The 57,671-nt window shown below is 45.4% G+C and carries 49 protein-coding genes, 1 tRNA gene, 3 rRNA genes and 1 pseudogene (1 of these 54 running past the window's edge); 23 read left to right on the top strand and 31 right to left on the bottom strand.

Annotated elements, in window-relative coordinates:
- Positions 1-2,237: the 5' portion of a hybrid sensor histidine kinase/response regulator gene (locus HOP38_RS00265; RefSeq protein ID WP_124940526.1), read on the bottom strand. It extends 1,189 nt beyond the left edge of the window; the window shows 2,237 of its 3,426 coding nt (coding positions 1-2,237); it begins with the start codon at positions 2,235-2,237; the stop codon falls past the left edge of the window.
- Positions 2,238-2,308: 71 nt separating this feature from the next.
- Positions 2,309-3,496, bottom strand: a complete 1,188-nt coding sequence (locus tag HOP38_RS00260; RefSeq protein ID WP_006073437.1) for a 3-phenylpropionate MFS transporter — start codon at positions 3,494-3,496, stop codon at positions 2,309-2,311.
- A 232-nt stretch (positions 3,497-3,728) separates the two neighbouring features.
- On the opposite strand from HOP38_RS00260, the gene HOP38_RS00255 reads away from it, so the two are divergent.
- From HOP38_RS00255 to HOP38_RS00210, 10 genes are all read left to right on the top strand, one after another.
- Entirely contained in the window at positions 3,729-5,555 is a 1,827-nt protein-coding gene (locus tag HOP38_RS00255; RefSeq protein WP_124940525.1) for a putative nucleotidyltransferase substrate binding domain-containing protein, read from the top strand.
- Between the two features lie 23 nt (positions 5,556-5,578).
- Positions 5,579-6,205 (top strand): 3'-5' exonuclease, encoded by a 627-nt coding sequence (locus tag HOP38_RS00250; RefSeq protein WP_171390018.1) that lies wholly within the window; start codon positions 5,579-5,581, stop codon positions 6,203-6,205.
- Between the two features lie 184 nt (positions 6,206-6,389).
- Positions 6,390-8,339, top strand: a complete 1,950-nt coding sequence (acs, locus tag HOP38_RS00245; protein ID WP_198557243.1) for an acetate--CoA ligase — start codon at positions 6,390-6,392, stop codon at positions 8,337-8,339.
- 274 nt (positions 8,340-8,613) lie between these two features.
- Complete coding sequence (gene aroQ, locus HOP38_RS00240; RefSeq protein ID WP_006073432.1) at positions 8,614-9,063, top strand: type II 3-dehydroquinate dehydratase; 450 nt, start codon at positions 8,614-8,616, stop codon at positions 9,061-9,063.
- A gap of 61 nt (positions 9,064-9,124) precedes the next feature.
- Positions 9,125-9,595, top strand: a complete 471-nt coding sequence (gene accB, locus HOP38_RS00235; RefSeq protein ID WP_006073430.1) for an acetyl-CoA carboxylase biotin carboxyl carrier protein — start codon at positions 9,125-9,127, stop codon at positions 9,593-9,595.
- A gap of 15 nt (positions 9,596-9,610) precedes the next feature.
- Complete coding sequence (gene accC, locus HOP38_RS00230) at positions 9,611-10,954, top strand: acetyl-CoA carboxylase biotin carboxylase subunit (RefSeq protein ID WP_038223863.1); 1,344 nt, start codon at positions 9,611-9,613, stop codon at positions 10,952-10,954.
- A 106-nt stretch (positions 10,955-11,060) separates the two neighbouring features.
- Positions 11,061-11,942 carry a 50S ribosomal protein L11 methyltransferase gene (gene prmA / locus HOP38_RS00225; RefSeq protein ID WP_031494195.1) on the top strand — a complete coding sequence of 294 codons (882 nt, stop codon included), beginning with the start codon at positions 11,061-11,063 and terminating at the stop codon, positions 11,940-11,942.
- Positions 11,943-12,142: 200 nt separating this feature from the next.
- Positions 12,143-13,111 (top strand): tRNA dihydrouridine synthase DusB, encoded by a 969-nt coding sequence (dusB, locus tag HOP38_RS00220; protein WP_031494196.1) that lies wholly within the window; start codon positions 12,143-12,145, stop codon positions 13,109-13,111.
- 23 nt (positions 13,112-13,134) lie between these two features.
- On the top strand, positions 13,135-13,431 hold the full coding sequence (gene fis / locus HOP38_RS00215) for a DNA-binding transcriptional regulator Fis (RefSeq protein ID WP_006073423.1): 297 nt from the start codon (positions 13,135-13,137) through the stop codon (positions 13,429-13,431).
- A 287-nt stretch (positions 13,432-13,718) separates the two neighbouring features.
- Entirely contained in the window at positions 13,719-15,362 is a 1,644-nt protein-coding gene (locus HOP38_RS00210; protein WP_198557242.1) for a methyl-accepting chemotaxis protein, read from the top strand.
- A 148-nt stretch (positions 15,363-15,510) separates the two neighbouring features.
- On the opposite strand, the gene HOP38_RS00205 is transcribed toward HOP38_RS00210, so the two are convergent.
- The 4 genes from HOP38_RS00205 to zntR all read right to left on the bottom strand — a co-directional run bounded on the left by HOP38_RS00205 (position 15,511) and on the right by zntR (position 21,670).
- On the bottom strand, positions 15,511-17,649 hold the full coding sequence (locus HOP38_RS00205; RefSeq protein ID WP_198557241.1) for a lysine decarboxylase CadA: 2,139 nt from the start codon (positions 17,647-17,649) through the stop codon (positions 15,511-15,513).
- Positions 17,650-17,751: 102 nt separating this feature from the next.
- Complete coding sequence (cadB, locus tag HOP38_RS00200) at positions 17,752-19,098, bottom strand: cadaverine/lysine antiporter (protein ID WP_062461656.1); 1,347 nt, start codon at positions 19,096-19,098, stop codon at positions 17,752-17,754.
- Positions 19,099-19,509: 411 nt separating this feature from the next.
- A complete protein-coding gene (gene cadC / locus HOP38_RS00195; RefSeq protein ID WP_062461653.1) occupies positions 19,510-21,102 on the bottom strand; it encodes a lysine decarboxylation/transport transcriptional activator CadC in 1,593 nt (530 codons plus the stop codon).
- Positions 21,103-21,274: 172 nt separating this feature from the next.
- Positions 21,275-21,670: a Zn(2+)-responsive transcriptional regulator gene (gene zntR / locus HOP38_RS00190; protein ID WP_006073412.1), complete on the bottom strand. Its 396-nt coding sequence runs from the start codon at positions 21,668-21,670 to the stop codon at positions 21,275-21,277.
- Between the two features lie 31 nt (positions 21,671-21,701).
- Between zntR and HOP38_RS26170 the strand changes: the two are divergent.
- From HOP38_RS26170 to purD, 3 genes and pseudogenes are all read left to right on the top strand, one after another.
- Positions 21,702-21,797: pseudogene (locus tag HOP38_RS26170) on the top strand (phosphoribosylamine--glycine ligase); the annotation flags it as partial.
- Positions 21,798-21,956: 159 nt separating this feature from the next.
- On the top strand, positions 21,957-23,549 hold the full coding sequence (purH, locus tag HOP38_RS00185; protein ID WP_198557240.1) for a bifunctional phosphoribosylaminoimidazolecarboxamide formyltransferase/IMP cyclohydrolase: 1,593 nt from the start codon (positions 21,957-21,959) through the stop codon (positions 23,547-23,549).
- An 85-nt stretch (positions 23,550-23,634) separates the two neighbouring features.
- Positions 23,635-24,924: a phosphoribosylamine--glycine ligase gene (purD, locus tag HOP38_RS00180; RefSeq protein ID WP_006073407.1), complete on the top strand. Its 1,290-nt coding sequence runs from the start codon at positions 23,635-23,637 to the stop codon at positions 24,922-24,924.
- An 81-nt stretch (positions 24,925-25,005) separates the two neighbouring features.
- Here purD and HOP38_RS00175 read toward each other — a convergent pair whose 3' ends face one another.
- Both HOP38_RS00175 and hupA read right to left on the bottom strand, forming a co-directional pair.
- On the bottom strand, positions 25,006-25,698 hold the full coding sequence (locus HOP38_RS00175) for a DUF1481 domain-containing protein (RefSeq protein ID WP_006073405.1): 693 nt from the start codon (positions 25,696-25,698) through the stop codon (positions 25,006-25,008).
- A 207-nt stretch (positions 25,699-25,905) separates the two neighbouring features.
- The gene (gene hupA / locus HOP38_RS00170) at positions 25,906-26,178 is read right to left on the bottom strand and encodes a nucleoid-associated protein HU-alpha (RefSeq protein WP_006073404.1); all 273 of its coding nucleotides are present in this window, start codon (positions 26,176-26,178) and stop codon (positions 25,906-25,908) included.
- A 318-nt stretch (positions 26,179-26,496) separates the two neighbouring features.
- On the opposite strand from hupA, the gene HOP38_RS00165 reads away from it, so the two are divergent.
- Entirely contained in the window at positions 26,497-27,627 is a 1,131-nt protein-coding gene (locus HOP38_RS00165) for a CNNM domain-containing protein (protein ID WP_006073403.1), read from the top strand.
- A gap of 61 nt (positions 27,628-27,688) precedes the next feature.
- Here HOP38_RS00165 and HOP38_RS00160 read toward each other — a convergent pair whose 3' ends face one another.
- Positions 27,689-29,578 carry a putative ATP-dependent zinc protease gene (locus HOP38_RS00160; RefSeq protein WP_198557239.1) on the bottom strand — a complete coding sequence of 630 codons (1,890 nt, stop codon included), beginning with the start codon at positions 29,576-29,578 and terminating at the stop codon, positions 27,689-27,691.
- 272 nt (positions 29,579-29,850) lie between these two features.
- On the opposite strand from HOP38_RS00160, the gene HOP38_RS00155 reads away from it, so the two are divergent.
- On the top strand, positions 29,851-32,172 hold the full coding sequence (locus tag HOP38_RS00155) for a Tex family protein (RefSeq protein ID WP_198557238.1): 2,322 nt from the start codon (positions 29,851-29,853) through the stop codon (positions 32,170-32,172).
- A gap of 67 nt (positions 32,173-32,239) precedes the next feature.
- On the opposite strand, the gene HOP38_RS00150 is transcribed toward HOP38_RS00155, so the two are convergent.
- Positions 32,240-32,689: a hypothetical protein gene (locus HOP38_RS00150; protein WP_006073398.1), complete on the bottom strand. Its 450-nt coding sequence runs from the start codon at positions 32,687-32,689 to the stop codon at positions 32,240-32,242.
- A gap of 149 nt (positions 32,690-32,838) precedes the next feature.
- Positions 32,839-33,630, bottom strand: a complete 792-nt coding sequence (gene bioH, locus HOP38_RS00145; RefSeq protein WP_198557237.1) for a pimeloyl-ACP methyl ester esterase BioH — start codon at positions 33,628-33,630, stop codon at positions 32,839-32,841.
- A 61-nt stretch (positions 33,631-33,691) separates the two neighbouring features.
- On the opposite strand from bioH, the gene HOP38_RS00140 reads away from it, so the two are divergent.
- The 4 genes from HOP38_RS00140 (at position 33,692) to cysQ (ending at position 36,648) form a co-directional block, all read left to right on the top strand.
- Positions 33,692-34,372: a ComF family protein gene (locus HOP38_RS00140; protein WP_242456497.1), complete on the top strand. Its 681-nt coding sequence runs from the start codon at positions 33,692-33,694 to the stop codon at positions 34,370-34,372.
- Positions 34,373-34,488: 116 nt separating this feature from the next.
- Positions 34,489-35,076 carry a Fe-S biogenesis protein NfuA gene (nfuA, locus tag HOP38_RS00135; RefSeq protein ID WP_031493658.1) on the top strand — a complete coding sequence of 196 codons (588 nt, stop codon included), beginning with the start codon at positions 34,489-34,491 and terminating at the stop codon, positions 35,074-35,076.
- Between the two features lie 185 nt (positions 35,077-35,261).
- Positions 35,262-35,819, top strand: coding sequence for an ADP compounds hydrolase NudE (nudE, locus tag HOP38_RS00130; protein ID WP_031493657.1), 558 nt, complete (start codon positions 35,262-35,264; stop codon positions 35,817-35,819).
- 1 nt (position 35,820) lies between these two features.
- Entirely contained in the window at positions 35,821-36,648 is an 828-nt protein-coding gene (cysQ, locus tag HOP38_RS00125; RefSeq protein ID WP_006073388.1) for a 3'(2'),5'-bisphosphate nucleotidase CysQ, read from the top strand.
- Positions 36,649-36,728: 80 nt separating this feature from the next.
- On the opposite strand, the gene HOP38_RS00120 is transcribed toward cysQ, so the two are convergent.
- Genes HOP38_RS00120 through gspC form a run of 12 tightly spaced genes read right to left on the bottom strand, consistent with a single transcriptional unit; the run spans position 36,729 to position 48,097 of the window.
- A complete protein-coding gene (locus tag HOP38_RS00120) occupies positions 36,729-37,487 on the bottom strand; it encodes a type II secretion system protein N (RefSeq protein ID WP_198557236.1) in 759 nt (252 codons plus the stop codon).
- Positions 37,488-37,982: a type II secretion system protein M gene (locus tag HOP38_RS00115; RefSeq protein ID WP_031493654.1), complete on the bottom strand. Its 495-nt coding sequence runs from the start codon at positions 37,980-37,982 to the stop codon at positions 37,488-37,490.
- A gap of 8 nt (positions 37,983-37,990) precedes the next feature.
- Positions 37,991-39,232: a type II secretion system protein GspL gene (gene gspL / locus HOP38_RS00110; protein ID WP_198557235.1), complete on the bottom strand. Its 1,242-nt coding sequence runs from the start codon at positions 39,230-39,232 to the stop codon at positions 37,991-37,993.
- Complete coding sequence (gspK, locus tag HOP38_RS00105) at positions 39,201-40,214, bottom strand: type II secretion system minor pseudopilin GspK (protein ID WP_198558230.1); 1,014 nt, start codon at positions 40,212-40,214, stop codon at positions 39,201-39,203. Before gspK ends, gspL begins: the two co-directional genes overlap by 32 nt.
- A gap of 8 nt (positions 40,215-40,222) precedes the next feature.
- Positions 40,223-40,900: a type II secretion system minor pseudopilin GspJ gene (gene gspJ, locus HOP38_RS00100; RefSeq protein WP_198557234.1), complete on the bottom strand. Its 678-nt coding sequence runs from the start codon at positions 40,898-40,900 to the stop codon at positions 40,223-40,225.
- Positions 40,890-41,246: a type II secretion system minor pseudopilin GspI gene (gene gspI, locus HOP38_RS00095; RefSeq protein ID WP_062461623.1), complete on the bottom strand. Its 357-nt coding sequence runs from the start codon at positions 41,244-41,246 to the stop codon at positions 40,890-40,892. The genes gspJ and gspI overlap by 11 nt, the downstream gene beginning before the upstream one ends.
- A complete protein-coding gene (gene gspH / locus HOP38_RS00090; protein ID WP_198557233.1) occupies positions 41,230-41,835 on the bottom strand; it encodes a type II secretion system minor pseudopilin GspH in 606 nt (201 codons plus the stop codon). Before gspH ends, gspI begins: the two co-directional genes overlap by 17 nt.
- Positions 41,836-41,885: 50 nt before the next feature.
- Positions 41,886-42,329: a type II secretion system major pseudopilin GspG gene (gene gspG, locus HOP38_RS00085; protein ID WP_006073367.1), complete on the bottom strand. Its 444-nt coding sequence runs from the start codon at positions 42,327-42,329 to the stop codon at positions 41,886-41,888.
- A 59-nt stretch (positions 42,330-42,388) separates the two neighbouring features.
- Positions 42,389-43,618 (bottom strand): type II secretion system inner membrane protein GspF, encoded by a 1,230-nt coding sequence (gene gspF, locus HOP38_RS00080; RefSeq protein ID WP_198557232.1) that lies wholly within the window; start codon positions 43,616-43,618, stop codon positions 42,389-42,391.
- Positions 43,619-45,112: a type II secretion system ATPase GspE gene (gene gspE / locus HOP38_RS00075; protein WP_198557231.1), complete on the bottom strand. Its 1,494-nt coding sequence runs from the start codon at positions 45,110-45,112 to the stop codon at positions 43,619-43,621.
- 2 nt (positions 45,113-45,114) lie between these two features.
- Positions 45,115-47,139: a type II secretion system secretin GspD gene (gene gspD, locus HOP38_RS00070; RefSeq protein WP_124940511.1), complete on the bottom strand. Its 2,025-nt coding sequence runs from the start codon at positions 47,137-47,139 to the stop codon at positions 45,115-45,117.
- 31 nt (positions 47,140-47,170) lie between these two features.
- Positions 47,171-48,097, bottom strand: coding sequence for a type II secretion system protein GspC (gspC, locus tag HOP38_RS00065; protein WP_006073356.1), 927 nt, complete (start codon positions 48,095-48,097; stop codon positions 47,171-47,173).
- A 291-nt stretch (positions 48,098-48,388) separates the two neighbouring features.
- Here gspC and hslR point away from each other — a divergent pair, with 291 nt between their 5' ends.
- The 4 genes from hslR to HOP38_RS00045 all read left to right on the top strand — a co-directional run bounded on the left by hslR (position 48,389) and on the right by HOP38_RS00045 (position 53,663).
- A complete protein-coding gene (hslR, locus tag HOP38_RS00060; RefSeq protein WP_006073354.1) occupies positions 48,389-48,775 on the top strand; it encodes a ribosome-associated heat shock protein Hsp15 in 387 nt (128 codons plus the stop codon).
- Between the two features lie 15 nt (positions 48,776-48,790).
- The gene (hslO, locus tag HOP38_RS00055; protein ID WP_198557230.1) at positions 48,791-49,666 is read left to right on the top strand and encodes an Hsp33 family molecular chaperone HslO; all 876 of its coding nucleotides are present in this window, start codon (positions 48,791-48,793) and stop codon (positions 49,664-49,666) included.
- A gap of 348 nt (positions 49,667-50,014) precedes the next feature.
- On the top strand, positions 50,015-51,643 hold the full coding sequence (gene pckA, locus HOP38_RS00050; protein ID WP_006073350.1) for a phosphoenolpyruvate carboxykinase (ATP): 1,629 nt from the start codon (positions 50,015-50,017) through the stop codon (positions 51,641-51,643).
- 109 nt (positions 51,644-51,752) lie between these two features.
- Positions 51,753-53,663, top strand: a complete 1,911-nt coding sequence (locus tag HOP38_RS00045) for an AsmA family protein (protein ID WP_198557229.1) — start codon at positions 51,753-51,755, stop codon at positions 53,661-53,663.
- Between the two features lie 19 nt (positions 53,664-53,682).
- Here the strand turns inward: HOP38_RS00045 and HOP38_RS00040 are convergent, their stop codons facing one another.
- From HOP38_RS00040 to HOP38_RS00005, 8 genes are all read right to left on the bottom strand, one after another.
- A complete protein-coding gene (locus tag HOP38_RS00040) occupies positions 53,683-54,603 on the bottom strand; it encodes a bifunctional GNAT family N-acetyltransferase/hotdog fold thioesterase (protein WP_006073348.1) in 921 nt (306 codons plus the stop codon).
- A gap of 37 nt (positions 54,604-54,640) precedes the next feature.
- Complete coding sequence (gene dtd / locus HOP38_RS00035) at positions 54,641-55,075, bottom strand: D-aminoacyl-tRNA deacylase (protein ID WP_006073346.1); 435 nt, start codon at positions 55,073-55,075, stop codon at positions 54,641-54,643.
- The gene (locus HOP38_RS00030; RefSeq protein WP_171390037.1) at positions 55,047-55,994 is read right to left on the bottom strand and encodes a virulence factor BrkB family protein; all 948 of its coding nucleotides are present in this window, start codon (positions 55,992-55,994) and stop codon (positions 55,047-55,049) included. The genes dtd and HOP38_RS00030 overlap by 29 nt, the downstream gene beginning before the upstream one ends.
- Positions 55,995-56,008: 14 nt before the next feature.
- Entirely contained in the window at positions 56,009-56,566 is a 558-nt protein-coding gene (locus HOP38_RS00025) for an AAA family ATPase (protein ID WP_198557228.1), read from the bottom strand.
- 259 nt (positions 56,567-56,825) lie between these two features.
- A 5S ribosomal RNA gene (rrf, locus tag HOP38_RS00020) occupies positions 56,826-56,941 on the bottom strand.
- Between the two features lie 48 nt (positions 56,942-56,989).
- A tRNA-Thr gene (locus tag HOP38_RS00015) sits at positions 56,990-57,065 on the bottom strand.
- A gap of 63 nt (positions 57,066-57,128) precedes the next feature.
- Positions 57,129-57,244, bottom strand: a 5S ribosomal RNA gene (gene rrf, locus HOP38_RS00010).
- An 88-nt stretch (positions 57,245-57,332) separates the two neighbouring features.
- Positions 57,333-57,671 (bottom strand): 23S ribosomal RNA (locus HOP38_RS00005); the annotation flags it as partial.

The following is a 57,671-nucleotide window of genomic DNA, read 5'->3' as shown; positions in this document are numbered from 1 at the left end:
GCTTCTCTAAATACCGTAATGTCGGTAAAGCTCATAACAAAGCCGCCGCCGGGCATAGGGTTACCTTGAACTTCGATCACGCTACCATCGGGGCGCACTCGAGACGACGTATGAGGAGAGCCTTGCTCTAGATAATGGATGCGTTTGCGAACATGCTCATTAGGATCACCTGGCCCACATAAGCCTTGTTGTGCATTGTGACGAATGACATCAGCAATGGGTCTGCCAACTTGGATTAAACCAGCAGGAAAGCTGAATAGCTCGAGGTATCGACGATTCCACGCTACCAACCTAAGCTGTTTGTCTACTACTGCTATGCCTTGTCCAATATGTTCAATTGCCCCTTGCAACAAGCCGCGACTAAAGTGATAAAGCTCCGACGCTTCATCAACAATGGTCGCCACTTCCTCAAGCTGCATATTTCGTCCCTGCAAGGCCGACGTTAGCACCAGTTTGGCCGATGACGCGCCAAACACCCCGGCTAAAACACGTTCTGTATGACGAATTAGCTCTGCAGAAGCTTGCTGATTGGGTAAAGGCTGCTTTTCCTGCTGCTTCCAGAACTGTCGAAATGCACTTCTGACTCTTGTTCTGCCAACAAACCGAGAAGCGAGCATCTCCAGTTCAGCCACTGTGACTCGGCTTTGGTATAAGCTGAGATTCTCACTTTCAGGAAGAGGCGTACCAACAAACGAAGCCGATTGCAGTCTTTCTGTTAGGCTTGAACGAGTGGCCAGTGAAATTACTACAAAGCAAATGGCATTCAACACGACGCTAATTAGCATGCCCCAGTCAGAGCTTTCAATATGTAGAGATGAGAGAATGTCAGGCGGCGTAATCACTCGTAAAAGTAGGTTATTGGTCGCATCGCCAGCTAAAAGCCCAGTTTCACTCATCAGGGTGATCAGCCAAATTGCGAATCCAACAAACAGTCCGACATACACCCCTTTTCGATTACCGAGACGCCAATACATCCCCCCTATCAAAGCAGGTGCAAACTGGGTAATAGCCGAAAATGACAAAAAACCAATCGCCGATAGCGAATGTATTGTGTCCAGCGCCTGATAAAACGCCCAAGCGCCAAACAACAGCAAGCAAATGAGTGCTCTACGAATAATAAGCAGCAGACCGGATAAATGACGGTGTGAGCGGTGCGCCAGTTTAATTCGGCGCAGTAACAATGGCATCACCAGATCATTCGACACCATAATCGCCAATGCAATGGTAGACACAATCACCATACCACTGGCGGCTGATGTGCCTCCTAAAAATGCCAATAAGGCGATATTGTTCGCCTCTGCAAACTTAGGAATACTGATGACAAAGGTATCTGGAGATGTTCCCATCAATAAGCCTTGTCCTACCCAAGCAATTGGTAACACAAATATCCCCATCAGGACCAAATACGCGGGGAACAACCACCTTGCAGTATGTAAATCTTGGGCGCGCTCATTCTCCACTACAATCGTGTGGAACTGACGCGGCAGACACACGATCGCCATCATGGTCAGGCCGGTATGAATTAGCAAGGTAGGAATATTAGGGGATTGATAGGTATTCGATGCCAGTTCACCAAGATGGATATCTGGGCGTTGCCATGCCAAGTAAAGAATGAAAAAGCCAACAACGAGGAATGCTACCAATTTGATAATTGATTCAAAAGCAACAGCCATCATCATGCCGCGATGGTGCTCGGTATTATCGATATGGCGAGTGCCGAACAGCATGGTGAAAATTGCTAGCGCACCAACAACAAACCACGAAATATGATTATCTTGATATCCCAGTTCATCCGCTAGATTCGGTGCGACGACATCCAATCCCATCGTAATACCGCGAAGCTGTAATGCTATGTAAGGCAAGATGCCGGCTACCGCAATCAGCGTCACCACTACCGCTAAGCCTTGAGACTTGCCATATCGTGCGGCAATAAAATCCGCGATTGAAGTAATGTGTTCGCGCTTTGCTATCAAAATAAGGCGAGCAATAACACGCCAGCCTAATGTGAAGACGATAATGGGGGCGATATAAATGGGTAGAAATGCCCAAGGATTGGAGCTGGCTTGACCAACGGTTCCGTAAAAGGTCCACGAAGTACAATACACAGCAATAGATAGGCTGTACACCCAAGGTCGCCAGTTAGACAACCATTTCTTTTGTCTGTCTCCATACCACGCAATAAGAAACAAAATCCCCAAATACGCCAGTGAAACGGGGACGACTACCCATCCTTGCATGTTGTGATATCCCTTTAAATTCCTTAACTATTATTTAAAGGGCTATCACTAATTTTCACAAATGTTCAGCCTCAATTCTGTGGCTCAGGCTGAGAATTTTCGTTGATATCTCGCACACCTTTGTTTTTCGGCTCAACTTTAATAAACAGTGCGAAGAAGCCCATCGCCGCCATCCCCCAGAAAACGTTGGCTCCCCACAATTCGTAGCCCCAGCCACTGACGGCCATCATCAACGCAATAAATGCACCTAATGGGATGGCGTTATACAGGGCCTGCAATGCCACCATCTTGTTAGCATCAGACTTTTGGATATATTGAATGGCAGCAATATGAGCGATTGCGAACGTCACACCATGCAGTAACTGGATAACGACAAGTGCCCCAACGGCGGTCGTTGAAGCCGTCAAACCCCAACGAACCATGACACCCACAGAAGAAATAACAAACAGAGTGCGTAGCGACCATCCTGCAAACCATTTCTTACTGAAAGCGAACAATAGCACTTCCGATACCACACCTAGGCTCCACAAATAGCCGATTAGGCTTTCTGGGTGCCCTGCTTCCTTCCAATAAATAGAGCTAAAGCTGTAATAAGCCGCATGGCTTCCCTGAATAAGCGCAATAAGCACCAAAAAGCGTATCACCGACCAATCTTTTAACAGTAATGTCAGCTTTGGCCTAACCGCATCATCTTCATGTTGAGAAACTGGCATAGTCGCTGGACTACGCATCACCAACAGCATCGAGAACACGAAACCCGCAATCGCGGTGTAAACAATCATATTCGCGCCAAACTGTGAGGCTAAATAACCCACCACAGAAGAACCCGCTATAAAGGCAATAGAGCCCCAAAGTCGGGTACGGCCATAATCCAACATACTGCGGTTCGCATAGTGGTTAGCCATCGCATCGGATAAAGGCACAACCGGGCCAAAGCTGAGGTTAAACAGAACTGTGACCAAGGCTAGCATCATAAAACTTGGGCCTGCTGCTAGGTGAGCAGCGACAAAAATGGTGCACGCTAACGTTGCCCAGCGTAGTGCTGGTAACAGACTTTCTGCTTTGTGAATTCGTGGGGTAATCAATAGGTTTGCAACGCAGCGAGTCGCAAAGCCTAATCCCATCAACATACCGACATCTGCTGCAGATACCCCTTGATCTTCAAACCATAACGCCCAAAAAGGCAGATAAACACCGTAGGCAAAAAAGAAACCAAATAAATATTGGGATACCCAAGCGAATGGGGATGGACTCAACATAGCAGCAACCTAAAACAACGACAGGAAAGAGAGCAAAGAGACGCTCTGAATAAGATCGCGCCCATTATGCAATGCGAAACGTTTGCAAAAAAGGGAATTGTTTATAGAAATGAATTTCCCCATATCAAAATGCCTTAAATATTACGTGGCCAACATTCGACTAAAGTCGTCTGGAGCTTGTCGTTAATTTTGCCAGACTATCAGCATAGCCACGGTTACGGAGCTCGTTTTTATGCCTGATAAATTCAATATGTCGTCACCTCCTTTCGACAGACTCACCGAACAGCAACAAAATCAGCTAAGAACAGCCTTAGATGTCGCGTACTTTCGAGATAAGGACGTCATGCTGCGTGCCGGGTCACCCAGCGACAGTTTACATATTATTATTAAAGGCTCTGTCGAAGAGCGCGATGAACACAACCAAGAAGTATTTGCCCACTATACCTATGATGATCTCTTCGACGTCCGTGCATTACTGGGCGATAGCGTGAAACACAATTATGTCGCTTTAGAGGACACCTTAGTTTACTTGTTACCTAAAGAGGTATTCTTATCTCTTTATCATAGTAACGGGCAGTTTGCGGCCTACTTTGATACCAGTTTGGCTACCCGTCAGCAGTTGATAGAAGAAGCACAGAAGCAACAAAACCTTGCTGAGTTCATATTGACCAAAGTCGACGAAGACATCTACCACCCTCCTTTAATTCTAGGGCCAGACTTAACCATTACTGACGTTACTAAGCAGCTGCTCAATCATGGTGTCGACGCCGCATTAATTGAACTGAATCTGGATACTGACACGCAGCAGCGCCACCCTAATACCCTGCCTTACGGCATAGTCACTCGCACCAATATGCTCCATGCCGTCGTGCTAGAAAACCTACCTAATACCACTCCAATCAGTGAGATTGCTACTTTTCCAGTCCACCAAGTCGACAAAGAAGAGTTCCTTTTCAATGCCATGGTGACTATGACTCGACAACGGGTAAAGCGACTAATGGTATGCGAAGGGAAGAAAGCGGTGGGCATGCTCGATATGACTCAAATCCTCAGTGCTTTCTCTACACACTCGCATGTGCTGTCACTCAGTATCGCCAGAGCCAACAATGTTGATGAGTTGGCGTTAGCATCTAATCGACAGCAGCAACTGGTAGATAGTCTCGTGACTAACGGAATCCGAACTCGATTTATGATGGAACTGGTTTCTGCTATCAACGAGCAAATCATTGAGCGCGCGTTTGAGCTTATTCTGCCACCTGCGATGCACGGTCACTGCTGTCTTATCGTCATGGGCTCAGAAGGTCGTGGAGAACAGATTCTAAAAACTGACCAAGATAACGCGCTTATCTTAGAAGATGGTATTGATTGGCCTAATAAAGACAGCGCGCTCAAGGAGTTAAACCATACACTAGCCAGGCTAGGTTACCCACTTTGCCCTGGCAATGTGATGGTCAGCAATGCTCATTGGGTCAACACCACCAGCGAATGGAAACAGCGCATAGAACAACTCGTGAGTAGCGCTAGCAGTGAAAGTGTCATGGAAATCGCGATTCTGGCCGACGCCAGAGCTGTCGCAGGAAACGCTGAATTGTTAACACCAGTTAAGCAACACTTGCAACAACAGATGGAAGGTCAAGAAGCAATCCTTACCGAATTCACTCGCCCAGCCCTCAACTTTGCAGTGCCTCTGACTCTGTTTGGTAATGTTAAATCATCAAAACAAGGTGTGGATCTTAAACAAGGCGGTATCTTCCCAATAGTTCATGGGGTGCGCGCCATCAGTCTTGAGTATGGTATCAACGAAACCAACACCTTTGATCGCATCGAACAACTGGTCAGTAAGCGAGTATTGGAAACCTCCACCGCAGAAAACTTGGCCGAAGCGCTCAAGCATTTCTTTAAACTCAGACTGCAGCAGCAGTTGTCTCATCACGATATTAGCAATGCCATTCAACTTAATGATTTAGAGAGACCAGAGCGAGACTTACTACGACATGGGTTCCATGTCGTGAAAAAATTTAAACAGTGGCTGGGGTATCACTACCAAATACGTCACTAATTTCAGCGGAGCAAGGCAGTACCATGAATATTATCTCAAGAGTTTATTGGCGCTATCATTTGCGGCACTCGCCACATCGGCACTTGTTTGCTCGCCCCAAACACAATGAGTATGTGTCCTTGGATTGTGAGACGACAAGCTTAGACCCAAGTGTGGCAGAGATTGTCACCATCGCCGCAACTAAAATTATTGATAACCGGATAATCACTAGTGACCCATTTGAAGTGCGTTTATCTGCACCCAAATCTCTAGGAGAAGACTCGGTGAAGATTCACCATATTACTCACGATGAGCTCAAACACGGCATTAGCGAAAAACAAGCGATGTCAGCACTGCTGAACTTTATTGGTAATCGACCTTTGGTAGGCTATCACATCCGTTATGATAAGAAGATTCTTGATCGCGCAGCTAAAAAACACCTAGGGTTCCCCCTACCCAATGAGCTCATTGAAGTTAGTCAGATCTACAATGACAAACTACTCAAGCTGCTTCCCAATGGTTACTTCGATCTAAGTTTGGAGGCAATCTGTCGACATTTGCAGATTCCTAATTATCACAAACATGATGCATTGGAAGACGCTAAAGCCGCCGCCATGGTCTATCTCAAGCTGACTCGAGGCTCACTTCCACCCTTTCGCCCACAGAGCTAATTATGCTAATCGGTCAGAATGCGACTTAGCTCTCATTAACACAGGATTGTAAGTCATTAATTTTGTTTGTCTTTCCTATACTAAGCCTAAAGTCTAATTGCTGAATACCGCAATCTAGCCGAGAGTTAATACACGATCTAGTTCAGCCCTAGTCAAAAAAGCTCAATTCACAAGGAGAGAAGCAATGAGTGAAGTTCATGTTTATCCGGTAAAAGAAAATATTAAAACAAGCACTCACGCGGATGACGACACTTACCTATCCATGTACCAACAATCCGTCAGCGATCCTGAAGCCTTCTGGGGTGAGCATGGAAAAATCGTTGATTGGATTAAGCCATTTACCAAAGTAAAGCAAACCTCATTCGACACTGGACACGTTGATATTCGTTGGTTTGAAGATGGCACCCTGAACGTATCTGCCAACTGTATCGATCGTCACTTAGCGGATAAAGGTGATGAGGTTGCCATTATTTGGGAAGGCGACAACCCAGAAGATGACAAGACTCTAACTTTCAACGAGCTTCATAAAGAAGTGTGTAAGTTCTCTAATGCATTAAAAGCTCAAGGAGTTCACAAAGGCGATGTCGTCTGCCTCTATATGCCAATGGTGCCAGAAGCCGCCATCGCTATGTTAGCTTGTACTCGTATTGGTGCAGTTCATACGGTGGTATTCGGTGGTTTCTCGCCTGAAGCACTCTCTGGACGCATTATCGACTCCGATGCCAAGGTCGTTATTACGGCAGACGAAGGAGTACGTGGTGGACGTGCAGTTCCACTTAAGAAAAATGTCGATGAAGCACTGACCAATCCAGATGTAAAAACCATTAGCAAAGTGATGGTGCTAAAACGCACCGGAGGCGATGTCGAATGGCACGAGCACCGCGACGTTTGGTGGCATGAAGCGACAGCACAAGCTTCTGACGTTTGTCCTCCAGAAGAGATGAAAGCGGAAGATCCGCTGTTTATTCTGTACACCTCTGGCTCTACTGGTAAGCCAAAAGGTGTACTTCATACTACTGGTGGTTATCTCGTGTACGCCACCATGACCTTTAAATACGTTTTCGATTATCAACCAGGTGAAACCTTCTGGTGTACCGCTGATGTAGGTTGGATCACTGGCCATACTTATTTGGTTTATGGACCACTGGCAAACGGGGCTAAAACGATTCTATTCGAAGGTGTCCCAAACTATCCTGACACAAGTCGTATGAGCGAAGTGGTTGATAAGCATCAGGTTAATATTCTTTATACCGCCCCAACAGCAATCCGCGCATTAATGGCTAAAGGAGATGAAGCTGTCAAAGGCACGACTCGCGATAGTCTGCGCATCATGGGCTCGGTTGGTGAACCTATCAACCCAGAAGCTTGGGAATGGTATTACAAGACCATCGGCAATGAGAAATCACCAATCGTCGACACATGGTGGCAGACTGAGACGGGTGGCATTCTTATTACCCCATTGCCAGGAGCAACTGAACTGAAACCTGGCTCGGCAACACGTCCATTCTTTGGTGTTCAACCTGCTCTGGTAGACAACATGGGCAATGTTATTGACGGTGCTACCGAAGGTAACCTTGTCATTCTAGATTCATGGCCAGGTCAGATGCGCACGGTTTATGGTGACCATGACCGCTTTGAGCAAACTTACTTCTCTACATTTAAAGGCATGTACTTTACTGGTGATGGTGCTCGTCGCGACGAAGATGGCTATTACTGGATTACTGGTCGTGTTGATGATGTGCTGAACGTCTCAGGCCACCGTATGGGAACCGCCGAAATTGAATCCGCCTTGGTTGCCTTCGATAAAATTGCTGAAGCGGCCATTGTTGGTATCCCACACGATATTAAAGGTCAGGCAATTTACGCTTATATCACTCTTAATGACGGTGAATTCCCATCGGCAGAGCTGCATAAAGAAGTGAAAGATTGGGTGAGAAAAGAGATTGGCCCAATCGCTACACCAGATGTACTTCATTGGACTGACTCGTTACCTAAGACTCGTTCAGGTAAAATCATGCGCCGTATCCTACGCAAAATTGCGACTGGTGATACTAGCAACCTTGGTGATACCTCGACCTTGGCAGATCCAAGCGTCGTAGATAAGCTGATTGCAGAAAAAGCCGAACTTGCTTAACTTATTTGACACTTAATCAACAAACCGCCCGCTTTTCGGGCGGTTTTTTTGTATCAGGATTTATCAAGGTGACGTCAAAATGTGCTCTGTGTTGCAATTTTTCTGACAGACAAGAGGTGATTAGACCAGTAAATTGCTGCTAAATGCTGTGAATTAGCTATAATCTTGGTCAATTTTTAAAAATATGATGGTTATGAGCTTTTCATACCCTCATTTTTTTATGTAGACTTGAAATAATCACGTTTATTTCACGTTAACCGAAGATGGCGACATTATGGCAGCAAAGTCACGAATTCTAGTTTTAAATGGACCAAATCTTAACCTCTTAGGTCTAAGAGAACCTGGTCATTATGGAAATGAAACACTAGCGCAAATCGTTGATAACTTAACTGATCAAGCATCACTTGCGGATATTGAATTGTCCCATCTCCAGTCAAATCGTGAATATGAACTGATTGAAGCCATCCATGCTGCGCATGGTAATACTGATTTTATCATTATTAACCCTGCTGCTTTTACGCACACGAGTGTTGCACTACGTGATGCATTACTGGGTGTTTCAATCCCATTTATTGAAGTGCACTTATCTAACGTTCATGCCCGAGAAACATTCCGTCATCATTCTTATTTGTCTGATGTTGCCCAAGGTGTTATCTGCGGATTGGGTTCGCAAGGCTATGAATTTGCGCTTTCAGCTGCCATTAAAGCCCTGAAAGCAAAATAACCAAATACTCTACGGCTCAATATTTGAGGTCGTCTTACTCACAAGATAAAGAGAAAGAAACATGGATATTCGTAAAATTAAAAAGCTAATTGAACTTGTAGAAGAATCTGGCATTGCAGAGCTAGAAATTTCTGAAGGTGAAGAATCGGTACGTATCAGCCGTAACAGTCCGGTCAGTGCAGCACCAGCACCAGTTCAATACGCAGCAGCACCTGCTCCAGCGGCAGCACCGGCACCTGCAGCAGCTCCTGCGGCGGCAGCGCCAGCAGCATCAGCAGACGAGCCAGCAGCTCCTGCGGGTCACCAAGTTCTTTCTCCAATGGTTGGTACGTTCTACAGCGCTCCAAGTCCAGATGCGAAACCATTTGTAAAAGTAGGCCAACAAGTTAACGCTGGCGATACTCTATGTATCGTTGAAGCGATGAAAATGATGAACCAAATCGAAGCAGACAAGTCTGGTGTGATTGCAGCCATCCTTGTTGAAGATGGCCAACCTGTTGAGTTCGATCAAGCTCTAGTAATTATCGAATAATAGAGAGCGCTCATTATGTTAGATAAATTAGTAATCGCGAACCGTGGTGAAATTGCACTACGTATTCTGCGAGCATGTAAAGAGCTAGGTATCAAAACAGTTGCTGTTCACTCAACGGCTGACCGCGATCTTAAGCACGTGCTACTAGCAGACGAAACCATTTGTATTGGTCCTGCACGCGGCATCGATAGCTACCTAAATATCCCACGCATCATTAGTGCCGCGGAAGTGACTGGTGCCGTTGCTATCCACCCGGGTTATGGTTTCCTATCTGAAAATGCTGACTTTGCTGAACAAGTAGAGCGTAGTGGTTTCATTTTTGTTGGTCCGAAAGCAGAAACGATTCGCCTGATGGGTGACAAAGTTTCGGCAATCAACTCGATGAAGAAGGCGGGTGTTCCTTGCGTGCCTGGTTCTGATGGTCCTTTAGACGACGACGAAACAAAGAACAAAGCGCACGCTAAGCGCATTGGCTACCCAGTCATCATCAAAGCCTCTGGTGGCGGCGGTGGTCGTGGTATGCGTGTTGTTCGTAGCGAAGGTGAGCTTATTGAAGCTATCGCTATGACACGTGCAGAAGCAAAAGCCGCTTTCAACAATGATATGGTTTACATGGAGAAATTCCTAGAAAATCCACGTCACGTTGAAGTTCAAGTGATTGCTGATGGCCAAGGTGGCGCAATTCACCTAGGTGAGCGCGACTGTTCTATGCAGCGTCGTCACCAAAAAGTAGTGGAAGAAGCTCCAGCTCCAGGCATTACAGAAGAAATGCGTAAGTACATCGGTGAGCGTTGTACTCGTGCATGTATTGAAATTGGTTACCGCGGTGCAGGTACGTTCGAATTCCTATACGAAAACGGTGAGTTCTACTTCATCGAAATGAACACTCGTATTCAGGTAGAGCACCCAGTAACAGAGATGGTAACAGGCGTAGACCTAATCAAAGAACAACTTCGTGTTGCTGCAGGTCAGCCACTGTCTTTCACTCAAGATGACATCAAACTTCGTGGCCACGCTATCGAGTGCCGTATCAATGCGGAAGATCCTGAGCGTTTCTTACCATGTCCAGGTACTATCACGCGTTTCCACGCGCCAGGTGGTATGGGTGTACGTTGGGAATCTCATATCTACACTGGCTACACTGTGCCTCCTCACTACGACTCAATGATCGGTAAGCTAATCACTTTTGGTGAGAACCGCGATGTTGCCATTGCTCGTATGAAGAACGCACTGGGTGAGATGATTGTGGAAGGTATTAAAACTAATATCACACTTCAAGAATCGATTATGAATGATGAGAACTTCCAACACGGTGGTGCCAACATTCATTACCTAGAGAAAAAGCTTGGCATGAGCTAAGCCCTTTCTAAAAATACTAAAAACCCACTACGGTGGGTTTTTTTATGCTCACTTAACGCGAATCTGCTACACTCTGCGCAAAATTCGTCAAGCAAGGACCCAACTCATGCCTTGGATTCAAATCAAACTAAATGCAACCAACGAAAACGCTGAACAAATCGGCGATATGTTGATGGAAGAAACTGGCGCTCTATCCGTCACCTTCCTAGATGCACATGATACCCCTGTTTTTGAGCCATTACCTGGCGAAACTCGTCTGTGGGGCGATACTGACATCGTGGCCCTGTACGATGCAGAAGCAGACACCAAGCTTATTTTGACCCAAATCACTGCGTCAAACATGCTCGCTGAGGGCTTTGCTCATAAAGTTGAACAGCTCGAAGACAAAGATTGGGAGCGCGAGTGGATGGAAAACTTCCACCCAATGAAGTTTGGCGAACGCTTGTGGATTTGCCCAAGCTGGCGCGATGTTCCAGAGCCAGATGCCGTAAATGTGATGCTAGACCCTGGTTTGGCTTTTGGCACAGGCACGCACCCTACTACAGCTCTGTGTCTTGAGTGGCTTGAATCTTTAGACCTTGCTGGTAAAACCGTTATCGACTTTGGTTGTGGCTCTGGGATCCTAGCAATCGCCGCGATCAAGCTTGGTGCAGCAAAAGTAATCGGGATCGACATCGATCCTCAAGCTCTAACCGCATCGAAAGATAACGCTGAGCGCAATGGCGTTGCTGACCAATTGGAGCTATTCCTACCACAAAACCAACCGGAAGGCTTAATTGCCGATGTGGTCGTTGCCAATATTCTTGCGGGTCCTCTTCGTGACCTATCTGGCATCATTAAAGGCTTAGTGAAAGAAGGTGGCCAACTTGCCATGTCTGGCGTGTTAGACACCCAAGCAGAAGATGTTGCGAACTATTACCGTGATGAGATGACTATCGACCCAATCGTTGAGCTCAATGAATGGTGCCGAATCTCGGGTAAAAAGTAACCATTATTATTTACAAAGCAGTGCGTTAGCTTGCTAACGCACTGCTTTTTTTTGTTGATACAGAATAGTTTTACCACTAAACGCCTGAAAATCAGGCAATTTGCAGAAACAAATTGTAAATGCTCAAATATTAGTCTTTTCACGCACCGAAAAAATGCGTAAAATGCGCGCCCTTGCTTGTGTAAACCTGTGGCAATGTTTTGAGAATCGGACAATACCAACTTAAGAACAATCTGATTGTGGCGCCTATGGCGGGTGTTACGGATAGACCGTTTCGAGAGTTGTGCCTTCGTTACGGTGCGGGAATGGCGGTCAGTGAAATGATGTCATCCAACCCGAAACTGTGGAAAACAGCTAAGTCACAGCAACGCATGGTGCACGAGGGTGAATCTGGTATTCGCTCGGTGCAAATAGCAGGTGCCGATCCCAAGCTTATGGCTGAGGCGGCACAATTCAGTGTTGAGAACGGTGCGCAAATCATCGACATCAACATGGGTTGCCCTGCTAAAAAAGTGAATAAAAAGCTCGCGGGCTCAGCTCTGCTTAAGTACCCAGACATTATCGAAGATATTCTGCGTACTGTGGTTGATGCCGTAGATGTCCCTGTGACATTGAAAACCCGTACGGGCTGGGATACAGACAATAAGAACTGTGTCCAAATTGCAAAACTAGCCGAAGACTGCGGCATACAAGCACTCGCCCTCCACGGTCGAACTAGAACTTGTATGTACAAAGGCGAGGCAGAATACGACAGCATCAAAGCGGTTAAAAACGCTATCTCTATACCGGTTATTGCTAACGGTGATATCGATAGCCCAGAGAAAGCGAAATTCGTACTGGATTATACCGGTGCAGACGCTTTGATGATTGGACGTCCGGCCCAAGGACGGCCATGGATTTTTGAGGAAATCCAACACTATTTGGAAAACGGTACACTGATGCCAGAGCGTCCCACCGAGGACGTACAAGGCATTTTGCTAGGTCATGTTCAGGCACTTCATCAGTTTTATGGTGAATATTTAGGTCCACGCATCGCTCGTAAGCATGTTGGCTGGTATTTAAAAGAGCATGAACAAGCCAGTGAGTTCCGCCGTGCCTTCAACGCGATTGAAGCGGCTAATGAGCAGCTAAACGCATTGCAAGGCTATTTTGAAAACGTTGCATCATAATTACGAGAAGAGCTAAACCGATTATGTTCGAACAAAATTTGACTTCAGAACCATTGACAGTTACTACAGTAACATCTCAAGACCAGATCACACAGAAGCCTCTACGCGACTCTGTAAAAGCGTCTCTAAAGAACTACCTTGCTCAATTAAATGGTCAAGACGTCACTGAATTGTATGAACTAGTTCTAGCGGAAGTAGAACAGCCGCTACTAGACACCATCATGCAGTACACTCGCGGTAACCAAACTCGCGCAGCAACTATGATGGGTATCAACCGCGGTACTCTTCGTAAGAAACTTAAGAAATACGGCATGAACTAATCCATTGTGATTGTTTTTGTGAAAAAGCCAGAGCCTAGCTCTGGCTTTTTTATTGTCTGTAGATCACAACTCTGCTGTTATCAGCCATATTGCATTCGATAAAACGGAACTTGGGTCAAATCTTAGACCATTAGGGAATAGCCGGATGTTTCACCATCACGTATCGTAGAACACACAATAACCACAAAACCTTGTCAGACTGGCCACACAATAACAAACAATGAAAGTCAGCATGCCAACTGCCCTGTTGGTAATGTGTTCACCTATAAGAAAAAGGAGTTCTTAGGATGAATGCCTCATTTTTGCGCCGTAGCTCTATTCAAACTCGTCTCTATCTACTGATAGCGATTGTCTCCATCACGCTGATGGTCCCGCTCGTTCTCGCACTAGTTGATTATCAACAATCCCTGATAGCGGCAAAGAAAACTAAAACTCGCCACTTAGTTGAGAGTGCCTACTCGCTTGTCGACCATTACCACCAGCAACAATTGTCCGGTCAGTTGAGTCAACAGCAGGCTCAAGCAGCGGCCGCTGAAGCGATTCAGAGCCTTCGTTATGAAGGGAACGATTATTTTTGGATTAACGATCTTACCCCCACCATGGTCATGCACCCTATCAAGCCCCAACTAAACGGGCAAAACCTTAGTCAAATTGCCGACCCTAGTGGCAAAAAACTGTTTGTTGAGATGGTGCAAGTTGCAAAACAACAACAAGCGGGCTTTGTACCTTATCTCTGGCCTAAACCTGGTTTAGAAACACCCGTAGAAAAAGTCTCTTATATCAAAGCCTTTAAGCCTTGGGGATGGATTATCGGCACTGGTGTCTATGTCGATGATGTTCAAGCGCAAGTCTGGCAAGCCATACAGAAAGTCTTAATAACCGTCGTGATCGCGTTGGCCTTTATGTTGGCATGTGCCACCCTCATCAGCCGCAGTATTGCGAAACCTTGCCGCGAAACATTAGAGGCACTGACAGAGATAGCCAGCGGTGACGGCGATCTATCGAAGAAGCTACCAGAGCAAGGCAATGATGAATTGAGCCATATTGCCGCTGCATTTAACCGCTTCACACATAAGTTGGAACACATCATTCGCGATATTAAGCCGGTAACCGACAACATCACCCAAGCTGCTATTTCCCTTAACGCTGTAGCACAAAACGGGGCTAGTCAATCACAGCAGCAACAACAAGCTGTAGATACCGTAGCGTCCGCTATGAACGAGTTGCATGCCAGTAACCAAGAAGTGGCCAACTCTGCTCAGCATGCCGCTCATGCTGCCACTTTAGCCAGTGAACAAGGACAGCAAGGTAGTGAAGTGATAGAACTTGCCGCGTCATACATGCAGTCCCTTTCAGAGCGTCTTACAGAAACGGATAACAACATCAAGCTACTGGCGAGTGACACCCAACAGGTAGGGGCTGTCTTAGAGGTGATTCGTGGCGTGGCTGAACAAACCAATTTGCTCGCGCTCAATGCTGCTATCGAAGCAGCTCGTGCGGGAGAGCAGGGTCGAGGCTTTGCGGTGGTTGCAGATGAAGTTCGCACATTGGCCACTCGCACTCAAAGCAGCACGGACGAAATCGAACTGATTATTCAGAAGTTGCAAAATCAAGCGGCGCAAGTAAGTCAATCGATGACCCAAACTCAGCAACAGTCACAACAAACATTAGAACAAGCGAGCAACGCCAAGCTCGCGCTGCAAGAGATTGACACCCAAGTGAACGCTATCGTTGCGCTGAATCAGCAAATCGCTGAAGCCAGTTCACAGCAAACCTTGGCGACTGACGAAATTAGCCAGAACTTAACACAAATTGCTGATCACGGTAATCAGTCAGCTCTAGAAGCTCAAAAACTGGCTCAAGCCAGTGAGCGGTTAATGGAAAACGGCCATCAACTCAGTTCTGGTATAAGCACCTTTAAAGTCTCTTAGCCTTAAGTACTAAGAATAAAAAAGGCGAACAGTCACGCTGTTCGCCTTTGATATTAAGTGGTCGTCAATCGGGGTAGCGGCCACTCTCTAGGATGAGTGCATCAAGATGGAGCATGCAAAACGACATCAGACGCCCTAATCAATCTATTTATTGGTCTTTCAATACTTTAACGGTATAGCAGCCATCTTTCTGACGATAAACACCGTGAATATCAGTCTCAAAGCCTGGGTAATGCGCGCCGATTTCACACAGCATTTCCAAGAAATCCAACACAGGACGTGAACTATCAGTCACCATTTCACCCGGTAACACAAGTGGCACACCTGGAGGATAAGGTAAGATCATATTAGCACTGACACGACCCACCATCTCTTTTAAGTTAATCTCCTCAATTTGACCACGTAGCTCTTGTTGCCAAGCCGCATGTGGTGTGACTTTCATTTCAGGCAGAACATCGAATGCTTTGTACATCAATTCTGGTAATTGGTATTTCATTGTTAGCTCATGAATACCCTGAGCCACCTCTTGAATGCGTTTACCTTCATAGAAGTGGGGGTCTTCTTGGTATAGTGACGGCAACATAGTACGTACGGTTAGGTTAAGGTCGAAACCACGTTTAAACTCGGTTAAACCGCGCAGCAGTTGCATTGCTTTAGATTTATCGATACCAATGGAGAACAAGAACAACAAATTGTATGGGCCTGTTTTCTCCACCACGATACCGCGTTCGTCAAGGTATTTAGCAACTAGGGAAGCCGGAATACCGGTTGATTCCATCTCACCAGACTTACTCATACCCGGAGTCAATAGCGTGATTTTGATTGGGTCTAAGTACATGTGGTCATCGTCTAGATCTTTAAATCCATGCCATGTCTCTTTAGGATCCAATTTCCAGCATTCTGTTGTGTCGATGTTGTCAGGCTGCCATACATCGAAGAACCAGCCTTCACTTTCACCTCTAAGGCGTTTGATCTCTTTACGGAAACGAATCGCTCGGTCGATAGAGTCTTGCATCAACTTACGCCCAGTATTACCACGCATCATTGCCGCTGCCGTTTCTGTTGATGCCACAATACCGTATTGTGGTGAGGTTGAGGTGTGCATCATAAATGCCTCATTGAAAGAAGCTTTATCAAACTCACCTTTAATGTGAATCATGGAAGCTTGAGAGAAGGCTGCCAACAATTTGTGAGTCGATTGTGTCTCATAGAACACTTTACCCGGCATTGCTTCACCGCTCATGCCACACTTGCCATTATAAATAGCGTTGAAATTAGTGTAAGGCACCCAAGCACTGTCAAAATGAATGTGCTTACAATCCAAAGACTCTTTGATGAACTGGGTATTGTAAAGTAGACCATCATACGTTGAGTTAGTGACTACCGCATAGGTCGGTGCGCTAGCCCCTTCAGTATTTGCTACTTTGTTAGCAATAACCTCACGGCTAAACTCGCGTTGTGGAATCCCCCCAAGAATACCGTAAGCATTGCGAGTTGGACGGAAGTAAATCGGTGTCACGTCGCTCATCATCATTAAATGAGTTAGTGACTTATGACAGTTACGATCCACAAGCACAGTACTGCCCGCTGGCGCTGAGTACATACCAACGATTTTGTTCGATGTCGATGTACCGTTAGTCACAATATAAGAACTATCCGCGTTAAATGTTCTCGCGATATACTCTTCCGCTTCTTTGTGCGGACCAGAATGATCAAGTAACGATCCTAGTTCAGGCATAGAGATTGAGACATCGGCCTTGAAGGTGTTTGGTCCATAGAAGTCGTAGAAAATACTTCCCGCAGGGCTTTTTTGGAATGCCGTGCCTCCCATATGTCCTGGAGTACAGAAAGTGTATTTTCCTTCTTCGACATATTTAAATAACGCTTTAGTGAATGGCGGCATGATAGCGTTTTTATACGCTTCCGTTGCTTGGTTCACTTTGATGACAATATCGTCCGCCATACCTAAAGCGTACTCAAAGAAACTGACATTTAAACGCAGATCCGTCAGTGAAATATCCAATGTAGATTGGTCATTAGCAAATGCATGTACTGGCAGCTTCTCATTTACTGCGCTGATGCGCTCACAAAGATTGAGCGAGTATTTATCCCAGTCAAACAGCACACCACAGACGCGGGGATTCATTTCAATCAGTTTAATTAGGTCTTTGTCGTCAACTGGGTAAACTACGTCATAACCTGCTTTTTCTAGCGCAGCGTGCAGTTGACGAACCGGCTCTTCTTTGAAGAACACACCCATGTGATTAAGGATTGCGAAAATATTCATTTGGACATCTCCAAGGCGAATGAGGGCGCTCCCTGCCAAAGACAGTGAGTAAATAGAGCGCCTAGGAATAAATGGGCTGGTGCACTTCGCACCAGCGAAGAATTAGTGACTCGCTTGCTGCGAAGACAGTTCGTTAGGGTGTTGCTCCATGTACTGAGCTAAGCCCGCTTTTTTGCTGTAGAACATCAAGATGATGAGTGACATGATGAAGGTGGCTGTTAATGTTGTTCCTTCTGCTCCTGCTAATGCCACCATGCAGAACAAGCATGCGATACCAGAGAAGAACATCACGAAACCATTACGAGTCGTCATACCTTCAAAACGAATCAAGTTAATGCTGGAGTAGAAGTAAGGCAGCATAGTGAGCAATACAGCATCAGTCGTCAGTTGATTAAACAAGTCTGCTGCGTGAGCAGTTTTTGAACTGAACACCATTAATACACACATTAATGCTGTCATTTTGATGGAAGCGAGAATGAGACCTTTTCTAGGAACACCATTTTTATCGACTTCACCATAAATTTTCGGGAAGTTACCATCATTGGCCGCCCGTTTACCGGCTTCACCCACCAACATCATCCAAGAACCCAAAGAGGTAAAACAGGCCAGTGCAGTGAAAGCGGCAACGAAAGGCGCAGTCCAGTGACCAAAGATCTCTGTGGTAGCTAGTGCAAACGGTGCACCAGATGCAGCCACTTCAGAAGCAGGGAACATACCGCTGATCATTTGAGTCGACACAATGTAAATCACACCAGCAATAGCGGTCCCTAACATGGTTGCTAGTGGAACAGTACGTTTTGGGTTATCCACCATACCGGAGGACACCGCTGCTGATTCAACACCAACAAAAGACCATAGACAAATCAATACCGCCGCGATAACAGCGTGACTATCACTGCCTGCAGAGACATTCCAGTTTTGGCTGTACAACGCAGGTTCAAAGTGCGTCCAACCGAATAACGCGGTACCGAGCACAGGGATGAGGATAAGCACAAGCCCTAATGTACATAAGCGGCTAACCCAACTACCACCAAGCAAGTTCACCATAGTAAATACCCAGACCGAGGCAATCGTCGCGATGCCGGCGGGAATTGGGTTGTTTAAGACTGGGAAAAAGACCGAAAGATAAGAAACACCTGTAATTGCAATCGCTAAATTACCGATCCAGTTTGCGTGGTAATAGAGCACACCGGTTTGGAAGCCAAATACAGGAGAAATTTCACCGGCATACGCGATAGGCCCCCCCTCTTGAGGGTTCTTCGTTGCCAAACGTGCAAACACAAATGCAAGGCTCAACGCGCCAACAATACATATCACCCAGCTATAAAGTGAAATGGAACCCACAGCCGCCAGGCTCGATGGTAACAACGCGATACCACTGCCCATCATGTTACCCGCCACAACACCAGTACAGGCAATGAGGCCAATTTTCTTTGTATTCGATGACATAACATCTCCAAATTAGTTCTACTTGAACGTCATGCGTTCAAACTGAAGCCGATTCGAGATGTCACCGTAAGAAGGTTGAGCAACACCTCGTGAATTTTCGAGATGCAGGTTACGCCCAATTTCAAGCAAAGAAATCAATCTGAAGTTATCAATAAAACCATTAGCTAGAAACGTTCAAACTTGATATAAACCTTATTAAAAATAAAATTAAACCTTTAAAAAACAATGAGATAATCAATATAAACTACCAAGCTAAACCATTCTAAAAATATCAAGGTGAGCCTTTATCACCAAAAACGTACTTTCCTGATATCAAGCCAGCCCTATGCCAGATACAAAAACGCCCTCCAATAAGGAGGGCGAGTATTTGAGTATGGGTGCGCTACTGATTCTCTACGCGCTCAACAAGGATTAGATAAGTCGGACAACAGAAGGATGAACTGCACGATACATGGCGTGGTCAATCTGTTTTAGATTGCTATAAAAAATCAGATTTTCGCACAACAAGTAGGTTTCTACGGACGTATCAATATAGAAGGCTTCACTGTAGGCCTCACTTGCACTATCCACATCCCCTGATAACTCAGCGTGCTTACCTTTAATGATATAAGCCAACACAGAATCACGAAGTTGAAGCGCTTGGTTCAGGTAGGCGGCGGCCTGCTCTTGGTCTCCCACCATGGTTTCATGTAAAGACAGTGCCTCGTAGATACGCGGTTGTATCGGTCCATTCGATGTCGCAAGGTATTGTTTTAGCGCACCACTGAGTTTGCCTAACTTCTCTTGGGTTAAAGGGCTGCTCTCGTCTAAAGCACTTCTAACATAATAGGCGGCCAGCAATTCAGACTGTACATAGGCGTTATCCGGCTCTTGCTCTACCACCTTTTCCAACAAATCAATGCCATATTGGAACTGCCTAACATCAGACATATTCAAATAATGGTTAGCACGAATAAACAACCCTAGTGCTTCAGGGTCACTAGGTACTCCAGCCATCATGGTCACCGCACGTTGCTCAGCATTCGCTACATTAAGCACTCGCATCAAATCTAAGGAGCTTTGTTTGAGTACAGATTTCAAATGCTTGTCGGCTAAGGCATATTGACGGCTAAACAACACTTTTTCGGAGGAGTTATCTCGATATTCCAATTCAAGAAAGTCGCGGCCATCGTCTTCATCCACTCTTACCAGTACAGTTTTACCGGGGACAATTCCCGTTTTGAATGCCGTTTTATGCAGCATCACCCGATAGCCACTGACTTGAGTAATATCCGACATCAACTTTTGAGCAAAACCATCCGCCAGTTCATAACTGCGCCCCAAGCTGCGGATACCATCTTGAAACTCAAACTCGATAAGATGCGTATCGATAACCTGAGTTATGCTCACTTCCGACTGCTGGTAGGTAAAAATGCCAATCGCGGCCACCAAAATACCAATCCAAATTGCGTTGATAACCCCTAAACGCCATGGACTTAACAGGCGTTTGGGCTTTTTACTTCGCGTTGCCTTCTGCTTCTGGTACAGAGCTCGAGTCAATGGCGCAGCCGGAAAAGCGATCGCTTCCTGAGTATCGGTGTCACTCTCCGCAACTATTGGATCGGATTTAGAGTGTAACGTTAACGTCTCCGAACTTGCAGGGGCAATAGAAGAAGATCGATATTGAAGAAATTGCTCTGGCGTCATTGGTGTGACGGCAGCCACTAGTTTGTAGCCACGTTTGGGCACCGTTCCGACATAATGCAGATTCTCTTCACGACCATCTCGGAGGATTTTTCGCAGTTCAAACACAGACTGAGTCACAACCTGATCAGTGACAATGGCGCCGTCCCAAACGTAACGAATTAGTTCATCGCGACAGTAGACTTGGCCAGAGTGTTCGGCTAAGAAATGTAATAGATTGATTAAGCGTGGTTCAACAGAGACTTCCCTATCTTGTCGATACAGCTTATTTTCATCAACACTGAGAACCCAGTCGTTGATTTGAAAATAGACCTCTACCATATTAATTTTCGTCTCTCACATACACGTCCCCGCACTTTATAGCCCCACGCTACCAGCGGATGACGGTGGAAAGGCGCGATTATAGAGGTCTTGAGAGTTTTCACCTATACAATGCCGATGATCAAAGGTGCAAACTAAGGTTGGTAGCCTCGCGGATAGCTATGAGGTGTGGTTATTCCAACGCCGCTAATATAGAGCAATGACTGGCATCATGACCATGCCCACAACACGCGTCATTGATTTTTTTCAACGCGGTCCGAATACGTGTTAGCTCCGCTATTTTCTCATCGATGATGCTAAGTTTGGCAGAGGTGATAGCTTTCACCTCTGCACAGCTATGCTCGGTAGCTTCAAGTTTAATGCCTAGCAGTTCTTTGATTTCGTCTAGGCTCAAGCCGAGCTCTTTGGCTTTTAAAATAAAGCTAACCTGCTTTTGGCTCTCTTCATTATAAAGACGATACCCAGATTCACTGCGCCCTGCGGGAGCGATAAGTTGGTTTTTCTCATAAAATCGCAACGTATCCGCTGTGACTTTGCAGCGTTTTGCTAACTCACCTATCTGAAACATAACCGTTTAAATTAACCTCTTTGTTACAAAACTGGCCTATAATCCTTTTTTTTGCACTTTTTTTTGCGATGCCAAACGATTGCGCGAGCTTTTTTGTAATAGATTGGTTAGAATACGCGCCATCGACACAAATGATGCTTTTTTGCTCAAGGATAATTGCCAAAGTATTAGTGACCTGTCCCTATGATGGTGCAAGCCACGCTATTTTGGCAACTATCTTTATGCCGTAGGTATAAACACCTACACACAGCAACGTTAACTCCGTGATTTTGAGGAAGACAGAAGCATGAATAACGCTCGTCCAATTCGCCGCGCTCTTATCAGCGTATCTGACAAAACTGGTATTGTTGAGTTTGCCGAAGCGCTAGCACAACGTGGTGTTGATATCCTATCAACAGGTGGTACAGCTCGCCTACTTGCAGAGAAAGGCATCGCAGTAACTGAAGTATCTGACTACACAGGCTTCCCTGAAATGATGGATGGTCGCGTCAAGACTCTGCACCCTAAAGTTCATGGTGGCGTGCTAGGTCGTCGCGGTCAAGACGACGCTGTTATGGAAACACACGGTATCAACCCTATCGATATGGTTGTCGTTAACCTTTATCCATTCGCAGAGACGGTTGCTAAAGAAGGCTGCACGCTAGAAGACGCCGTTGAGAACATTGATATCGGTGGTCCAACTATGGTTCGCTCTGCTGCGAAAAACCACAAAGATGTGACTATCGTTGTTAACGCCCACGACTACGACCGCGTTATTGCTGAGATGGACGCAAACGAAAAGTCTCTGACTCTAGAGACACGTTTTGACCTAGCTATCGCTGCGTTCGAGCACACAGCTTCTTACGACGGCATGATTGCTAACTACTTCGGTACTATGGTTCCATCTTACGGTGAGAACAAAGAGGGTGATGAAGAGTCTAAATTCCCACGTACGTTCAACCAACAGTTCGTGAAGAAGCAAGACATGCGCTATGGTGAAAACAGCCACCAAGACGCTGCATTCTACGTAGAAGCGAACCCAGAAGAAGCGTCTGTATCTACCGCTCGCCAAATTCAAGGTAAAGCGCTGTCTTACAACAACATCGCTGACACTGACGCGGCGCTTGAGTGTGTGAAAGAGTTTGCAGAACCTGCTTGTGTTATCGTTAAGCATGCCAACCCGTGTGGCGTTGCGCTAGGTAAAGACATCCTTGAAGCGTATGACCGCGCTTACAAAACTGACCCAACGTCAGCGTTTGGCGGCATCATCGCCTTCAACCAAGAGCTAGATGCAGACACAGCGAAAGCCATTGTTGAGCGTCAGTTCGTTGAAGTGATTATCGCACCTTCTGTTTCAGCTGAAGCAGTAGAAGTGGTTGCCGCTAAGAAAAACGTTCGCTTGCTAGAGTGTGGCGAGTGGACAACTAAGACAACTGGTTTTGACGTTAAGCGCGTTAACGGTGGTCTTCTGGTTCAAGACCGTGACCAAGGCATGGTATCACTTGATGACCTTAAAGTAGTTTCTAAGCGTCAGCCGACCGAAGAAGAGCTGAAAGATGCACTATTCTGCTGGAAAGTGGCTAAATACGTGAAATCCAATGCGATCGTTTACTCGAAAGGCGACATGACTATCGGCGTAGGTGCTGGTCAAATGAGCCGCGTGTACTCTGCGAAAATTGCTGGTATTAAAGCTGCTGACGAAGGTCTGCAGGTTGAAGGCTGCGTAATGGCATCTGATGCGTTCTTCCCGTTCCGTGATGGCATTGATGCTGCAGCAGAAGCTGGCATCAAGTGCGTTATCCAACCAGGTGGCTCTATGCGCGATGACGAAGTTATCGCAGCCGCTGATGAGCATGGCATGGCGATGATCTTCACAGGCATGCGCCACTTCCGTCACTAATTACTCGTCGCATTTGGTGCTGTAGCCACATTAGCGCTGCAACACCAACTGCTTAGAGTAATCCAAATTTTGAAAGGATTATTAAATGAACGTTCTAATTATTGGTGCTGGTGGTCGTGAGCACGCTCTGGGTTGGAAAGTGGCTCAGAATCCAAATGTTGAAACTGTTTTCGTAGCACCAGGCAACGCAGGTTCTGCGCTTGAGCCTAAGCTAGAGAACGTTGCGATTGATGTTGAAGACATTCAAGGTCTAGTTGCGTTTGCAAAAGATAAAAACATCGAGCTAACGATTGTTGGTCCTGAAGCACCGCTTGTGATTGGTGTTGTTGATGCATTCCAAGAAGCAGGCCTAGCGATCTTTGGTCCTACTCAAGCTGCAGCTCAGCTAGAAGGCTCAAAAGCGTTCACCAAAGACTTTTTAGCTCGTCACGCTATCCCAACTGGCGCTTATGCTAACTTCACGGAAATTGAACCTGCACTGGCTTACGTTCGTGAGCAAGGCGCACCAATCGTTGTTAAGGCTGACGGTCTTGCTGCTGGTAAAGGTGTTATCGTTGCGATGACGCTTGAAGAAGCAGAAGATGCAATCAAAGACATGCTAGCTGGCAACGCATTTGGCGACGCCGGTAGCCGCGTGGTTATTGAAGAGTTCCTAGATGGCGAAGAAGCAAGCTTCATCGTGATGGTTGATGGCGAAAACGTATTGCCAATGGCAACCAGCCAAGACCACAAACGTGTTGGTGATAAGGACACAGGTCCTAACACTGGCGGTATGGGCGCATACTCACCTGCTCCAGTGGTTACTCAAGAAATCCACAACCGCATCATGGAAGAAGTTATCTATCCAACGGTTCGCGGTATGGCGTCAGAAGGAAACCCATACACAGGTTTCCTATACGCGGGTCTAATGATCGACAAAGACGGTACGCCTAAAGTTATCGAATACAACTGTCGTTTCGGCGACCCAGAAACACAACCTATCATGATGCGTATGCAATCAGACATGGTTGAGCTTTGCCAAGCTGCAATCGACAAGAAGCTAGACCAAGTCGAGTCTAAGTGGGATCCACGTGCATCTATCGGTATCGTTCTAGCGGCAGGTGGCTACCCAGCGTCTTACAACAAGGGCGATGTTATCTCTGGTCTACCAACAACAGAAGTGGAAGGCGAGAAAGTATTCCACGCAGGTACAGCAGACAAAGACGGCAATGTTGTGACTAACGGTGGTCGAGTGCTCTGTGCAACTGCACTGGGCAACACTGTATCTGAAGCTCAAGCACGTGCTTATGAGCTAACCAAAAAAATCAGCTGGGACGGCATGTTCCACCGTAACGACATCGGCTATCGTGCCATTGCACGCGAGCAAGGTGAGTAGCTTTCGCTCTATCGAACGGTAGCAAAAAGGCGCTCAATTGAGCGCCTTTTTTTATTCTGTAGTCTAGTCACCTTGTGCTGGTTATTCAGTGGCAAGCACTGGACGTTTAATGCAATCGGTCGAACCATCAGAAAGCATTAGCAATTGTTCTACTTTTGCTCCAGTCAGTCGAGTACTGCCTAAAAACGCGACATAGCTTTCCACTTCCGCCAAACGCTGCACAACAAAATCTGGCAAACTCTGTTCAAACTTAATATTGTTAAATTCAATACCGCTACAGGTTTCCAACGATTTTCCATCCCAATGACCTTGGATAAGCTCTAAACCATCACTATCCTGCTCTTTTACTCTTTCCACAAGTAAGTCAGCTTCACGTTGGTAGTTTTCTAACTGAGCACGTTTAATAGGTAGGACTTTGCCATTTCGACGGTATTGTTGATAAATAGCTTCGCCATCTTTATTGAAGCGCACGTGAATACGGTAATTGACTGAACCTGACTCAAGCTCATTCTGTACCCCTTCTCGCACAAACTCACGCAGTGTGTCACCGCTCCAACGATAATTGGACTTATACCAACCATAGTCATTCATATTGACATAGTCAGCAGCACTGAACGGTTTTGTCAGCCGCTCGGTATACCAATACAAGCTCGTTGCATCCCCTAACGTTTGACCACCTGTGTATTCCGAATACTGATTCAGAGATGGTGACGGAGAAGAAGAGCAACCAGCGAGCGTTGCAACTAATAGTGATACCAACAGAGTTTTCTTCATTGATGTCTATAACCTCAAACAAAAGCAACGTAGGCAAACAACAGCTTCTACTTACTGTAGGACAGCGTGAATGACAAGGCGTTCACTTCAATTCAGAGTATTGGGGAGAGATTGATGGATAAGCGCATTACATCGGCTAACACGTTTATCGATCAACCGCAGGGGAAGGAAAACAGCACCGATGAAAACTCATCGGTGCTGTAGAAATTATTTAACTGCGTCTTTTAGCGCTTTACCAGCTACGAAAGCTGGAACGTTCGCTGCAGCGATTTGGATTTCTTCACCAGTTTTTGGATTACGACCAGTGCGAGCTGCACGGTGGTTTACTTTGAACGTACCAAAACCAATTAGTTGAACTTGGTCACCTTCAGTTAGCGCTTCAGAAACACCTGAAAGCGTCGCTTCAAGCGCTGCTTTAGCTTGTGCTTTAGATAGGTCTGCTTTCTCAGCGATAAAGTCGATTAATTGGGTCTTGTTCATTAGGTTTCCCTTCTTCATGTTATCGAGTTAGAGCCCACTCTAAATCATAAAGCCCCCATCTGGCAAAGGTTTGTAGCCGATCTTTCTCACTTATGACCGAGATTTAACCGTTTTATGAGCAATAACTCACAATTTGTTACGTGAAGATTGAGTTTGAAACCTTGTAATTTATTGCATAAAGTCCCATAAATGCACTGCCGCACAATTAATAAGCCTGATAAATCTATTGCGCGGCTACTGTTTTTTAAGCACTCACCAACAATGCACAGGCTCATTTGCAGCAAAGTTAGGTTGATGTGTGCACATATTAGGAAATGAATGTTTCTTTTAACGGTTTACATAGCGATCGCTATCGGTGTTTCTTTTATCTGTTCTGTGCTTGAAGCGGTGTTACTTAGTATTACACCAAGCTACCTGGCTCAGCTTCGCCAACAAGAACACCCTGCAGCAGAAAAGCTTAGCAAGCTTAAAGCTGAACTCGATCGACCATTGGCTTCTATTTTGACGCTTAACACTATCGCGCACACTATCGGTGCAGCAACGGCAGGTGCACAAGCTGCTAAAGTGTTTGGTAGTCAATGGCTAGGCGTTTTCTCAGCGGTACTGACATTAGGTATTTTAGTGTTGTCAGAGATCGTCCCGAAAACCATTGGTGCAACCTACTGGCGTCAGCTTGCTCCTACCGCAGCCACGATTTTACGTTGGATGGTATGGGCACTAACTCCATTTGTTTGGTTTTCTGAGCAAATCACTAAGCGTCTGGCTCGTGGTCATGAAGCGCCAAAGATGCGTGATGAGCTGTCTGCGATGGCGATGTTGGCAAAAGAAAGTGGTGAGTTTGCTGAGGGTGAATCCAATATTTTGAACAATATTCTTAATATTCAAGATATCCCGGTAACGCAAGTTATGACACCGCGCCCGGTGGTTTTCCGCGTTGCAGCTGAAATGACCATCAATGAATTCTTGGACCAACACAAAGAGACTCCGTTCTCTCGTCCACTGGTCTATAGCCAACAAAAAGACAATATCCTCGGGTTTGTACACCGTCTGGAATTGTTTAAGTTGCAGCAACAAGGCAGTGGGGAAAAGCAGTTAGGCTCTGTAATGCGCCCTATCCACGTGTTGTTTAACACGATTATGTTGCCTAAAGCCTTTGAGCAAATGATGGCTGCACGCCTACAGATTGCAATGATTGTGGATGAATATGGCACCATACAGGGCATCATTACGCTAGAAGATATTTTTGAGCACTTACTAGGCCAAGAGATCGTCGACGAAGCAGACAAAACCACAGACATGCAAGAACTGGCTTACCAGCGTTGGGAACACTGGAAAGAGAAGCACAGTATGATCGATGGTTCTGATGATGAAGAATACGAAGAAGTCGACAACAACTCAGATTCAGAAAAGAAACTCGATGCTGATAACAAAAAAGATGAACAGCAATAATCTCTAGAAAATAAAACGGCAGCGCCTAGGCGCTGCCGTTTTTTATTGGCTCACGTTTGAGTTAGTGACTGCCGATATCATTTCCTAAAAGGAAATTCTCATCACTACTGACCACCACGCCGTACTTAAGGAAATTTTTCCCTAAAATCATACTGTAGTGGAAACGAGAGCGGTCTTGTAGGTTGACTCGAACCGTCTTCTCGACATCGCCAAGTTTCACCCGCATTTCAACCACTGGGCGTACATTGGCTTTTTCACCCGCCTTCGCTTTGATGCGCATTACATCCACCACTTCACGGGTGAATTCTTGTTTCATCCCCATATCATTGGCATAAGTGAAGGTCACCATGTCTTTACCGTCTTTCTTGAACTGTTTAATATCCAATGCATTCATTGAACTAACATCAGCTCCGGTATCAAGTTTCACAGGGAACTTCAAGCCTTCTACCGTTGCATTCTCAATATGACCTGCGGTAAAGATAGGATAGGCGTCCAGCAGATTTTCGCTTCGAGTATTCACCAAGACACCAGCTTTCGTCGCTTTCTTACCTATGATGAAATAAGGCTCTTCACCTTCATCACTATCCAACGCTTCCAAAGCAAATTCAACTGTCACTTCTTTGTCGCCAACAATGAACTCACCGTCGACAACAGGGCGCACCGTATCACCTACTTTGATTTTACGAAGAATGGTCTTGCGGATTTTTTCTTCATTACCTTGGTCGTTAGATAAGTAGTACTCCACTTTGTCACGACCTTTAGCTTCAATCATTTCAAAGCTAGCGACTTTTAATAACGGCGTGCTAACCGCAAAAGAAGGCTCAGCGTTTAACTTGTAGCCATCAAGAATCAGACTTTCCACAGGAGAAACCACCAGCGGTTTATTCTTCATACGAGACTCAAAGCTCTGCTTCTTTTTGTCTAGCTTATCTTTGGCACCCGTATCGACAATAAAGTTCTTACTGAGTGTATCTAGACCCAATCGAAGCTGAGTACTATATTTGGAGCGATCTTTTAAATACACCTGAATCGTCTGCTCAAAGTCTTTACCACCTTTGAAAGGCACAAAAACAACTGGGTATTCATTACCACTGACAGAGAGCATTTTCACCAGTGGATACGTCACACGCTTTTTCGCGTTTTCTTTCCCCGCTAAGTCAAAGCTCACGCTGTTATCTTTTTTATTTATTTCGACATTCTGAGCATTAAGAATGCTGTAGTTATTTTGCAAAGATAGGCTTACATCGACTGGCACACCATCAACTTCACCAGACTCACGACGACCAATAACTTGAGCGTCTTTCTGTTCTTGCAAATAGTCGTAACCAGCCATGACCCAGGCATTGTCAGCTAAGAATGTTTTACCAATTAAGATAGGAGCACTAAAACCACTTCGGTCAGTTAAGTTCACTTCGGTTTCTACTGTTTTACCTGCAATGGTCAGCGGCAGGGTAATCACAGGGCGATAGATAGGTGTCGCACTGGTTCGGCTACGAATCACACTGGTGCGCGTCAAAGGTCGCTCCATAGTGATTTTCTCTCCAGTGTATGGATGACGAAGCGTAAAAGTCACCATACCACCGAAGTTTCGTTCTTCATTATCAAATTCTTCTAGCCACCAGTCACTGGCAGAGCCGCCATACTCATCTACGATGGTCTGCAACAGCTTCTCATCAGTTAACCCTTGGTACTTTGGGTTGTCGCTGGTGACATGGATATCTTCAGCGTGCATCGATGTAGTGTCCGCACCAGTATCAATCTTGCCAACAAAAGGGATACCTTTAAGTGCATCAATATCTTGATAGTACACACTCTCAACGCGACCTAAGACGAGTTTATCTTCGATAGAAAGTACAGGTGCTTGAGTAGTAGAGAGATCTGGTGCAGCCATAGCCCACCCACTGGTCATTGAGGCGAGAATTAACGCCAACTTAGTTGCTGTTCTATTCATTTTAATACATCCATTCATTGACCGACTTTTAATACCCCGTTTGTCTTGAGACAACGGCCACTGTAATTCATTGCCAACTCTCTTTAACTTTACAGAAAATTAACGGAATATCCACGCGATTATCAATAAATTAGCAAATTACTGAATTGTTTCACGGCTAAGTGATAGAGAAAATAACCAAGCAATTGCAAAACTTAGCTCAAGCCCTTATATCCTATAGATATCGAAGAAAGGACCTTCCTTTCCCTAACACACAACAAGAGAATACACGGATGAGCCAAGCTATCTGTCAACTGATTGCTAAAGAGCTGAGCGTCAGCACTAAGCAAGTTGAAGCTGCTGTCACTTTGATTGATGACGGCAACACCGTACCCTTCATTGCACGTTACCGAAAAGAGGTAACAGGCGGGCTTGACGACACCCAATTACGTACTTTGGATTCTCGCCTTAGTTATCTAAGAGAATTGGACGAAAGACGTCAGACAATTCTGAAATCCATTGATGAGCAGGGCAAACTCAGTGACGAATTACGCACTGAAATCGAAAACGCCGATAACAAAACACGTCTTGAAGATCTGTATCTACCATATAAGCCAAAACGTCGCACTAAAGGGCAGATTGCCATTGAAGCAGGACTAGAGCCACTTGCAGATCTGCTTTGGAATCAACCAAATAACACTCCGGAAGACGCTGCCCAACAGTATGTTGATGAGTCAAAAGGTGTCGCAGATAGCAAAGCCGCTCTTGATGGTGCACGCGCTATCATCATGGAACGAATCGCTGAAGATGCCGACCTATTAGAGAAAATTCGTCACTACCTAAACCGCAATGCGGAACTTAGCGCTCGAGTGATCCAAGGCAAGGAACACGAAGGCGAGAAGTTCAAAGACTATTTTGAACACGACGAAGCCATCAGCAAAGTTCCGTCGCACCGTGCACTAGCCATGCTTCGTGGCCGCAATGAAGGCTTCTTGCAATTATCCCTCAACGCCGATCCAGCTAATCAAGAAAACGCACGCGAGTCTCACTGTGAAACCATCATTGCAGAGCATTATGGTGTTCATCTAAGCCAAGCGCCTGCGGATGCTTGGCGCAAACAAGTCATCAGTTGGGCATGGCGCATCAAAGTATCGATGCATATGGAAACCGAACTGATGGGCGCGCTCAAAGAACGCTCGGAAGTCGATGCCATTACCGTGTTCGCTACAAACTTGAAAGACCTTCTGATGGCCGCACCAGCTGGCCCAAGAGCAACATTAGGTCTAGATCCTGGTTTGAGAACAGGCTGTAAAGTGGCTGTCGTCGACACTACAGGTAAAGTGTTAACAACAGAGACGATCTACCCTCACCCCCCGCAAAAGCAATACGATAAGTCAGCACAGGTTATTGAGCACTTAGTGCGTCAATACAATGTCGACCTAATCGCGATTGGTAACGGTACTGCCTCACGCGAGACAGACAGCTTTGCTGCCGATGTGATTAAACGTGGCAATCTTAAAGTTCAGAAAATTATCGTCAGCGAAGCTGGTGCTTCAGTGTACTCAGCCTCGGAACTTGCTGCCAAAGAGTTCCCAAATATGGACGTGTCACTACGTGGTGCCGTCTCTATTGCACGCCGACTGCAAGACCCACTGGCTGAACTGGTGAAAATCGACCCTAAGTCTATTGGTGTTGGTCAATATCAGCACGATGTAAGTCAAACCATGCTAGCTAAACGTCTAGATGCAGTCGTGGAAGATTGCGTAAACGCAGTTGGGGTTGATGTAAATACGGCCTCAGCTGCGCTACTCACTCGAGTAGCAGGACTTTCATCGACACTGGCGCAAAACATTGTCGACTATCGTGATGAAAATGGCCGCTTCGAAGCCCGTACAACCTTGAAGAAAGTCGCCCGTTTAGGTCCTAAAGCTTTTGAACAGTGCGCAGGTTTCCTTCGCATCATGAATGGCAAAAACCCTCTTGATGCCTCTTCGGTTCACCCTGAAGCGTATCCAGTGGTCAAAACAATTGCTGAGAAAACTGGCCGTAAAGTGCAAACGATTATCGGTGATAGCAGCTTTTTGAAGTCTATTAACGCCATTGATTACACCGACGAGACATTTGGTTTACCAACTGTCACCGATATTATCCGCGAATTGGATAAGCCAGGCCGTGACCCTCGACCTGAGTTTAAGACTGCAACCTTTGCTGAAGGGGTCAACAAGATCTCCGACTTAGAACCCGGCATGGTGCTAGAAGGTGTGGTGTCTAACGTCGCTAACTTTGGTGCCTTTGTGGATATTGGTGTACATCAGGATGGATTGGTACATATTTCAGCTCTAACGGATAAGTTTGTCGCCGACCCTCGCGAAGTAGTTAAAGCAGGTGACATCGTTAAAGTTAAGGTAATGGAAGTCGATGCAGCCCGTAAACGCATCGGCCTGTCTATGCGTTTAAACGATGAACCTGGACAAGATAACAGAACTAGCCGCAGCTCATCTCAAAAGCCGAGAGAGCCTCGAGGCGGACAGCGTCAACACAAACCTCGTCAGGAATCCGGTAATAGCGCCATGGGTGGCGCATTCGCAGCGGCGTTTGCCAAGGCGAAAAAGTAGTTTCTATCAATAACAAAAGAGCACCTTAAGGTGCTCTTTTTAATTCACGTTATATCGAACCGTTCAACTAAGTGACCGCAAGAATATCAGAGGGTGTATTAGGCGCTACTGCATGGCCGTAATGATAACGAATCACGGTGCGACGTTTGGCCATCTTCCCTTCGAGTATCGCTGCATCGACTATTTTCTTCGGTAAACGAAAGCGCATAGCATAGCCTTTCCCTTGCGACTGACTATAGGTATTTAGCGACAACAACCGAAACCAATTTTCTACCGGATTATGCGGCTGAGAATCCTCTTCTTCCGTTTCATACTCTGGGTGCTCAGCAGGATCCCAGGCGCTGCGCTTACGGCGTTTTTCATCTTCGTTGATGCGTCGTTCAGCATTGGTTCTCGCCAGTTCCACGGGAGCGATGATCGGCTCTCTCACTTTGTTGTCACGAGCCACTTGCTCTGTCTGCGGATTCACGGACGGTGCAATAACCGGGGCACTTACACTGTTGGGTGACACTATCATGGTCACTCTCCTCTGTAATGAGTGATTACAGCCAATACCTCTACACTTAGCCTTATCTTTAACCGATTGAACTATCGTCAATCATCTCAATACAGTATCGGACAAAATGCATAAAGCTTTACCGATTTTGTGTAAAAATCCTGCAAATATCAGCGAACTAGCGCCTGCACCTTGTCGATAAAACCGCTTTGCTCGGTAATAAACGGAGCATGCGAAGAATCCTTAAATACATGTGATTGATGACCGGATGTGAGCTCATCTAGCTGTTTTGCAACACGCACTGGCACCAAACCATCTAATCGACCATACCAGCGGTGAACTGGCATCGATAGTTCTCCCAACTGTTGACGCAGATCGAGGGAGTCCAACCAATTCAGTCCTAGCATCAACGCTTCTTGAGAAGGCATAGGCCGCGATAACACCGCCTCTTTTAGTTGTTTCACATCTTGACGAGCACTTGGACTGCCCATGGCTTGCAGTGCCATAAATCGTTCAATGGTTAGCTTGAAGTTCTCAGTTAGCTGTTCCGTAAATGCAGCTAGTACATCCTTTTTAATCCCGCGCCACTGTTCACCTTCAGAGAACTTGGGCGAGCTTGCTAATGTCACCAACTGCGAGATTCTTTGCGGATAATAATGAGCTATATGAGTCGCCACTAACCCGCCTAAAGACCAACCCAACCAAATGGCTTGGTCGGGAGCATCCGCCAGTAACAACTCACAAAACTGCTCAAGGGACTGATACTCAACATCATGACTGAAGCCATAACCGGGTAAATCAACGCTATGTACGGTGAAAAACTGAGCCAGTTCGGCACTGCACTTGGACCATACCGCGCCATTCATGCCCCAGCCATGAAGCAAAACGATATCGGGTCCCTGACCTTCAGAATGCCAATGTACTTTTGATGCTGAGCTCACGTTATCTCCTACCGAATTCATACTATGTTGGGGTTGTTTTGCTTCATGCTAAACAGATATTCTCAAACGTCAAATTAGACCAATGAAACTGTCACTTCCAATACCCTCTCTGTGTCATTTATGCGGTTTGCGTATCGACTCAACCATGGAGCACCATTTATGGTGCCCACATTGTCATCGACAAATGGCGTTACACATTAAACGCTGTCATTGCTGCGGTTTACAAATAGAGACACAAGCCGATAAGTGTGGTCAGTGCCTTAAATCACCGCCTCCATGGCACCAAATGTATTGTTTGGGTGACTACCAATACCCACTTTCAACACTCATCCAGCAGATAAAGCGGCAGAAACGCTATTGGCTACTTCCTCCTCTAGCACGAATGCTCAACGGTTTGATTCTTCACCCTGCTCCCATGGTGGTCACCGTACCAATGACATGGCATCAATATCTGTTAAGAGGGTTTAATCTTAGTGAAGTGATCGCTAACGAGATAGCTAAGTCCACGCCTCAAACTCAACTCATGCCTAATGTATTTCTCAAACACGCTCGGGCTCCTATGCAAAAAACCTTGGATAAAACCGCGAGGCTGCGTAATGTTCAACGAGCGTTTTCATTACATCAACGACCAAAAGCAAGTCATGTTGCGATAATTGATGATGTGGTCACAACTGGCGCAACTGTCAGACATTTAAGCGAATTATTGCTTGATGTAGGGGTCGAAAAAATCGATATTTACTGCTTGTGCCGCACGCCAAAATGAGTTGGTAAACCACTGCAACCTCAAGTTGCACACAATACAGACAAATAATTTTGGCATCTACTCACGACAGGAGTAGAATAGTGGTAATAACCTACAACTATACTCAGGTATTCGTCGTGTCAAATCCAATTACTATTACAGAAAGTGCACAAAGCCACTTTGCCAAACTACTGGCTCAACAGCCAGAGGGTACGAACATCCGTGTTTTTGTCGTTAACCCAGGCACTCAAAACGCTGAATGCGGTGTGTCTTATTGCCCACCAGAAGCGATTGAGTCAAACGACACCGAATTTAAATACGAAGCCCTATCTGCTTATGTTGATGAGCTATCTCTACCCTTCCTTGAAGATGCTGAGATCGACTTCGTCACTGACAAAATGGGTTCACAGCTTACGTTAAAAGCTCCAAACGCAAAAATGCGTAAAGTCGCTGATGATGCGCCATTAATGGAACGTGTCGAGTATGCTATCCAAACTCAAGTAAACCCTCAGCTTGCTGGTCACGGTGGCCACGTTAGTCTGATGGAAATTACTGAAGACGGTATTGCCATCGTTCAGTTTGGCGGTGGTTGTAACGGTTGCTCTATGGTTGATGTGACCCTGAAAGAAGGTATTGAGAAACAACTTCTTCAAGAGTTCTCTGGTGAACTTACAGCGGTTAGAGATATGACCGAGCACGATCGTGGCGAGCACTCATACTACTAAGTGACTTTTTCGCCCCACGCGGCCATGAAGTTCGAGCAGAGCGCCAAGGGAAACCTTTGCGCTCTGTTTTTTTATGGTTCTATTTGGCGATGACTCAATTCCTATATATATTAAGCAGTACAATAATTTCTGTTCCGCACGCTCACATCACTAATCTATGTGGAACAACGCTAAGGAGATAAGCCATGCCGTCCAAAAAAGGACCTGAAATCTTAGCCCAAAAGACCGTTGCCGAATCTCGGCTATTTAAGATTGAGGCGTTAGACTTAGCGTTTTCTAATGGCACTAAGCGCACTTATGAGCGAATGAAGCCAAGTGGTCGTAACGCAGTCATGATGGTTCCTATTACAGAGCATGGTGATATTTTATTGGTACGCGAGTACGCGGCTGGTACAGAGCGATACGAGCTGGGCTTTCCTAAAGGACTTATCGACCCTGGCGAGTCACCTGACCAAGCAGCGGTACGAGAGTTGAAAGAAGAAATCGGCTTTGGGGCAAATAAGCTGACTCCGCTTAAAGAAGTGATCTTAGCACCGTCTTATTTTTCAAGTCGCATGACCTTGTTCGTTGCTCAAGATCTGTACCCTGAACAGCTTGAAGGCGATGAACCAGAGCCTTTAGAGATAGTGAAATGGCCACTGGCTCAGGCAGACGAGCTCCTCTCTCATATGGATTTCTCCGAAGCGCGCAGTATTACCGCATTACTGCTGATGTTAAGAATGAAGTCAGAACTAGGACTATAACGTGACGGCACTGAATAAAGATCTCTCCCACCTCATTCCCGACGCCATCAGCATTGCTCGTCTTGCTGGGCAGCTCATATTAGACATCTATGAAAACAAGCAATATGAGGCGTTTACCAAAGAAGATGAGACTCCAGTCACCACCGCCGACCTCGCAGCTCACAAACTGATTGTTGAAAAGCTCAGTCAGTTAACACCAGACATCCCTGTACTGTCTGAAGAAGCAGCAGATATCAGCCTTGAACAACGTTCACAATGGGATACCTACTGGCTTGTTGACCCGCTTGATGGTACTCAAGAGTTCATTGCGCGCAGTGGCGATTTCGCTACGATTATTGCTCTGGTTCGCAATAATAAGCCGATTATGGGAATCGTCTATGCACCAGTGTCAGGCGTGACTTATTATGCCTACGAGAATAAAGGGGCATGGAAAATCCCATCTATGGATGAAAGCTTGAGAATTAACGTCCTCAAACATGATACTCAAGATCAATCCATCGCCATTGCGATTAGTCGTCGCCAAAATATCAACCGTGTCACAGCAAGAATGAGCTCTGCGTGGAACTACGATTTGGTTCCTCTTGGATCTGCGGCACTAAAAGCGTGCCTAGTGGCTGAAGGCGCGGTGGACTGTTACCTGCGCTTAGGCCCAACAGGTGAATGGGACACAGCAGCAACCCAATGCATTGTCGAAGAAGCTGGCGGTGCCATCTTAAGCACCGAGTTAGGTCCGCTGTCCTACAACCAAAGAGAGACATTGGAAAATCCAAACTTCATTGTGATTGGCGATCAATCGCTAGCTTGGGATAAGATTCTCATTCAAGAATAGACACTAAAATAAAACTAAAAAAGGAGGCTAAGCCTCCTTTTTTTAGTTGTTAACTCAACAAACAACTTCGTCCCCAGTTCCTAGAATCTTCCTTGATAATTAAAGGAATAACGACCTTGATTATCAGGGTTACCTAGCCAACTCAACTGCTGACGCATGGTCGCAGGGAAATCACCTTCCGGTTTAAACCACGCGCTGGATTGATATTGTCGGTTCGGCGTCAACTGCCCTGAGAACTCACTAGAGACTTGCTTACTAGATTGACTGCCTTTCGCGGTTAATACACTGTCATTACACGCCAAATCAACAATAGTCGGCCCGAAGCTTAAGCTGCCGACAGGGGTTTCAATATAGCCAGCACTCCATGACAGACTGCCCTCTCCCGTTCCACACCAAGGAGATTGGTATTGCAACGATTTGATCGCCAATTCAAGCTGCCCCCCTGCCGAAACAGGCACGGGCATAGGAGAGTATTGCAGAACGGTATCTGCCGGTATCGAAGCTAACAAGGTCTCCACGTAAGGTCCTGAGAAGCTAATACCGACATTCCCTTTTCCAGAGAGACCAAACGCGCTGCCACGGCCAAACCTCACGGCATATTCTGGGGACAGAGTTAGCAAACTCGACCATGAGAAGGACCAGTTAAGCTCTCCCAGTTGGTAGTTCTGAACTCGTACATTTTGAGCTCGCCCCTGCCAAACCGTCCCTTCTGCGCTATCAATAAATACACCTTGAGGCAACGGTGAGAAGCTCAATGCTACGCTTGCAGGCAAGTGATAGATAGCACTAGCGGTAAATACACTAGTGCAAAGTAACGCGTACTTAATGACTCGTTTCACTTAGCTACCTCTTTTAAATTGCAGACGGTTCACTTCTATCACACCACTCAAATCCGCCTTATCAATATCCATATTTTCCACTGTCACTCCGTGGTTTTCCTGTAAATAGAATAACCAATTTACGAAGAACTCAAATGGGATCGGTTTGATCCAGACTTGCAACTGGTCGTTACGAGGCTGCATTCGAATCAACTCGACATTAAATCGATTTGTCGACGACGTGATAACCTGATTTAAAGGCTGCTTGGAGACAACCACACCGCCTGCACGACGTTTTTCAACGATGGTATCGGCTTGTTCACTTACCCAAGACAACAATTGACGCTCTGATTGAATGCGCATTTGAGCATTCTCAGTTCGCTGAGCAAACGGGGCGAGTATCCCCCAATAGATGATCCCAATAATGGCAACGACAGAACATGCCAAAACCAGTCGCTGTTCCCTTTGACTGATACTAAGCCACCAGCTTTGTGCGCTAAGTAGTAGACCTTTCATGATTAACCCTATTTTGCCTTCAACACAAAGTTACCCATCACCACTTCACCATTACGGTTAAGGGGACCTTGTGACACATCGAACTGCGTTTCCAGTTTTATTCTTGCCGCTTCAAAGCTTTCAAAATCCTTGCTGGTGACACTCATACGAACTTCATTGCGATTGCCATCAAAGGTAAAACTCTCAACTTGCATGCCATTCACTTGACCCACGGTGTCGGGCAATTTCGACAACCATTCCAACACAGACGCACTGGAGATATCGGAGCCACCTAATCGGCCTAGCTCATCTTGCATTTGTCTCTTCAGGTAGCTCACTGTAGGAATGCGTTTCTTATCTGGAAACACGCTTCGAAAAATACGTTCACTTTCCGCTCGGTAAGCTGCTGCTTGAGCTTCATACTGATTAACAAGCGCTACTTGTTCCGCAATCAGAGCAACGATAAGTATTGAGGCCGCGATAGCTACTTTCTTCCAAACTTTCCAATGTTTTAAGAAAGAAGCTTTAGGTTTAAAGTCACCACTGAGTAAACTAAAGCCGCTATCCACCACTCCTTTTGAAAGTAGTGCCATGGCGGGTTCTGCTGGCAAAGTTTGCCATGAAACATGGTCAGAATACGAAGCAACAATCGTAGGTTCTTCTGAATAGCTCTCTACGACTACTACAGCAGACTCTTCTTGATCTTGCTGCTCCCGAGAGGATAAATAATCCGACTTAATAACCGCTTCAAGCCAGTTGTTATCAACCGTCATACCCGACCATTCAGAGGTACGAAACAGCCACTGCTCATCCATTTCAATCGCAGAAACATGTAGTGTCTTGGGCAAAGCTAAAACATCAGGAACGACCTTTTTAACTTCAATACCATGTTGCAAAAACGCCTCAAGCACATCAGATAAATAGCGCTTATCAACCGCACACACTGCCGCTTTGTCAGCGTGTTTATTAAGAATCGTAAAGTGAAGCTGCTCGACATCTTGAGCAATATCATCTTCTACAAGAAATGGCAGCATGGTTTCAAACTGCCTAGCTCCACCTGCAGGGATCTCAACTTGAGCGAAGTGAACATCCTGTGCACATAGCATAAGCATTGTGACACGCTGCTGCGCGTATTCCTTGATCTCTTCGAGCTGCGCTAAACTGTCAAGCACACCACTCGCTATCACTTCTTGCTGATTGGTCGACCAAACCGCCCAATGTACAGGGCTAGTCGGCTGACTATTCAGGCGAACGGTTAAAAACTCGCTCACGAAATCCTCCAAATCGACGGCGCACTACCGTCACATCTTGCCTATCTTGGCTAAAAAATAAGGTTCTTAATCGCAGTCTTGATTCGTCCACAACTACCTGCGCATCTAACTCAAAGTAAACACTGTCCACAGTCAGGAAAGGAGAACCTTGCTGCTTTGTATTGTCATCCACCGCACCCATTTGTGGCTCTGCTAAAAACTGATTCACACCAGACCACCCATCAAAGGGGCGATTTTCAATAAGCTGTTTGGCATTATCCACCGACAAATTCGGTGCAAATAACGCAGCGAGTAGCGGTGCTTGCTCGACCGAGATCGTATTAACATTGAGTTGCCAACTGGATGTCGGTAACGCGCACACTAGTGGAGCAATTTTCAACATAGCCTCACCAGACACCTGATTAATTGCTCTCAGCTCAGAACTGTCGGCGATTAGGCCATTAGCGGCAACGTACGCTGGCGACAAAGACTCGTAGTAACTGTCTCCAACTCCAGACACGGAGCGAACTGTCGTTTCCTTATTGATAAACTCCCAAGTCGAATCAGCAATTTGTTCGGCTTGGTAATTCTCGATTTCACTTTCTTCCAGCAATCGCTGAAAGAAACGCACCAAAAATGGCTTAGTGGCGCTATTGGCATTCGGTGTCACATTCGCCAGAGCATTTACATTGAAGCATGACTGCATATCTCGAATGTAGCCAGTTGCTTGACCGTAATCGAGTGGATAAGTGCGCTCCTCAAGAGCCCAAGGTTGATTCAGATTAATACTGTCTTTGTTATCTTTGTAGCTCTCTTTTATCGCAACGGAGGCCAATGCCTCAACACCAATGGCATACCAATAGGCCTGTTGATAATTAACCTGATTCGATGCTCGAGTGAACTGACTAAACAAGCGCTCAGACATCGTAGCGGCTATTGATACCATGATGGCTAAAAGCAGCAGAATAACAATCAAGGCAACCCCTTTTTGGGAGTTAGGCATCACTCTCTTCACGAGTTGCCTCCTTGGTTATTACCACCTTGATTCCCATTACCATTATTAGGTGCCGATGACGCGTTAATGGTACCTGCAGGAGTCAGGTAAATCCTGGTTATTTCGCCATAATCTTCGAAGGTAAGCTTAATCTCCACAGCTAATGGCAGTGACAAGTCTGCTTGCCACTCTTTAAGCCACGTTTCCCCATTGTAAAAACGCATGTCAAAGTCTTCTACACCGCTAAAGATAGGGAGCACCACAGGAGGCTCGCCCACAGTCGTGTCAGGGTAGCGCCACCATACTCTTTCTAGTTTGCCCTGTTTTAGTCGATAGCCAATTTTCGCTACTTCACCTCGCGGAAATTGATTTTGCGGATTGAGCCACCCTAGACGAGTAAAAAGTAACCCTTTTCCTTCAGACTCCAATAAGTTTTGCTGCCACAAGATCAACCGATTTAACGGCGCCTCTCCCTCGTGTCTAAACTGCCTAAGTGCCATTTGCCTAAAGTCACTATCCAGATAGACAAACCCTCGCTGGATTTCTTGCAAACGAGCACTGCGCTCCTGCGAGAGTTCGTTACTTCGCTGAACTTGGTTAACCACTTGATAAGCAGCAATACTGAGACTTGCGAAGATGGCGATAGCCACTAATACTTCAATCAGTGTAAAGCCTTGAGAACGCTTACCTATCAACGTAGCTCCTCACCGTCACGATGGGACTAGCTTTTTTATCTAGTGCCACACTCACATCAACAGCTTTAAGTAAATTATCAGATGTTTTTACGGGAGTGACGCTCCAAAACCACTCGCGTCCCGCCAATTTCTCGCTCCCTTTTTGGGCTTTAAGCGCAGACGTATCAAGCATAACTTTGGCCATTTGATTATCCACCACCATTGCAGCAAAGGCCTTGTCTTCTAGATAGTTTAAGGTATTGATATGCTGACTCACGGAACGAATGATCGCAATGGCCGCCGTTGCAAAGATAGCAAGGGCAATCAACACCTCAAGTAGGGTCATCCCTTTAGCGTTTGTTTTCATTCCAATCCTTGTCATCCATTAGCTGTAACGAACCATTATCTTGGATTTGTACATACCAAGACTGCGCTTTAAGCGCTCGGTTTACAGGCGCTAAAACAAAGGCTCCTGGCGTAATCTCTCCACTAGAAAGAATAAAAACTTGCGGCGGTTTTTCTGCTTTTTTCTTTTTCTCGACATCAGCAAACATATCTTCATCAAACAAAGTACCAGGTTCAAACAATCGGTCATCATTGCCCCAGACACCATTGCTTAAATCGAGTTTGACAGTCATCTCTGCCGGCAACGTGGTTTCTTCAGGAATCTGATTCAATGACACTCTTTGCCAACCGTCAGCTTGGAGCTCCAGAAACACATACTGCTTTTTATCTTCATCAACTCGTATTCCGAAGTCCTTTCCAGCTAACATGGCCTCTTCATTGAAGAGCTGAAGCCTTTGGAATAAGCGCTGAGCTTGTTGTTTCACTTGTTCGTCTTGCGGCTGAGGTAAGGTCGAAATGACTGCGACGGCACTGATGGATAACAGTACCAATACTAGGAGCACTTCCAGTAAGGTGAAGCCTTGATGATGTTGCCGTATGAGAGAACGCATGACATACCATTGAAAAAGGTAGGGCGAATACTCGCCCTACTGATTACCGATTACTGAAAGTCTTGAATATTCCAGTTGCCAATATCGGCTGCTGCGCCTTCACCACCCTCTTGACCATCAGCACCTAACGTAAAGATGTCGATAGTGCCTTTGTCACCAGGGCTCAAATATTGATAGTCATTGCCCCACGGGTCATTAGGTAAACGACGAATATAACCACCATCACGGTAGTTACGCGGCTCAGGGTTACCCGGCTTAGTCACTAGCGCTTCCAGACCTTGATCCGTTGTTGGATAAACGCTGTTGTCTAACTTGTACATATCAAGCGCATTTTCTAACGCTACAATATCGGTAATGGCTTTTTGTTGATCCGCTTTCTCTTTGTTGCCTAGTAGATTAGGAACAACAAAGCTTGCCAAAATACCTAAGATAACAACAACCACCATTACTTCGAGTAACGTAAAGCCAGCCTGTTTTCTGTTTGTTTTTCTCATTTCTCACTCCAAAGAAAACGCCTCTAGACAGAGGGTTGTGATTTCATTATCTGATTAGATTATCCAGACATTAAATTGTTCATTTCTAAAATTGGCATCAATGTCGCCATTACGATAAATAGTACCAAGCCAGCCATCAGTGCGATTAAAGCGGGAGTAAAAATTCCCAAAGCAATATTTATGGTCGATTCAAAGTTCTGATCTTGGTTATCAGCGGCACGCGTTAACATGCTTTCGAGCTCACCACTTTGCTCACCACTAGCAATCATATGCAGCATCATTGGAGGGAACAGTTTGGTTTGTTCCAGTGCTTTACGAAGACTTGCACCTTCGCGTACATTGTCGGCGGCATTAGAAACTTGCTTCTTAGCAAAATGATTGGTCATCACATCCACTGACACCTTCATGCCTTCAAGAATTGGAATTGCGCTCGAGGTACAGATTGCCAATGTTCGAGCAAAGCGAGAGGTATTAAGACCACGTGCTATTTTGCCAATCAACGGGAGATTAAGCACCTTGGTATCCCAACTCATTCGTATTGCTGGTCTTTTCAATGCAGCTTTGAATAGGTAAAACAACACCAGAAATACTGCGACAACGACAAAGCCCCATTGCTGCACAAAGTCACTGGAAGAAAGCAAGAACTGAGTCGATTTAGGCAACTCTTGTCCCATTTGGACAAACTGACCGACGATTTTGGGTACCACGGCTGCTAGAAGGAACGCCACAATGGCGACGGCAAACACCACCAGCACCACTGGGTAGATCATTGCTTGTTGCAGTTTGGAACGAAGTTTTTGACGGTTCTCTGCGTAATCAGCTAAACGTTCAAGGATAGAGTCTAGATGGCCCGACTTTTCGCCAGCCGCAACCATGGAACGAAATAGCTCATCAAAGATATGCGGATACTCCGCCAAACTGTCTGACAAGGTATAACCTTCGGTAACTTTAGAGCGTATTGCAGCAAGCATACTGCGAATTCGTGGCTTCTCTGATTGCTCTGAAACCGCTTTTAAACACTCTTCTAACGGCATACCCGATTGAACTAGCGTCGATAACTGACGTGTAATAAGCGCTAAATCAGGCGTACTGATACCACGCTTAAAGGCTGGTTTTGACGTTTCACCATTGGCACTTTTGCTCGACTTACCTTTCGCTTCGACAATATCGATAGGAATCATGCCTTGCTCTTTCAGGCGTAAGCGAGCTTGGCGAGCATTATCTCCCTCAACTAACCCTTTTACTTGCTTTCCTTTGGCATTCAGAGCCTTATATTCAAACGCTGCCACTTACGCTTCCTTGGTCACACGCATGACTTCTTCAAGAGAGGTAATTCCATGCTTCACTTTATGGAAACCGTCATCTCGTATACTCGGAGTATGTGAGCGTACTGCTTTTTCAATCGCCTGCTCGCCTGCTTCATCATGAATAAGGGTCTGTACTGTTTCATCAACCATCAAGAGTTCGTGGATACCAGTACGTCCACGATAACCTTTGTGGTTACACTTCTCACAGCCGACAGCTTTATGTAGTACCAGCTCTTCATACTCGGCCAGCCCGAATAACTGCTTAGTAGCGCCATTCGCTGCATAAGGTGCTTTACAGTCATTACATAAGGTACGGACCAAGCGCTGCGCTAGAACGCCGAGTAGAGAAGAGGAAATCAGAAACGGTTCAATGCCCATATCACGCATTCGCGTAATCGCACCAACAGCCGTATTAGTGTGCAGTGTCGACATCACCAAGTGACCAGTTAATGAGGCTTGAACAGCAATTTGGGCCGTTTCAAGATCTCGAATCTCACCCACCATCACCACGTCGGGGTCTTGACGTAGAATGGCACGCAAACCTCGAGCAAAGGTCATGTCTACTTTGGGGTTAACCTGCGTCTGACCGATACCATCAATATCAAATTCAATAGGATCTTCAACGGTCAGTATGTTGCGCTCATTACTGTTGATCTCTTGCAGACCTGCATACAGAGTCGTGGATTTACCAGAACCAGTTGGACCGGTCACCAAAATGATGCCATGTGGCCTCTTAATCAGGTGTCTAAAGTTTTCATGGTTGGCTGCTGTCATACCTAAACTATGCAAATCTAGACGCGTCGCGTTTTTATCTAGTAGACGCATCACCACTCGCTCACCATGTGACGATGGCATCGTAGAGACACGAACGTCTACCGCTCTACCACCAATACGCAATGAAATACGGCCATCTTGGGGAACTCGCTTCTCCGCGATATCCAGCTTAGCCATAACTTTGACACGTGATACCAACAGCGGTGCCAACTTACGACTTGGCGCCAACACATCACGCAGTACCCCATCAATACGAAATCGAATCGACAGCACTTTTTCAAAGGTTTCAATATGAATATCCGAGGCGCCTTCTTTGATGGCCTCGCCAAGCATGGCGTTGATTAGCTTGATTATCGGTGCATCGTCATCCGATTCCAACAAATCTTCATCTTGTGGTAACTCCTCTGCTAAAGAGAAAAAGTCATCACTGTCAGCACCAATATCTTCCATCAACTGACGAGCCTCAGACGAATCACGCTGATAAGCTTGAGTAAGCTTTAAATCAAACTCCTCAGAAGAGAGAGCATGTAAGGAAAAAGGCTGACGAAACACTCGCTTAACTTCTTGCAATGCATTCAACGCCAGCGGCTCTACATAGTAGAGCACGGCGTCTGACTCTAGAGACTCGAACACTACCTTAAAGCGATTAGCAAAGCTAAACGGCAGGCGAGTCACCAAAGGGCGCTGTTGGATAGTGTCCATAATTACTTCGCTTCTACCTGATCAAAGAATGCTTGAATTTCAGATGGGTAGCGCGTGGTATTATTGAACTCAGGTAATACTGGAATGTAGCCGTCATCCATCAGCTTCAAGCCTTTATCCGCCTTGAATAACTGCTCTGCACGAATGTAGTTATATTTACGCTGAGTGATACCATCAGACGTCATGCCATCACGGATAATCGTCGGTTTAATGAAGACCATAAGGTTCTTTTTCTCAACCGTTGTACTGGTGGAAGTGAACAAACGACCCAGATATGGGATATCCCCGAGGAAAGGGACTTTCGACTCACTTTCAGCGGCACGTTCATCAATCAAACCACCCAATACCAGCATCTGACCATCTTGGATCATCACCGAAGTGTTAAGTTGACGCTTCGCAAAACGCACATCTACCGCGCCATTAGCACCAAGAACATTGGAAACTTCTTGCTCAATATTAAGCTGAACCGAGTTACCTTCGTTGATCTGTGGGACGACTTTAAGCTTGATACCTACTTCTTTACGGTCAACCGTTTGGAATGGATTGCTGTTGTTTGAGCCAGCTGTCGAACCGGTCAATACTGGCACTTCTTCACCAACGATAAACGACGCTTCGCCGTTATCCATAACAGTAATGCTAGGAGAAGACAGAATGTTTGAGTTGGAGGTACTGGAAACTGCTGTAATAAGAGCGGTCCAATCACCAAGAGCAATACCTACAGCCGCACCTTGAACACCGCTGAGTGCGCTGGCAAGCTTGGTATAATCACCAGATGTTTTAGTCTCTACGTTGTATGGGTTGCCTTGACTATCATAACGAGTTTCTGTTGTGGTCTTGTCTTTGGCTTCTTCCATACCAACCATAACGTTACCGATAGAAGCCCCCGTATTGGAGAACTGAACCACACTTCCAGACGAAGCATTACCCCATTGCACGCCAAGATTCGCACCATCAACGTCGGCAAGTTCAACAATCAGCGCTTCGATTAAAACCTGCGCACGACGTATGTCTAGCTGCTTAATGATCTCAAGCAGGGCTTTCATAATGTCTGGCGGCGCAGTAATCACAAGCGCGTTGGTATCAGGGTGCGCACTGATCATCACTTCAGAGCGGTTTGCTCCACTGCCTGACGTAGAGCCAGACTGCTTCTCTTTCTGAAGGTTATCTGACACCCCTTTTAGCACATCCACAAGGTCTTCAGCTTTGGCATATTTAAGATACTGAACTCGGTTGTTGCCTTTGGTCGCCATCTCAACATCAAGCTGATTAATCAAACGACGTAGACGCTCACGAACCTTAGGGTCACCAGAAATCAAGATAGAGTTAGTTCGTTCATCCGCCACCAGCTTAGGTTGCAAGAGTGCTGGGGTGTTTTTAGCGTCTGTCGTCTTATTTAAAGCATCAACAATACGAACCATTTCAGCGGCAGAAGCATTCTTTAATTCAACCACTTCAACTTCTTTATCACCCGCTTGGTCTACACGGCGAATAATATCTGCTAGGCGATTAACAACGGCGGCACGGCCGGTAATAAGAATGATGTTCGCAGGGTCATAATGAACCACATTACCTGCACCAGCATTATCATTTAGCTGGCGCAACAAAGGAGAAAGCTCTCTTACCGAAACATTCTTCACCGCGACCACACGTGTCACGACACTGTCTCCTGTGACGTTATCGGAATCACCAACTACGGGAATCGCCGAGGTCTTGGCATCTTTTGCTTTGATAACCTTCAAAATGCCATTGTCCATCTCTACGACAGCGAAACCATAGACTTCTAAGACATTAAGAAAAAAGCTGTAATATTGCTCTTCATTTAGAACATCATAGCTACGCACATCGACTTTACCGCGCACTGACGGGTCAACAATGATGGTCTTATCGAGGTTGCGTCCAACGATATTGATAAACTCATGTAGGTCAGTTCCCTTGAAACTGGCACTGAATTCATTGGCTGATACCGTTGGCGCAGCCATCAGGCTCCCCATCAATAACCAGGTACTTGTTTTAAGCCAACTTTTCACTTGTTGCTCCCTTGTAATGCCTTACGCATAACTAAAACTGAATGAATATGTCATGTTGTTGCCCGTCACGCTCTACCGTTAGATTGAGTTCGGTAAGCTCGGAAATAGACTGATAAATTTTCCCCATAGCAGCAGGATCAGTGAGATCGGCACCATTAAGTGCAACAGCAATATCACCATTTTGAAGTCCTACGGCGTTAAACAGCTCTGGATCTCGTCCAGGACTGACTCGGTAACCTTTTACCTGACCATCTCTTTTCACTTGAGAAAGTCGGACATACTGAAAAATCTGTTGTGGATCTTGAGTAATCGTTCTGCGAATCGCTGTCAGCTTTTCTTCTGAATCAATAGGATTATTTCCCGCAATATTGGAGGCTGCCACTTGTGGCGCCGTCTTCAACTCAAGTTTTTTATATTCCAAGCCTTCTAACATCACCGTCTCATCACGTCCGGAGTTGGAAATAATGATTCGGTCAATCATCACGGCGCTCACCGTCGCTCGCGTGCCTTCAATCTGTTCTCCAATCCCATACGTTCCTTGCTTGCCACGATTGGCAACCACCGCAAGACTCAAGTTAGGATTACTACTTACTACCGAGCCGACTAAAACCACATTCAAACGTGTTTTAGGTGCATCAGTCACCACTGGCGCCTGTACTACTTTTTGCTCGCGATTGTACCGTCCAAAGATATTGGCTTTGTTGATATCGGAAGAGTGTAAATTATTAGATTGAGTTTGCGCTTGGTTATTAACCGCAACGGGCGCAACCCATTGACTAACAGAATGAGTTTGAGGAAACAATTGCCATAGTAAAACGCCAGCAATCCAAGCGGACACCGCTAACATGGTTAGAGTAAGCGTTAGGCTAATTTGAGATTGATACTGCAGACAACGACGAAAAAATGAAGATATAGAAGCGGTGTTGATACTCGCAGCCGATATGGATATTCCTTTCACTCTCCTAACTTCCTGCCCTACTAAACATTTACTGACTGTGTAATTAATTGTTATTGCTAAATTATCAGCAATCGTTTTTTGTATGGTTAATCATCTGACTATAGCATAACTACTATGACTGTAGTGCAATCCGCAGAATGGGGTTGAAATAATTAGATCTAAACTCCATTTAGAGGAATATTAGCATGATAAACCTATCAGCAGCTCTCCTCAATTTGTCAGTAATTACTTAAAACTGTCAGGTTATTGAGCACAAGAGCACTGATATTGAGTTAGATAGCAGGATTCAGTATGAGTTCCGAAGAAAAAGCCGTTCGCCTCGATAAATGGCTGTGGGCCGCCCGCTTTTACAAGACAAGAAGCATCGCTCGCAACATGGTCGATGGTGGCAAAGTCCACTATAATGGACAACGTTCTAAACCAAGTAAAATTGTAGAATTAGGCGCTGTCATCGCCCTCAGACAAGGCAATGAAGAAAAGACAGTGACTATTGAGCGTATTTCAGATCAACGCAGAGGTGCACCGGAAGCCCAAACTCTCTACTCAGAAACATCAGAGAGTATTGCCAAACGAGAAGATAACGCGTTGCGCAGAAAACTAAATGCTCACAACCCAAGCCCTGAGCGTCGACCTGACAAAAAACAGCGTCGCGACATTATTAAGTTTAAACATCAATAAGCTGGAGTTTCCTAAATGGCTAACAACACATTAAATCGCTACCTCTTTGAAGAGCTATCAGTGCGCGGAGAGCTCGTGCAATTGGATAGCGCCTATCAGGAGATACTATCCAGCAAAGAATACACAGCTCCACTGCAAACTCTTCTAGGTGAGTTGCTTGTTGCGACAAGTCTACTAACTGCTACGTTGAAGTTCGAAGGTTCAATTACCATGCAGTTGCAGGGTGATGGCCCAGTTTCCCTAGCGGTAATTAATGGAGACCACAACCAAAAACTACGTGGTGTTGCTCGCTGGGAAGGTGATATTGCTGATGATGCTTCAATCCACGACATGATGGGTAAAGGCTACCTAGTTATCACCATTACTCCAGATCAAGGTGAACGCTATCAAGGCGTTGTCGGATTGGAAGGTGACAATTTGTCAGAGGTGCTAGAGGGCTATTTCGAGCGTTCTGAACAGTTGAAGACTCGTTTATGGATCCGTACTGGTGAAGTTGATGGTCACAAGCATGCGGCAGGTATGCTGCTTCAGGTTATGCCTGATGGTACCGGTTCTCCAGAAGATTTCGAGCATCTAGAGCAGCTCACGAATACTGTAAAAGATGAAGAGTTATTTGGTTTAGAAGCCAATGAATTGCTCTACCGTCTATATAACCAAGATAAAGTACAGCTATTCGAACCAAAAGAAGTGGAATTTTTCTGTGGTTGTTCACGTGAACGTAGCGGCGCAGCTATTGTCACTGTCGCTCAGGAAGAAATTTTTGACATTTTGGCTCAAGATGGCGAAGTTGCCCTGCACTGTGATTACTGCGGTTCAACCTACGCTTTTGACGAGCCAGAAATCAAAGCACTTTACGCAGATGCCCAATCGGATAACAAGACCGTACACTAATTTTTAGAGTGTAAAAATGAATAAAAGCCAGATCAGATGTGATCTGGCTTTTTTTGTTCGTTTTATTTAACAAATACGCAAATTATTAATGCAAATGCACTAACAAAAGACGTAAATCATGTGTTACATTTGATCTAACGCAAAGGTTTGCTTTGGGGAGAATTAGCCTAATTTCAATATGTGACAAAACACTTAAAACCATCAATAACTGATGAATAATTTTTGAACTATATCCCTGTTTTATCGGGTCGCCGTTGCTAGCATGGAGTTCAAAATAAAAAACAAATAATAAATAACGAATTACAAAAAAATTTTAAAATCCCTACAAAAATCCAATAAGGAGCACCTATGACCGTTATGGACATTAATAAGGCTGCACAAATCGATCTTACCAAGTACGGAATCACTGGCGTAACTGACATTGTACGCAACCCAAGCTACGAACAGTTATTTGAAGAGGAAACTCGCGAAGGTCTAGAGGGCTACGAAAAAGGCGTAGTCACTGAACTTGGCGCCGTCGCTGTAGATACGGGTATCTTTACTGGTCGCTCACCAAAAGACAAATTTATCGTTAATGATGACACCACTCGCGACACCATGTGGTGGACATCCGATAAAGTCAAAAATGACAACAAACCTATGTCTAAAGAGGCATGGGATGACCTCAAACTACTCGTTACAGGTCAACTTTCTAACAAACGCCTATTCGTCATTGACGGATATTGCGGTGCGAACCCAGACACTCGACTCTGCATTCGTATTATCACAGAAGTGGCTTGGCAGGCTCACTTCGTTAAAAACATGTTCATCCGTCCAACAGAAGAAGAGCTCGCTACGTTTGAGCCAGACTTCGTTGTCATGAACGGTGCTAAGTGCACTAACCAAAAATGGGAAGAACAAGGACTCAACTCTGAAAACTTCACTGTATTCAACCTAACGGAAAGAATGCAGCTTATCGGCGGTACTTGGTACGGCGGTGAGATGAAGAAAGGTATGTTCGCAATGATGAACTACTTCCTTCCTCTAAAAGATATCGCATCCATGCACTGTTCTGCGAATATGGGCGAAGAAGGTGATGTGGCTGTCTTCTTTGGCCTATCAGGTACAGGTAAAACAACGCTATCAACCGATCCAAAACGTGCATTGATCGGTGACGATGAGCACGGTTGGGATGATGACGGTATATTCAACTACGAAGGTGGTTGTTATGCGAAAACTATCAACCTTTCGAAAGAAGCTGAGCCAGACATCTACAACGCGATTCGTCGAGATGCACTGTTAGAGAATGTTACTGTTCGCAACGATGGTTCTATCGACTTTGATGATGGTTCGAAGACAGAGAACACTCGTGTCTCGTACCCACTTCACCATATCGAAAATATCGTGAAACCAGTATCGAAAGGTGGTCATGCGAACAAAGTCATCTTCTTGTCAGCAGATGCGTTCGGTGTACTTCCACCAGTTTCTAAATTGACACCTGAGCAAACTAAGTACCATTTCCTTTCAGGCTTTACAGCGAAGTTAGCAGGTACTGAGCGTGGTATCACAGAGCCAACACCAACATTCTCAGCATGTTTCGGGGCAGCATTCCTAACGCTACACCCAACTAAGTACGCAGAGGTTCTAGTGAAGCGTATGGAAGCAGCAGGCGCAGAAGCTTACCTTGTGAATACTGGTTGGAATGGCAGTGGTAAACGTATCTCGATTCAAGATACACGCGGTATCATTGATGCGATTCTAGATGGCTCTATTGAACAAGCAGAAACGAAGACTATTCCTGTGTTCAATCTAGAGGTACCGACTTCGCTTCCAGGCGTTGACCCAACTATCTTGGACCCAAGAGACACTTATGTAGATCCACTACAATGGGAGAGCAAAGCCGAAGATCTAGCGAAACGCTTTATCAATAACTTCGACAAGTATACTGATAATGCAGAAGGTAAATCATTGGTAGCCGCTGGCCCTCAATTGGACTAATTGTTAGATAAACGTTCAATTTTTTAACTCTAGCCCCTCTTTTTGAGGGGCTTTTTCGTGTTTTTCACGCTAAATTATTGTTTATGTTGGAAGGTAGGAAAATAAATTCGTGATAAGAAAGATAATTGCGCTTTGGATAGCATTGCTTGCACTTGGCTTACTTTCAGTTTTGATCGTTTTTGGTGTCTTGCATACACAGTATGCCAAACCAATTATCACTTATGCTCTGCAGCAAACATTGAACATAAAAGTGGATAGTGAGGCGATAAGTTATCACTACCCTAATAGAATCGATTTTTCGAATGCCAACTTTTCAAAGGCTGAGCACGATTCCATTAGTGTCAACAAACTATCAGTGTGGTTTTCACTACCAACGTCGACTTCTAAGTGGCTACACATTAACGAGTTGTATGTTAGTGGTGCCAATCTATCAAACCTTACTCTGAGCCTAGATGCATTAGCTGATTACCAGATCAACAACATCGCTCTCGATCATGTGGATTATTCTGGACACAACGTGATCATCAATGATCTGCAGCTCCAACTAAGAAACCTAGAGGTAGGAACATCAATCGAAAGTACTAGAGCAGACTTTCAAGTTCGTGCTTCCCAGCTCTACTATCAAGGTGAAGCTATTAATGAGCTTCTCCTTGATGGTTCTCTTGCTGGCGACAACACGAAAATCTACGGCGCCTCATTCACATGGAAAGAGGCACAAGTTACCACTCAAGCGCAGATTGAGAATGGTCATTGGTCTTTAGTCAACACCACTATCAATAAGCTAAAATTTGATTTGTCAGAACTCAGCCAAGGACCGTTAAGTTCACTCACTTCTGTGATTGGCCATATTAACAGTTTGGATCTTTTAAACTCTGATATTACCTACCAAGGAGCGCATGCAGAAAACGTTAGTGCGTCGTTAGAAAACATCGACCTCACTCGCTCGATATGGACACAAAGTCAAGCGTATCTCTCGCTCGATGCTGACAAGCTTCAATGGCAACAGTTTGATTTCATTGAGCCGACTCTAGAACTCAGCTTTTCACCAGATAAACTCGACATCAAAGATCTCGATACCAACCTTGAACAAGGTCGGATTCAAATAGCAGGTACGTTAACTCCAAATTCAATAGCATTGAACAAAGTCGATTTAGATGGCATCAAGTATTACCAAGAACAACAAAATCACTCTTTAACGGATCTGTTTACTCACTTGCATCTCAGCGATCTTAAACAGCTCTCTATCGACTCGCTGAATATCAACCGTAGTCAATGGATTCAACTTGCTCGAAAGCCTTATTGGCAAGTCACAGGTCTAAACCTACAAGCTGAAGATCTACTTATCAAAAAAGATTATCGTTGGGGCTTTTGGCAGGGAAGCGCTATTGCGTCAGCCAATAGCGCTAGTATCGATAAAACAATCGCCAACCAAGTGGCCGTTGAAACCAAAAGTACTGATGGAAAATGGCAACTCAACCGACTGTTTATCCCTTATGACAGTGGATACATCAGCGCCTCTGCAGAGCTTGACTTTACTGCGCCAAGTCAGCCTTTACGAATTGATGCTGAAGCTTACTCAGCCCCTGTCGAGCTACTCAATTACTTAACTGACAGTAAGCAAATACAAATTTCTGGCTTAGCCGATGTGGCGCTGTCAGTAAATGCTCTTACGGCAGACAAGTTATCGTTACAGCACACTTTATCGGGCTCCCTTGAAGCCAATTTCTACAACACTCAGATGACAACTGAAGAAACAGATACTAATAACGTTTCTCTATCGCCATTTAAGTTAAATGCAGATAGAGGGCAGCTGACCCTTGCAGCATTCGAGGTCTCTAGCCAAGAGTGGAATGGGAAAGCAGAAAGCACTATCGACCTAAGAAAGGATCCACTACGTTCACTTCGATTAACATTGCATTCCGAGTGCCGCTCTCAATATCATGTTGAGTTGTTGACTGGTCACATCGGGCTTGAAGAAGTGGAATGTGCAGATCAAAAAAAGCAGCAGGTTCAACCATAACCTGCTGCGATTAAGATTACTATGTGGAAAGTAGCGTGTCTTTATAGTTTGGTAGCAGCATATAAGTGCCAACAAACTCGACGGCAGGCACATCTCCACTGTAGATCGTAACATTGATGATGATGCGCGCCTTTCTGCCAGTTGCCAATCGGTCTAAGTCGCCACTGATACCATCAAGAGAAGTCACCGATACTGGACTCATTTCTACGGGATGACGATAACGAATGCTACTGTCTGCCAACACGATATCAGCATGTAAACCTCGCTCACGCATCAAGAGCCATGTCATCCCCCATCCTGTTAATGTCGCAAGAGTAAAGGCAGAACCGGCAAACATTGTATTGTGTGGATTGAGGTTAGGATTTAGTTGGGCGCCACATTCAAAGCGGTAACCAGTATATTGGTTAATCTTAATACCCATTTTATCACTGATTGGTATCTGTTGCTCCCAACGCTCTTGCAGCTCAGCACACCATTCAGGTCTTCTTAATACTTTAGCCAAAGGGTCAAGCTGTTTAACCATTTGTAGGTGACGAACAGGACCTTTCTGATCATTAAGTTCACCTTGACTAGTGAATCCATTTTTCTCGTAGAATGAAATTGCATCTTCGCGGGCATTACAAACTAGGCGCTTCACCCCTTCTTGACGTGCAAATGATTCCAATGCTACTAAAACAAGAGAGCCCATCCCTTTATCACGGCGATTGCTTTTTACCGCCATATAACGAATTTGGCCTTCGTTATCAGGCGTAATGTATAAACGTCCGATAGCCATAGGTCTTCCTCGACCATCCACTATCATACGGTGATGACTCATTTCATCGTATTCATCACGTTCAGAACCGACTGGTAGTCGCCACGGCTCTCTTAGCATCTGCCATCTAAATTGGTAGTACTTAGCTAACTGGTTGTCAGTTTTAGGAGTAATAAGCTTAAACATAGATATCCTTTCGCATGCAAACTAATGCTCTACTCGATTATACTTGTAGCCAGAAGGTAACAGGCCCATCATTGACTAATGATACTTTCATATCAGCAGCAAAACGGCCGCGTTCAGTCGGTAAAACTTCAGAACAATGATCTGAAAAGTAATCATACAGACGCTCTGCATCAGTAGGATGAGCCCCTCGCGAAAACCCAGCTCTTGTTCCCTTCTTAGTATCCGCAGGTAAGGTAAACTGCGATACGACTAAAACGCTACCACCGACTTGTTTGACGTTGAGATTCATTTTTCCGTCTTCGTCTTCAAAAACACGGTATGTCGTGACTCGCTCGACCAAACGTTTTGCTTTCGCTTCATCGTCGTCTTTTTCTACACCAAGTAGCACTAATAAACCTTTACCGATCTCTCCGACGACTTCGCCGTCTACTTTTACCGCCGATTCACTCACTCTTTGAATTAGTGCTATCACTTATGGTTTCCTTGTTATCACGCGTTTCAGTCACAGCTTCAGATTGTAACATGCCCGAATCGGGTAGCCAGTGTTCTTTCTCCCCCATCGCAGCCGTGAACTCCGCACCGATAAGTACAATAAACCAACACAAATAGATCCACAGGAATAAGATTGGTATCGCCGCTAAAGCACCATAGATAAGCTGATATGACGGAAACTGCGTGATGTAATAAGCAAACCCCTTTTTGCTTATTTCAAACAATAAGGTAGCGACTATTGAACCCACAACAGCATGACTGAAATGTACTTTTTTGTTTGGAACTAACATGTACAGCCCGATAAACGCAAAGAACGCCATTATTGCTGGTAACCATGCGATAAAGAGACTAAAAGCACCGCTGACCACATTATGTTCTAGAGCTTTCAAAGAGGTCACATAGGAAGTACCAACTATACTTGCGCCTATTAAAATTGGCCCAAGCGTCAATATCATCCAGTACATGGAAAATGAAAAAACCATGCGGCGTTTAACTCTAACACGCCAAATGTAGTTGAGATTCTTATCAATATTAGAAATCAACATGAGAGCTGCGATAAATAAGAAAGCACTACCTATTGCCGTCATTTTACCGGTATTTGATACAAACTCGACTAACGCAGAGTACACAGCATCTCCGGCAGCAGGAACAAAATGCTGAATAATGAAGTCTTGAAGCACTTCTCCCGTATTAGAAAAAACAGGAAATGAGGACAGTACGGAAAGCAGTACCGTCAAAAGAGGGACGATTGATAGCAAAGTGATATAGGCAAGATAACCTGCATTCACATTAATCCTATCGTGAGACATTCTTTGGGCTAAATAACGGGAGAAATTTAAGGTTTCTTGCCCAACAAATAACAGTCTCTTAATAACCACATCTGGGCTTTTGATTGGCATCTAATTAATCCTTGCTATGCTGTCTGGTCCAAATGAGCATAAGACTCGGCCAAAACAAACTCTACTCGTTGCTCTAGTTTTAAAAAAGGCACTGATATACAGCGGTATCCTAGAGACTGGTATTGTTTTATCAATTGTCGATGAATCTCTAATGCTTCTTCAAACGGATAAGGTCGAACGTCATCTTGAGCGTATGTATCAGTATTAGGTTCGCAAGTAAAAACTAGGGCCTGATATCCTACCTTAGCTTGTTCCGTTACTCTTGGCGGAATCGACTCGTTTCCAAAGGTTAAGTAGGCACATATATCCGGAATAGCACGATCCAAAAAGCTCAGTTGTTCGCTTGTCGACGCTACCTGCTTTTGATTCATCATATCCTTAAAGCATAGTTCAGCAAAAGCAGCTAATTGATTCCAAGGAAGTATTCCATTTTCTAGTTTCGACTGTTCTTCAATAAGCTTTCTCGGTACTTCTTCAAACGTCTTACAATCACGAGCGGCTAAAGCATCAAGCAGTGTTGTCTTACCAGACCCTGGGCCGCCTGTAATAATAAAGGGACTATGTCGTTCCATCGTAATCTTGCTAGTAGGTAAAGATAGTAACGAGTCTAACACTGTTTTGATGTGATAAAAGATGGCAGTTTGAAGAAGATGGACGGAATTAAATAATAAATCCAAACATTACTACAACTGTAGCGAAAGGAAATAGGTAATAAAGCACTATAGCAAATGCGGAAACGTGGAATTAAAGCTTGGCAATATCCTACGGTGTGAGGACCTGAAAGCAACACATACGAAAACGCCCCAGCAAATGCTGAGGCGTGGAAATAAAGCTTGGCGATGTCCTACTCTCACATGGGGAAACCCCACACTGCCATCGGCGCTATTGCGTTTCACTTCTGAGTTCGGCATGGAATCAGGTGGGTCCACAATGCTATGGTCGCCAAACAAAATCTTGCTTGGGTTCACCTTGCTCTGCAAGATGACTCTATATACTGGTGCTGATACCCAGACTCGAACTGGGGACCTCATCCTTACCAAGGATGCGCTCTACCACCTGAGCTATATCAGCATAGTGGTTGTCCTTCAGGACTAAAAAAGCCCGTCTTTTCAAACGGGCTCTTTCAAATTTAAAGCCTGGCGATGTCCTACTCTCACATGGGGAAGCCCCACACTACCATCGGCGCTATTGCGTTTCACTTCTGAGTTCGGCATGGGATCAGGTGGGTCCACAACGCTATGGTCGCCAAGCAAATTCTTAATTCGGAAAACTGTTTAAAAGTCTAAATACACATTCAAAGTTCTTGCTTTGAGTCCATCAAAACCCTTTGGGTGTTGTATGGTTAAGCCTCACGGGCAATTAGTACAGGTTAGCTCAACGCCTCACAACGCTTACACACCCTGCCTATCAACGTTCTAGTCTCGAACAACCCTTTAGGACGCTTTAAGCGCCAGGGAAGACTCATCTCAGGGCTCGCTTCCCGCTTAGATGCTTTCAGCGGTTATCGATTCCGAACTTAGCTACCGGGCAATGCGTCTGGCGACACAACCCGAACACCAGAGGTTCGTCCACTCCGGTCCTCTCGTACTAGGAGCAGCCCCCTTCAATCTTCCAACGCCCACGGCAGATAGGGACCGAACTGTCCCACGACCCTCCAAACCCCCCCCCCCCACCCCA

This window comes from Vibrio mediterranei (assembly GCF_013364395.1).
GTDB lineage: Bacteria > Pseudomonadota > Gammaproteobacteria > Enterobacterales > Vibrionaceae > Vibrio > Vibrio mediterranei.
This window is presented reverse-complemented; position numbering and strand designations above follow the sequence as displayed.

What these genes read in the sequence shown, in the direction of transcription:
- HOP38_RS00150 (WP_006073398.1), bottom strand. Translation starts at nt 32,689, where the DNA reads ATGATAGTGTCACCCAACAGTGTAAGTGCCCCGGTTATTGCACCGTCC.
- hupA (WP_006073404.1), bottom strand. Translation starts at nt 26,178, where the DNA reads ATGAACAAGACCCAATTAATCGACTTTATCGCTGAGAAAGCAGACCTA.
- nudE (WP_031493657.1), top strand. Translation starts at nt 35,262, where the DNA reads ATGCCGTCCAAAAAAGGACCTGAAATCTTAGCCCAAAAGACCGTTGCC.
- gspG (WP_006073367.1), bottom strand. Translation starts at nt 42,329, where the DNA reads ATGAGAAAAACAAACAGAAAACAGGCTGGCTTTACGTTACTCGAAGTA.
- purH (WP_198557240.1), top strand. Translation starts at nt 21,957, where the DNA reads ATGAATAACGCTCGTCCAATTCGCCGCGCTCTTATCAGCGTATCTGAC.
- pckA (WP_006073350.1), top strand. Translation starts at nt 50,015, where the DNA reads ATGACCGTTATGGACATTAATAAGGCTGCACAAATCGATCTTACCAAG.
- HOP38_RS00255 (WP_124940525.1), top strand. Translation starts at nt 3,729, where the DNA reads ATGCCTGATAAATTCAATATGTCGTCACCTCCTTTCGACAGACTCACC.
- aroQ (WP_006073432.1), top strand. Translation starts at nt 8,614, where the DNA reads ATGGCAGCAAAGTCACGAATTCTAGTTTTAAATGGACCAAATCTTAAC.
- accB (WP_006073430.1), top strand. Translation starts at nt 9,125, where the DNA reads ATGGATATTCGTAAAATTAAAAAGCTAATTGAACTTGTAGAAGAATCT.
- accC (WP_038223863.1), top strand. Translation starts at nt 9,611, where the DNA reads ATGTTAGATAAATTAGTAATCGCGAACCGTGGTGAAATTGCACTACGT.
- hslO (WP_198557230.1), top strand. Translation starts at nt 48,791, where the DNA reads ATGGCTAACAACACATTAAATCGCTACCTCTTTGAAGAGCTATCAGTG.
- HOP38_RS00155 (WP_198557238.1), top strand. Translation starts at nt 29,851, where the DNA reads ATGAGCCAAGCTATCTGTCAACTGATTGCTAAAGAGCTGAGCGTCAGC.
- prmA (WP_031494195.1), top strand. Translation starts at nt 11,061, where the DNA reads ATGCCTTGGATTCAAATCAAACTAAATGCAACCAACGAAAACGCTGAA.
- HOP38_RS00165 (WP_006073403.1), top strand. Translation starts at nt 26,497, where the DNA reads ATGTTTCTTTTAACGGTTTACATAGCGATCGCTATCGGTGTTTCTTTT.
- acs (WP_198557243.1), top strand. Translation starts at nt 6,390, where the DNA reads ATGAGTGAAGTTCATGTTTATCCGGTAAAAGAAAATATTAAAACAAGC.
- gspK (WP_198558230.1), bottom strand. Translation starts at nt 40,214, where the DNA reads ATGCCTAACTCCCAAAAAGGGGTTGCCTTGATTGTTATTCTGCTGCTT.
- cadC (WP_062461653.1), bottom strand. Translation starts at nt 21,102, where the DNA reads ATGGTAGAGGTCTATTTTCAAATCAACGACTGGGTTCTCAGTGTTGAT.
- cadB (WP_062461656.1), bottom strand. Translation starts at nt 19,098, where the DNA reads ATGTCATCGAATACAAAGAAAATTGGCCTCATTGCCTGTACTGGTGTT.
- HOP38_RS00205 (WP_198557241.1), bottom strand. Translation starts at nt 17,649, where the DNA reads ATGAATATTTTCGCAATCCTTAATCACATGGGTGTGTTCTTCAAAGAA.
- bioH (WP_198557237.1), bottom strand. Translation starts at nt 33,630, where the DNA reads ATGAATTCGGTAGGAGATAACGTGAGCTCAGCATCAAAAGTACATTGG.
- HOP38_RS00250 (WP_171390018.1), top strand. Translation starts at nt 5,579, where the DNA reads ATGAATATTATCTCAAGAGTTTATTGGCGCTATCATTTGCGGCACTCG.
- HOP38_RS00040 (WP_006073348.1), bottom strand. Translation starts at nt 54,603, where the DNA reads ATGTTTAAGCTTATTACTCCTAAAACTGACAACCAGTTAGCTAAGTAC.
- HOP38_RS00140 (WP_242456497.1), top strand. Translation starts at nt 33,692, where the DNA reads ATGAAACTGTCACTTCCAATACCCTCTCTGTGTCATTTATGCGGTTTG.
- HOP38_RS00030 (WP_171390037.1), bottom strand. Translation starts at nt 55,994, where the DNA reads ATGCCAATCAAAAGCCCAGATGTGGTTATTAAGAGACTGTTATTTGTT.
- HOP38_RS00115 (WP_031493654.1), bottom strand. Translation starts at nt 37,982, where the DNA reads ATGAAAGGTCTACTACTTAGCGCACAAAGCTGGTGGCTTAGTATCAGT.
- HOP38_RS00260 (WP_006073437.1), bottom strand. Translation starts at nt 3,496, where the DNA reads ATGTTGAGTCCATCCCCATTCGCTTGGGTATCCCAATATTTATTTGGT.
- gspE (WP_198557231.1), bottom strand. Translation starts at nt 45,112, where the DNA reads ATGGACACTATCCAACAGCGCCCTTTGGTGACTCGCCTGCCGTTTAGC.
- HOP38_RS00160 (WP_198557239.1), bottom strand. Translation starts at nt 29,578, where the DNA reads ATGAATAGAACAGCAACTAAGTTGGCGTTAATTCTCGCCTCAATGACC.
- HOP38_RS00025 (WP_198557228.1), bottom strand. Translation starts at nt 56,566, where the DNA reads ATGGAACGACATAGTCCCTTTATTATTACAGGCGGCCCAGGGTCTGGT.
- HOP38_RS00175 (WP_006073405.1), bottom strand. Translation starts at nt 25,698, where the DNA reads ATGAAGAAAACTCTGTTGGTATCACTATTAGTTGCAACGCTCGCTGGT.
- HOP38_RS00210 (WP_198557242.1), top strand. Translation starts at nt 13,719, where the DNA reads ATGAATGCCTCATTTTTGCGCCGTAGCTCTATTCAAACTCGTCTCTAT.
- purD (WP_006073407.1), top strand. Translation starts at nt 23,635, where the DNA reads ATGAACGTTCTAATTATTGGTGCTGGTGGTCGTGAGCACGCTCTGGGT.
- fis (WP_006073423.1), top strand. Translation starts at nt 13,135, where the DNA reads ATGTTCGAACAAAATTTGACTTCAGAACCATTGACAGTTACTACAGTA.
- hslR (WP_006073354.1), top strand. Translation starts at nt 48,389, where the DNA reads ATGAGTTCCGAAGAAAAAGCCGTTCGCCTCGATAAATGGCTGTGGGCC.
- gspH (WP_198557233.1), bottom strand. Translation starts at nt 41,835, where the DNA reads ATGCGTTCTCTCATACGGCAACATCATCAAGGCTTCACCTTACTGGAA.
- gspI (WP_062461623.1), bottom strand. Translation starts at nt 41,246, where the DNA reads ATGAAAACAAACGCTAAAGGGATGACCCTACTTGAGGTGTTGATTGCC.
- zntR (WP_006073412.1), bottom strand. Translation starts at nt 21,670, where the DNA reads ATGTTTCAGATAGGTGAGTTAGCAAAACGCTGCAAAGTCACAGCGGAT.